We start from the raw sequence: 57,671 nt of genomic DNA, 5'->3' as shown, positions 1-57,671 counted from the left end.
TTTTGCCTCTGCCAAGCGCAAACGAAACCTTTGCTCCAAACAACCAGGCGACTACAATGTGACCCAGCTGATGCAAGATGGCAACGATAGGAAGAATGACGAAAAACGACCAGCAAAACGTCCACATATCTGATAATGTAAACAAGTGTTAACCCTCCCCGAAATATTCGAGAGGAAGCAGTAGGATTATTTGCCATTTTACCGAATTCATTTTCATGATGCAAACATTTAATAGACTACTATAAAATCATTATGTAAACTAAAAAGGATTTTCAATGAATAGGCTTTTTAACTCTTTCTTTTAGAAGAGTAGGGTGTGCTACAATTAAGAAATTAGTGGAAGACAAGTGGTCATCCAGCAGAAGAAAAATGTGACCTTTTTTATGAAAGATTGAAAGGGAGAGAGATTCTAATGGCAGATATTGAACAGTTTTTAGCGTTAGACATTCGCGTTGGGACGATAGTAGAAGCAGAATTTTTTGCAGAAGCAAGAGTGCCTGCTTTCAAGCTGAAGATTGACTTTGGGGATGAGATTGGCATAAAACAATCTAGTGCACAGCTGACAAAACGTTATCAGGCTGAGAATCTCACTGGGAAACAAATTATTGCAGTGGTCAATTTCCCGCCAAGAAGAATTGCCGGGTTTAAATCAGAGGTGCTTGTCTTAGGAGGCATGCCGTCAAAAGAAGACGTTGTCCTGCTTGCTACTGATGAGCCGGTTGAAAATGGCACCAAAATAGGGTAAGAAAAAAGACATCTTCATCAGAAGATGTCTTTTGCGTATTGAGGCGGAATAACCACACGCCACATTCGTGTGTGTCTCAAAGAGACGTGTTACCCGACTTACACAATTCAGCTCATCGCTTGATTAATATAGCATGGGATTGGTATGAATGCAACCATTATTTGAGTTCTCTTTGTTTTTGGAAGATAAAAAGAAGGTTCATATCCTCATATCATAGAAAAAATGACAAGAAATCAATTATTTGGATTATTTTTTCAAAAAATATTGAAAAGTCAGATCATATTTTATAAAATGAATTCATCTTAGTTTGTTTAATCGATAAACTAAGATGTCGATCATCTATTGATCTATTGTTTAAAACGAATGATTTGCTGCTATGTGGGCTAAGCTGAAAGAAAGAGATGTTCAGCTTCATTTTTACAACGAATTGAAAGCGTTTTATTTTCGACCTATTGATTGCTGCTGCCCTGCACCATCTGTCCGTTAGAAGAGGCTAAGTGAAGAAGGGAGAAAACTCATGGTGAGTGAGAATTTAAAGAAGATTCGTATGTCTGAAAAAGTGGGGTATGCTTCAGGAGATTTCGCATGTAATTTAATTTATGCAACTGTCTCTACGTATCTATTATTTTTTTATACGGATGTCTATGGATTATCAGCAGCAGCAGCAGGGACAATGTTTTTGGTGGTTCGGGCCATCGATGCGCTTGCAGATCCGTTTATTGGGGCGATGGTTGACCGAACGAACAGCCGTTTTGGCCGGTTTAGACCTTATTTGTTATTTGGTGCGTTACCTTTTGCCGTTCTTGCCATTCTTTGTTTTACGACACCGGATTTTTCCGAAATGGGAAAACTCATTTATGCGTACATCACGTATGTTGGTTTATCGCTTACATACACGTTCATCAATGTTCCTTATGGTGCTTTAACTTCCGCAATGACAAGAAATAACCAAGAGGTCGTCAGTATTACGTCTGTTCGTATGCTTTTTGCAAATCTCGGTGGTTTAGTTGTTGCTTTTTTTGTTCCGTTTCTTGCGACGTTTTTGGGTGATACAACAGGAAATACAGCACTTGGCTGGCAGATCACGATGGCATTTCTCGGCGTACTTGGGGGCGGATTACTGATTTTCTGTTTTAAAAGTACGAATGAGCGCGTCACGCTTCAAAAGCCAGAGGAAAAGATCAAGTTCAGTGATCTCTTTGTCCAGTTACGAGTGAATCGTCCGCTTGTTGTGCTAAGCATTTTCTTTATCATTATCTTTGGTGTGAACTCGATCAGCAACTCAGTCGGGATTTATTATGTGACGTATAACCTCGGCAGAGAAGATTTAGTGAAGTGGTACGGCCTGATTGGCAGTCTGCCAGCTTTAATGGTGTTGCCGTTTATTCCTAAGCTGCACAAGTTGTTAGGAAAGAAAAAGCTGCTGAATTATTCATTATTGCTGAATATTGTTGGCCTTCTTGCATTACTTGTGATCCCGCCGAGTCAAATCACTTTAATACTTGTTTTCAGGCTCGTTGCGGCTGCAGGGAGTATTACAGCAGGTGCTTACATGTGGGCACTCATTCCTGAAACCGTTGAATATGGTGAATATAAAACAGGGAAAAGAATGGGTGGACTGATTACGCAGTGATTGGCTTCTTCTTTAAATTTGGGATGGCCTTAGGCGGCATCGTTCCAGGGCTTGTCCTTGACCGATTTGGTTATATTGCAAACCAAGTGCAAACACCAGAAGCTTTACTGGGCATTTTAATCACGACAACGGTGATTCCTGTATGCTTACTAATTTTAGCGATGGTTGATATTAATTTTTATAACCTAGATGAAGAAAAACATAAAAAAGTCGTACGAGAGCTTGAGAATAGAGACAAGGTGTATATCGATCATATGGACGACTTTAAAATGTAGTTCTCTGAAAGAGGAGGAAGTTCAATTGAAGATTACTAATCCAGTGCTCAAAGGGTTTAACCCTGACCCAAGTATTTGCCGTGCGGGAGAGGATTATTACATGGCGGTTTCTACATTTGAATGGTTCCCAGGGGTGCAAATTTATCATTCGAAGGATCTCGTCCATTGGCGGCTCGTCGCGCGTCCATTGCAAAAAATTTCTCAACTCGATATGAAAGGAAATCCTGATTCCGGCGGGGTATGGGCGCCGTGTTTAAGTTATGCGGATGGTCAGTTTTGGCTCATCTATTCAGATATTAAAGTAGTAGATGGTCCGTTTAAGGATGGTCATAATTATTTGGTCACAGCTGACGAAGTAGATGGCGAGTGGAGCGATCCGGTTCGGCTCAATAGTTCTGGGTTTGATCCTTCCTTGTTCCATGATCCAAGCGGAAAGAAATACGTGTTGAATATGCTGTGGGACCATCGAGAAAAACATCACTCCTTTGCAGGTATAGCCTTGCAGGAATATAGTGTATCTGAAAAAAAACTGGTCGGTGAGCGGAAGGTCATTTTTAAAGGCACGCCAATCAAACTGACAGAAGCCCCACATCTTTATTACATCAATGATGTCTATTATTTATTAACAGCTGAAGGGGGAACACGTTACGAACATGCAGCCACAATCGCCCGTTCCTCGCGTATTGATGGGCCGTACGAGGTTCATCCTGACAACCCAATTTTAACGGCTTTTCATGCGCCTAGCCATCCACTACAAAAATGCGGGCATGCTTCTATTGTACAAACGCATACAAATGAATGGTATATGGCTCATCTGACTGGCCGCCCAATTCATTCAAGGAAGGAATCCATTTTTCAGCAAAGAGGCTGGTGCCCTTTAGGAAGAGAGACAGCCATACAAAAGCTTGAATGGAAAGATGGCTGGCCGTATGTGGTAGGCGGAAAAGAGGGGCTCCTAGAGGTTGAAGCGCCTGCGATGAGCGTAAAAGAGTTCTCTCCAACCTATCACATAGTCGATGAATTTAAAGATTCATCGTTAAATAGACATTTTCAAACATTAAGAATCCCATTTACGGATCAGATTGGTTCAGTGACGGAAAATCCTCATCATTTAAGGCTGTATGGGCAGGAATCTTTAACGTCTAAATTTACCCAAGCGTTTGTTGCGAGGCGCTGGCAAAGCTTTTATTTTGAAGCAGAGACAGCGGTTTCCTTCTTTCCGAAAAACTTTCAGCAAGCGGCAGGTCTTGTGAATTATTATAATACGGAAAATTGGACTGCACTTCAGGTGACTTATGACGAGGCGCTTGGCCGTATCCTTGAGTTATCTGTGTGTGAAAATCTGGCCTTTTCTCAGCCGCTAATTAAAAAAATCATCATCCCAGACGAGATTCCGTATGTGTATTTAAAAGTGACTGTTCAGAAAGAGACGTACACGTATTCTTATTCTTTTGATCAACAAGAGTGGAAAAAAATAGATATACCGCTTGAATCGACCCATTTATCAGATGATTTTATTCGAGGAGGGGGGTTCTTTACAGGGGCTTTTGTCGGAATGCAGTGCCAAGACACAAGCGGCGAACGTCTGCCTGCCGATTTTAAGTATTTTCGATACGAAGAAACTGAATAAAAAAAGACAACACTCTAAAGGCTGTCTCTCTTTAACATGTATTCCATTATGGTGAAGGCGTGACATCACGCAAAAAAGCTTCAGTGACAAGAGATGTCATCCCTAAGGCTGGTGCGTTTTGTCCTAATGATGAAGGAAGCAGCTCCACCCGTGAGCTGAATTGTGCATCCATTCTAGAGGATACTTCATCTTGAATGACACTTAGAACGGCCTGCTCAGATTCAATGACCTTGTTTCGTAAAATAACGGCTTGTGGGTTGAAGGTATGCAGAACGTTTGTGAGACCTACCCCAATGTAAAAGCCAAAGTTACGCAAGGCATTGAGTGTCTTCATATCATTTAACTTCGCCAGCCGCTCAATATCTTGATAGGTGAATGGCTGACCATCTGTTTGGAGCGATTGGAACAGTGCCTTTTCAGATGCATACAGTTCCCAGCAACCACGATTTCCGCAGCTACATGTCGGTCCATTAAAGTCGATCGTCATATGTCCCATTTCACCAGAAAAACCGTTCGTGCCTCTATATAAATGATGATTGATAATGATGCCTATTCCAATTCCAGTGCCGATACTTGCATAGATCAGATGGTCATAATGTTTAGCAGCACCGAAGATTTTTTCACCGTACGCACCGGCATTTGCTTCATTCTCGATAAAAACCGGTACTTGGAATGTGTCTTGGAGACTTGTTTTTAGATCGACATTTTTCCATTTTGAATGAGGCGTAAACACAATTTGTTCATCTGCATCGACCAGACCTGGTATACAAATCCCTATACCAATCAGCCCGTATGGAGAAGAAGGAATGTGTGAACGTAACTGCTGAATCAATTCAATTAAAATACGGACGGTCACATCAGGTGTGCTGGATGGGAGCTTGAGCTGCTCATCATGAATAATCGACCCTTCAAGGTCTGTTAAAATGCCGTTGACATAATCAACACCGACATCAATGCCGATAGAGTAACCTGCACGTTTATTAAACATGAGAAGCACGGGTCTTCTTCCGCCGCTAGATTCGCCTTGACCGATTTCATAAACAAGATGTTCTTTCATTAATGTACTCACTTGAGAAGAAACGGTCGATTTATTTAACCCAGTGCGTTCAGATAATTTTGCTCTGGAAATTGGTGCATGGTGCAGAATTTCGTTTAGCAATAGCTTTTGATTTATTTTTTTCACAAAGTTCTGATCCGCAATATCCATTGTATCCACTCCATTTGTTTCGTCTTTAGATTAAGTGAAGAAAAGCCACTTTTTATCGTGTTCATTCTCTATAAAACATGCTTTTCATTTTATTATAACGAAAATATTTCTAAAAAACTAAAAAATATGGAAAATTCAAAGAGATTAGTTGGTAAACTCGTTTGTTCGTTTGTTGAATCAACTTACTAAGTGAATATATAGGGGGGAATCACTTATGGTCAAATCAAATATGACTTCGTTAAGTAGTTTACAGGGGATTGGCAACATTCAATATGAAGGAAAACATTCAAAGAACCCATTCGCATTTAAATATTATAATCCGAGCGAAATGATTGGCGGAAAGACAATGAAAGACCACCTGCGATTTTCCGTCGCTTATTGGCATACACTGACTGCTGATGGAACAGACATGTTTGGAACTGGCACGATGAAAAGAGCTTGGGATTCTTATAGTGGAATGGATTTGGCGAAAGCTAGATTGGAAGTGGCTTTTCAGCTCTTTGATCTATTGGATGTTCCGTATTTTTCATTCCATGACCGTGATATTGCACCAGAGGGCGACACGCTTCAAGAGACCAATCAGCAGTTAGACATCATCATAGAAAGAATGAAAGATTACATGCAGCAAAGCGGGGTTCGGCTTCTATGGAACACGGCTAATATGTTTAAACATCCAAGATTTGTTCACGGTGCAGCGACATCCTGTCATGCAGATGTATTTGCCTATGCAGCTGCACAAGTGAAAAAGGGCATCGAAACAGCAAAGGAACTCGGCGCAGAGAATTATGTTTTCTGGGGAGGACGAGAAGGTTACGACACACTACTGAATACAGATATGAAAAGAGAGCTTGACCATTTGGCGACCTTTTTGCATATGGCGGTCGATTATGCAAAAGAAATTGGATTTACAGGTCAATTTTTAATTGAGCCAAAGCCGAAGGAACCGACAACTCATCAATATGATACGGATGCAGCGACATCGATCGCCTTTTTAAAACAATATGGATTGGATACACACTTTAAATTAAATATCGAGGCCAATCATGCGACATTAGCGGGTCATACGTTTGAGCATGAGCTGCGTGTAGCAAGAATTCATGGACTGCTCGGTTCCGTTGATGCCAACCAAGGAAACTCCCTTCTAGGCTGGGACACAGATGAATTCCCAACGGATTTATATGCCACAACACTCGCCATGTATGAAATTTTGCAAAATGGCGGACTTGGAACAGGCGGTCTCAATTTTGATGCAAAAGTCAGAAGAGCCTCCTTTGAACTGGAAGATCTTCTGTATGCCCATATTGCAGGGATGGATGCATTCGCAAAAGGGCTGCGGGTGGCTCATAGACTCATAGAAGACCGTGTGTTTGAAGATGTGATCAAGCACCGGTACCGGAGTTTTTCTGAAGGAATTGGACGGGAGATTTCAGAAGGAACGGCAAATTTTCATACATTAGAAGAATATGCACTGAAACATCCGCTCATCAGAAACGAATCTGGCAGAGAGGAACAGCTGAAAGCCAGATTGAATCAATATTTGTTAGAAGATTAATGGAGCGGGCTGCTGTTTTGAAGGAGTGAACACATGAAGTATGTGATGGGAATTGATCTTGGAACGAGCGGAGTCAAAGCGATATTAGTAGATGAGAGCGGGAAGGTATGCTGCGAGACGACTAAATCTTACCGCCTCATTCAAAGCAAACCAGGTTATTGTGAGCAAAATCCTGAAGACTGGGTAGAGCAGACGATGGCCGCGATGACAGAACTTATGGAGAGAAAGCCTGTTCAGTCAATGCAGGTAGAAGGCATCAGTTTTTCTGGACAAATGCACGGCCTTGTTTTATTGGATGAATCCCTTCAGGTGCTCAGGCCTGCCATCTTGTGGAATGACACAAGAACAACACCGCAATGCGTGCGCATGACAGAAAAGCTAGGAGGCAGGCTGCAAGCGATCACAAAAAATCAGGCATTAGAAGGGTTTACACTGCCAAAGTTGTTATGGGTAAAGGAACATGAACCAGAAATTGATCAACGAATCCATTTGTTTTTACTTCCAAAAGATTATGTCAGATATCGATTAACCGGCGCTATTCATATGGACTATTCTGATGCGGCTGGTACGTTACTGTTGGATATTGGAGAACAAACATGGAGTGAGGAGATTTGTCAAACCTTTGATATTCCGATTCGTATTTGCCCGCCGCTCGTTTCATCGGAGGCGGAGGTTGGAACACTTTTGCCGCAGATCGCAAAGGAAACCGGGATGACAGAAGAGGCGAAGGTTTTTGCGGGTGGAGCGGATAATGCTTGCGGTGCCATTGGTGCCGGCATTTTATCATCAGGTCACACACTATGCAGCATTGGCACATCAGGTGTCATTCTTTCCTATGAAGAAAATCATAACAGAGAGCTGAATGGAAACTTGCATTTATTCCATCATGCAAAAAAAGACGCTTTTTATACAATGGGAGTCACTTTATCAGCAGGTTATAGCCTCGATTGGATTAAATCTTTACTTGCTCCAAATGATTCGTTTAAAGCCCTTTTAGCCGGAGCAAAGGATATAGCGCCTGGCGCAAATGGATTGCTGTTTACGCCATATTTAGTTGGGGAAAGAACGCCTCATGCAGATTCAGTCATTCGTGGAAGCTTCATTGGATTAGACAGCCGGCATGAAAAAGCGCATATGGTTAGAGCTGTGCTCGAAGGAATCACTTTTTCATTAAATGAATCGATCGCTTTATTCAGGCAGGCCGGAAAAAGAATCGATGCTATTGTGTCCATTGGTGGAGGTGCGAGAAGTCATACATGGCTTCAAATGCAGGCAGACATTTTTCAAGCTAAGGTGATTCAGCTTGAAAATGAGCAAGGGCCTGCGTTAGGTGCAGCGATGCTTGCAGCAGTTGGGTGCGGCTGGTACGAGTCACTTGAGGCGTGCGCGGATCAGTTTATCCAACAAGCAGCCGTATTTACACCAAATCAACAGCATGTCGATGTATATGATCATCTCTTTCGTTTGTATCAAAGCATTTATACAAACACAAGAGACATTCATGCGGGTCTAGCACAGTATCGATAATCTAGTAGTGAGTAGGGGCATGAAAGGAGGTGATGAATTCGTTTCATCTTAGAGATGACAGAATCAAAAGGATGAAAAAGGAGAGGAATGGAAGATGAATTTAAGAAAATTAAGACTGTTGTTTGTGATGTGTATTGGACTGACGCTTATACTGACGGCTGTACCAGCCCATGCGAGAACCATTACGAATAATGAAATGGGTAACCATAGCGGGTACGATTATGAATTATGGAAGGATTATGGAAACACCTCGATGACACTCAATAACGGCGGGGCATTTAGTGCAGGCTGGAACAATATCGGAAATGCTTTATTTCGAAAAGGAAAAAAGTTTGATTCCACTAGAACTCACCATCAACTTGGCAACATCTCCATCAATTACAACGCAAGTTTTAACCCAGTCGGGAATTCCTATTTATGTGTCTATGGCTGGACACAATCTCCATTAGCAGAATACTACATTGTTGATTCATGGGGCACATACCGTCCAACAGGCACACATAAAGGAACATTTTATGCAGACGGGGGCACATATGACATTTATGAAACAACCCGTGTCAATCAGCCTTCCATTATCGGGATCGCAACCTTCAAGCAATATTGGAGTGTACGTCAAACGAAACGTACAAGCGGAACGGTCTCCGTCAGTGCGCATTTTAAAAAATGGGAAAGCTTAGGGATGCCAATGGGGAAAATGTATGAAACGGCATTTACTGTAGAAGGCTACCAAAGCAGCGGAAGTGCAAATGTGATGACCAATCAGCTGTTTATTGGCAACTAAAAAAGTCAAAGAAAAGAGCCGGGAGCAAAACGCCTGGCTCTTTCTATCATAATTTTTCAACTTCGACTCTGCCGGAAAAGAACGTCGCACCACCGCCCATATCTGCCAAACGATCAGGTGTGAGGCCATTCACCAAATGTTTTTTGCCTTTTTGGTCTGCCCATAATCCCTGGCTGACAACAACGCCAGATAACACATTTTGTCCGACTGACACGATGAGCTCGCATTCTCCTCGATCATTCAGCACACGAACCATGTCCCCATCTTCAATCTGTCTTTCTTTTGCATCTTGTTCATTCATATGAAGCTTCGGAAATTTCTCAAGCTTTTGATGCTTCTCATGAAGAGAGAAGGTGGAATTAAGAAAATTATGGTTTGGTCCCGGTATAAACGTCAGTGGATAATCACTTTCCTTAAATAAAGGTACATAGGTTGGAAGGGCTGGATATCCATCTTTTTTCATTTGTTCAGAGTAAAGCTCAATTTTCCCGCTTGGGGTAGGGAGCTTTAAATCTTCGAAAGGCCCTCGTTTTGCTTTGATCCACTTTTTCTCTTTTAACGCTTGATATGAAATGTTTTCATAGTGCGGATTTTCAGGATGATGAAGAGCTTGTTCCATTAGTTCCGCATCTGTGTCTTTAAAGGCTTCATCTTCAAAGCCCATCGCATGAGCCAAAAGACGAAACACTTCTGTGTTTGATTTGCTTTCTCCATAACGTTCTATAACAGGTTCTTGAATTTGAATGTAATGATGCCAGTATGAAGTATAAAAATCCTCATTTTCAAAAGCAGAGGTCGCTGGCAGAACAATATCCGCATAAGTGGCCGTCTCTGTCATGAACAAGTCATGGACAACCGTAAATAAGTCTTCCCGCATCAAACCGTCTCTTACTTTATTTGCTTCAGGTGTCACAACAGCCGGGTTGCAAGAGTAGACAAAAAGAGAATCAATAGAAGGTTCTGCGTTCGTTAGCACGCTGCCCAGCTGATTCATATTAAATGTTCTAGGTTCGCGTTCCTTTAATAATTCCGGCCGCTGAAGAGCGATTTCATTATAACTAAGAAAAGAAGAGTTCGATTTCATCGCACCGCCGCCTTTGTGCAGCCATTGACCGGTGAGGGCAGGGAGGCAGGAGATGGTTCGAATACTCATACCGCCATTATCGTGATGCTGTAGCCCATTGCCAATACGAATGAGAGACGGCGATGTCTCTGCGTACATTCTCGCAAGTGTGATGATGTCTTCTTTCGGGACACCCGTGATTTGTTCAACCGTTTCTGGATCGTACTGCTTCACATGCTCGCGAAGTTCGTTGTGACCGACCGTGTAAGTCTCTAAAAATGACGTATCTGTGAGGTCTTCTTTAAAAAGGACATGCATGATCCCAAGAGCTAGCGCACTGTCAGTGCCAGGGCGAAGCGGAATGAACCAATCTGCCATCCGGCCCGTTTGGTTTTTGTGCACATCAATGACGACAATTTTAGCCCCTTGCTTTCGAGCTTTTTGTGCCAACGTGATTTGATGCATATTGGTTGAAACCGCATTGATGCCCCAAAAGATAAATAGTTTCGTATGAATGGTCTCTTCTGGGTCTGTCCCGATGCTTGCGCCCATTGTATATTTATAGCCAGTTGTTCCGGCTGATTGACAAATGGTTCGGTCTAGCTGACTTGAGCCAAGTCGATAGAAAAAGCGGCGGTCCATTCCTTCTGCATTGAGATTCCCCATATTCCCATAGAAGCTGTAAGGCAAAATGCTTTCTGGTCCTTTTTCTTCGATCAGCTTTGTCCATTTTTGACGAATGGTTTCAATCGCTTCTTCCCACGTAATTGGAGCAAACTGCCGGTCACCTTTTTGACCTACACGTTTTAATGGTGTTGTCAGACGTTTTTCATCATATAAACGAGCTGTGACATTCCGCACTTTATTGCAAATGTTTCCTTGAGTGACTGGATGATCTGGATCTCCTTGAACTTTAACGATCTTTCCGTTCTCTTTATGTATTAAAAGACCGCACTGATCAGGGCAATCTAACGAACAAACTGATTTGAATATTCCGTCTTTCATTGCTGTGTAATCGGTCATACGTTTAGCTTCCTTTCCGAATTCCGTGATCACTGTACATATGGATTTTATTTTAGCATGTTCAGACGAGGAAGGTAAGGATAAGCATATGAAAAAAAGCCCCTAGTGAAAGGGACTTTTAAAAACGGGTGACCTGCACAGGGAATTCTTTGACCCCAAACACAAACGTGCTTTGAATCGGTTTCAGCTGATCTGCCGCACAGGTGATTTCTCGAAACGTACGGAGTAAAACCTCAAGTGCTAGATGAGCCTCAAGCCGGGCGAGAGGGGCACCAAGACAAAAATGGATGCCGAAGCCAAAGCTCAAATGCGGATTTGATTTTCTGTCAAGACGAAACGTATCTGGATCGTCAAACTTCCGTTCATCACGATTCGCAGATGCCACCCAGCTGATAAGATAGTCTCCTTTTTCAATGTGAGAACCGGCAATCTGAACATCCTCTGCTGCAACTCGCCCAATCGCTTGAACAGGCGGATAATAGCGTAGCGTTTCTTCTGTCAATTGAGGAATGAGAGACAGGTCTTGCCGCACTGATTCGGCGATATGCGGCTGCTCTGTTAAAAGTCGTACGGCATTTGTGATTAAATTCGTTGTTGTTTCATTACCAGCAACGAGTAAGAGTATACAAAAGCCAAGCAGTTCATTTTCTGATAAACGCTCACCGTCAATTTCCGCTTGGATGAGAAGGGAGATTAAATCATCGGCTGGCGTTTCTTTTCGTTTTTGGATCAAATGAGCAAAGTACTCTGACAGCTCTTTTTCTGCTTGTTTTTGCATGTCGACAACGGCTTGAACAGCTTCTTTTGAATCATCTTTGGCTCCTGCAACTAGAGCATCTGAATGTTTTTTGATCAGCTCTCTGTCTTTCACTTCTGCACCGAGAAGCTCGGCGATGATCATGACAGGTAGGGGAGCGGCCAGATCTTGCACAATATCGAAGGTTCGTTGATCCTTTACTTGATGTAATAGATCATGGGTCAAGTCTTTGATCTTTTCTTCTATTTGTTTGATCGCTTTTGGCGTGAAGGCTTTATTGACGAGTGCTCTCATTTTGGTATGTTTTGGAGGGTCCATTGTTAAAATACTCGTTTTAGATGTGCTTCTTCCTCGCTGTGATGAAAACACTTTTGGCTGCTTCAGAACGGACTGAATATCAGCATATCGAAAAAGATCCCAGCACTTTCTCGTTTCATCGTATCGAATATCACCCTGCGATCGTAATTCATTGTAGATAGGGAATGGGAAAAGAAGGTCATCTGTAGATCGGATTTCTTTCATTGGGATGACATTGACGTAATTTTCTTTTACTTTCATTATGAACGCTCCTTTTTCTCTTGATTCCCTTTCACGGTATCACCACAAAAAACGCATTTCAACGGACATGTTTTCTAAAATATGTCAATAGTCTAATCGAAAGATTCAAACACATTCATCCTATAGGAAAATAGAAAGTCATCAAAATGATAGCGCTTTCTAAAAACTAGAATTGAAGTCACCGAAACCAAAAATAAAATGGTGAATTCAGTCGAACGAAAGGGTACTATGATTCAAATCTGTATAGTTCTTTTGATCTAAATTGATGGTTTTGAAAAACACGGCTAACATACATACCGCAAGCTGTTAAGCGTGTATTCGGGACTTTTGAAAAGCGCTGGCTCTTTCTTGACACGATTTCTCATCATGTTACGATAACTAACGTGCGAAAAACACGAACAAAAAGCGAACAAGGGAGAGGATCAATATCATTGATCAAAAGAAAGTTGCTTTCATTGGAGCAGGTTCTATGGCGGAAGGAATGATTGCAGGTATTGTGCGATCAGGTCAGATGCCGCTCAGCCAAATTTACGCAACAAACAAGCAAAATAAGCAGCGATTAAACGAACTAACGAAACGCTACGGAATCCAAACAGCCACAATGGATTCATTTCCTTTTGAAGAAATGGATATGTTGATCCTGGCGATGAAGCCAAAGGATGCTGAAACAGCACTTGAATCATTAAAACCTCATATTCAGAAAGATCAGCTCATCCTGTCTGTACTTGCAGGTGTGAAATCATCATATATTGAAGACATGCTGCATGAAGGGCAGCCTGTTATGCGAGTAATGCCAAATACGTCAAGTACAATTGGGGCGTCGGCGACCGCTTTATCTGCTGGACGTTATGTGAAAAATGAACATGTAAGCATGAGTCGGGCTCTTTTATCTGAAATGGGAGAAGTGTATACCATTCAGGAAGAGCAAATGGATATTTTCACAGGAATTGCCGGAAGTGGTCCAGCTTATTTTTATTTCTTAATGGAAAGAATCGAAGAGGCTGGAGAAGAAGCTGGCTTATCAAAAGAAATGTCCCGTCAAATCGGTACACAGACACTTCTCGGTGCAGCGAAGATGCTGCAAGAAACAGCTGAAAATCCTTCTGTCCTCAGAGAAAAAATTACGTCACCTAATGGAACAACTGCTGCAGGACTAGATGCATTAGATGATTTTGGCGGAGGAGAAGCCATCAAACAGGCCGTCAAACATGCTGCCAATCGATCAAAAGAAATAAGTGAACAGCAAAAACAAAAAGTAACGATATAAATAGAGCCTCAATACAGGAGTGATAAGGTGTACGCAGATAAAGAGAGAAAACGAATTGTAGTGAAAATCGGAAGCAGCTCTCTTACTAGCTTTCAAGGTGAGATTAGTTTAAAAAAACTAGAAAACCTCGTCAATCAAATTGTAAAACTCAAAGATGAAGGACACGAAGTCATTTTGGTCTCATCTGGTGCGGTTGCAGCTGGTTACCGAAAATTAGGATTTATTGATAGACCGAAAACACTGCCAGAAAAACAGGCGTCTGCCTCAATAGGGCAAGGGCTTTTAATGGAGTCATATTCTACTTTATTTTTATCGCACGGTTATATTGCTTCACAGCTATTAATTACAAGAAGCGATTTTTCAGATGAAACGCGCTATCAAAATGTGCGAAATACAATGAATGTGTTATTAGATCGAGGGATCATCCCGATTATTAATGAAAATGATACAGTGACGATCAATCGGTTGAAGTTTGGAGATAATGATACATTGTCTGCAAAAGTAGCTGGACTGATTGATGCGGATTTCCTCGCTATTTTATCTGATATTGACGGCTTGTATGAAGATAACCCTCATACAAATCCGAATGCGAAGAGAATTCTAGAAGTCACAGAAATCACAGAAGACATCGAAGCAGCCGCTGGAGATGCGGGAAGCAGCGTTGGCACAGGCGGAATGAAATCAAAACTCGACGCCTTTAAAATTTCAATGGCCTCAGGCATCAATGGCTTTTTGGGAAAAGCCGATACGCCTCACATTTTAGACAAAGCCATTAATGGGACAGAGAACGGCACTTATTTTACAGCTGACGAAAATTTAGCGCCGCTGAATTATAAAAAACAGTGGATTGCTTTTCATTCTGGCCCAAAAGGCGAAATCGTTGTTCAAGAGAAAACACAGGAGCTTCTCATGCATCGTGAGAAAAGTCTGGATTCTGACGGCATAGTCGATGTAAAGGGTTCGTTTAAAAAAGGCGATGTTGTCCGTATTTTAGATCAAGATGAAAGAGAAATAGGGCTTGGCATTGTCAATTATGCGTCCGACGAACTCGCACTGAACGGTGACTTGCTACAGGATGAAGTGGTGCATGTCGTAGATCTTGAAGCGTTTGTTTGTCATTTAGATTTATCAATACCAGTTTGCTAATCATAAGGGAGGAATTTCATGACACTGACAGCTGAAGTTGTCACATCGGTCAAAGAAAAAGCGAAAAAAGCAAAGCACGTATCAAAAAAACTAGGTTTACTTCAAACAGAGGAAAAAAATGAGGCGCTGCTGAAAATAGCAGAAACACTCGAACAGCAAAGTGATTTTATTTTACAGGAAAATCAAAAGGATTTAGAGGCAGGAAAAGAAAAGGGCTTCTCTGAAGCATTAATGGATCGATTAATGTTAAATGAAGAGAGAATTCATGAGTTTGCGGAAAGTTTGCGGCTTGTGACGAGATTAACAGATCCTGTTGGAGAAATATTGGATGAATGGACTCTTGAAAACGGCTTACATGTGAAAAGCCGAAGAGTACCGCTCGGCGTGATCGGGATGATCTATGAAGCGAGACCGAATGTCACTGTCGATGCAGCAGGGCTTGCCCTCAAGGCAGGCAACTCAGTGATTTTAAAAGGCGGTTCCTCCGCTATTTCTTCCAACAAAGCCATCGTCCGCGTCATTCATGAGGCATTGGATCAAACAAAGATCCCTCGTGATGCGGTACAGTTTATTGAACAAACAGACCGTTCATCGGTTCAAGCGATGTTTCATCTAAAAGAATGGATCGATGTTTTAATTCCGAGAGGCGGGGCTTCGTTAATCAAAACAGTTGTAGAAGAATCGACCATTCCAGTTCTTGAAACAGGGACAGGGAACTGCCATATCTTTATTGATCAAACAGCGAATGTAGAAAAAGCCATTCAGATTGTCATCAATGCGAAAACAAATCGTCCGGCCGTTTGTAATGCGCTTGAGACTCTGATCGTTCATCGCGATTGGCTGAAAGAAAATGGTGCAGCATTGAATGAAGCACTCCTTCAGCATCATGTCACTGTGCATGGAGATCAAGACGCTCAATCTTTCTTTTCCGAAGCGGTTCCTGCGGAGGAAGTAGATTGGACAGATGAGTATTTAAGTCTTGATCTTGCGGTGAAAGTCGTTGACTCAATTGAGGACGCCATTCACCACATTGATCAGTACGGAACCAAACATTCAGAAGCCATCGTAACAGAGGATGAAAAAAACGCACAAATCTTTCTAAACGAAGTCGATGCTGCCGCTGTTTATCATAACGCATCTACACGTTTTACAGATGGCGGTGCACTAGGATATGGCGCTGAAATTGGCATTTCTACTCAAAAGCTGCACGCAAGAGGGCCAATGGGACTTCCTGCACTGACAACGACAAAGCTGCTTCTGTCTGGTGATGGTCAGATTAGAAGCTAGAATGAATGTAAAGAACACTACCTTTCTCCTTGGGGTAGTGTTTTTTTAGTGTATGATAAAAGAAGAGAGAAAAAAGGGGGAACGACATGGAAACGATCAACACATCGATCTATTTAAGAGATTTCAAAGAAAGCGATGCTGAAGCACTGGCAACACTTGAATATGAAAATCGCGAGTTCTTTCAGCCATTTACTTCATTTAGACAAGAGGATTTTTACACCATCCCCGAACAATTGAAGCGAATTCAGACATTTCAGCAAAGCCGCCAAAAAGACGAAACATATGCAAAAGGAATTTTCCACCGCGCGTCACATCAGCTCATTGGCACAATCACATTATCTGGTGTTGTCAGAGATGTTCTTCAAAGCGCCTGGCTTGGATACGGACTTGATCAAAAACATAATGGAAAAGGCTACACAACTGAAGCAATTGCCCTCATGCTAGATGAGGCATTTCATGTGCTGGATCTTCACAGAATTGAAGCAGGTGTTCAGCCTCATAATATAGGTTCCATACGAGTACTTGAAAAGGCAGGTTTTCAAAAAGAAGGTCTATCTAGACAAAATGTAAAAATCAATGGGGAGTGGAAAGATCATTATTTGTTTGCGATTCTTGCGACGGATGAAAGGCCTCACATTATATCAAAATAAAAACTCCCCAGATGAGGGGTTTTCACTGATTTTAATAAAATTTATCTGTTGACTTAGGCTGGACATGGTCCTTTCCATGTCCAGTTTGCTAGCTTTTTGAGATTCATGGCAGCGAAAGTAAGCATCGCCTATATTGAAACTTTTTTGAGTCCACGAAGTTTCGTCCAATTGACTTTGTGTACAGTTATCTAAAAACGAGCAGGACTTGCATATCTCTGAATCAGACGCATATTGCTTATAGCCTTCTCTAGTCGTTGTACGATAATGCCCGTTGGGGCAAATGTAACAATCAAAATATGCATCATACACGTATTCATTCTTTTAAATAACCAGCTTTTGTTCTTGGCGAATGCGAGGTTTTGTCTACACGCTGAAACTCCCCCATATGAGGGGGAGTTTTTTATGAACTTGAACGGTCTTTTTTCATGACTTTCTCAAATTTGAAAAATTCAAATGTCTCAGGCGCTAAAGGGTCATTTTCTTGATCGTTCTCATGAGGCAAGCTCGGATTCGGATGGTGCAAGTGATAAAACTCAACAATCTGAAACCCGCATTTGTTCACATAAAAATGAATGTTGCGCTTTTCAAAATAAGGAGTGACAACTTCCCACACCTTCGTTTCTGGATATTGCGCCTCAATGGCTTTCCATGCTGCCTGACCAATGCCGCGGCTGTGAGATGATGAAGAAATGTATAATAGGTCCACCGAATTGCGGTGTGTGAGAGGGTTGATTTTTAAAACAACCCCTCCTGCCTTTTGACCGTTTAGTAAAATATGATAGACAAGGTTCTCAGTCGAATAAAAAGATTCATCAATCGATTTATCAGGTGGAATTGGTCCACCTTCTGCATCGCCAAATGCATCAATGATGCCAGCTGTAAAAGCATCTTGCAGTTCTTTTTTCATCAAAGGGAAGTCCTCTTGTTTTGCAAGTGATAATGTGACTTGATCTTGTGCGATTTTGTTCATGTGTAAATCCTTTCTCCACATATGTGGTGTTTCTGCATGTTATCATAAAGGATGGAGTAACTCCATAGTCAAGAAAGGAGCCCTAAAAATGATGAGCGATGTTCAAAAAACATTTTTAACTGGAGAATTTGCGGCATTATTTGAAGTGAAAAAAGATACACTGCTCTATTATGATAAAATCGATTTGTTTAAGCCGGCAGGTGTTCAGGAAAATGGGTACCGTTATTATACATTTGAACAGTTTGATCATTTCATGGCCATTCAATCTCTTCGCGCTGTTCAATTTCCGATCAAGCAATTAAAACAATACTTTACTGAGCCTTCTCAGGAAAAATTGCAAAGCCTGGCGATTGAGCAAGCAGAAAAGGTCGGGGAGGAGATCCAAAAACTACAGGATATTCAATCTTTCCTTTTTCGTGTGATCGAGACAACGAATGAATTATCATCAGTGAAAACAGGGGAGGTCTTGTTTCAAGAACTGCCAGAAGAACCGATCGTCCTCAGTACATCAAACCCGATTGATTCAAACACACCTATAGAAGAAATTTCTCGAATTGTAGGAGAATTTCTGAAAGGGATTGGTATTAAAGGTGCCGCGGCAAATGGTTCTGTTTTAAACAAGGAGCAGTTTATGCAGCGTCATTATCATCAATCTGATAGGCTGTTTTGCCGAATGGAAGGGCCGGATGCAGTCAAAAAGCCAGCGGGTCTATATGCAGTCATGTATCAACAAGGAACATATGAAGAGATGGAGACTGCCTATTCACGTTTATTAGATCGAATCGAAGCAGAGGATATGATACTGGATGGAGATGTCTTTGAGGAGTATTTACTTCATTCTCTGATGTCTAAAAATGAAGCGGATTACATGACAAAACTCAGTGTGAAAGTCAGAAAACGGGAAGCTTAAGGCATCACAAAAAGGATAGACAGGCATTTTCACATGCTGTCTATCCTTTTTGGTGCTGTTTAACCGACTTGGTTTTCGGCAAATTGACTCATATAGAGGTCGGCATAAAAGCCTTTTTCTTTCAAAAGCTCACGATGAGTTCCTTTTTCAATGATCGTGCCATCTTTCATGACTAAAATGAGATCGGCATCTTTAATCGTTGAAAGTCGATGTGCAATGACGAAGCTTGTTCTGCCGTTCATTAATTCATTCATCGCTTTTTGAATATGCATCTCTGTCCGTGTATCGACACTGCTTGTTGCTTCATCTAAGATTAATATCTTCGGATCAGATAAGATGGCACGGGCGATGGTTAACAGTTGACGCTGACCTTGTGAGAGGTTGCCGGCATCTTCTGTTAAGAGTGTGTCATATCCATCTGGAAGGGTGCGGATGAAATCGTCTGCATAGGCATGTTTAGCGGCCTTCAACACATCCTCTTTTGAAACATTTGGTCTGCCATATGCGATGTTGTCATAAATTGTGCCTTCAAAGAGCCATGTATCCTGAAGAACCATCGCAAATAAGTCACGCACTTGCTCTCGGCTGAGGTCGGTTGTTTTTACGCCGCCAATGCGAATGGAGCCTTGATCTAGCTCATAAAAGCGCATTAACAGATTAATAATCGTTGTTTTTCCAGCGCCTGTTGGCCCAACAATGGCAACTGTTTGTCCTTCTCGGACTTGTAAATTCAAATCTTTAATAATGGGTTGATCTTTCTCATAACCGAAGTGAACGTGCTCAAAGGCCACATCTCCGGAAAGGGATTTAATATCAATCGCTGCATCTTCTTCCGCATGTTCTTCTTCCTCATCCAGAATTTCAAACACTCGTTCAGCAGAAGCGATAGCAGATTGAACTAAGTTTGCAACACTGGATGCTTGCACAAGCGGCTGCGACATTTGTTGTGTGTATTGGATAAATGCTTGCACATCCCCAACACGAATATTCCCGTTAATGACAAGAATTCCGCCAGCAACACTTACCGCCACATAGCCAAGATTCCCAATAAAGGTCATCATCGGCATCATTAAGCCGGAGATAAATTGTGCTTTTCTTGAAGATTCATATAGTTGTTCGTTTAATTGATCAAATGTATCAATGGCTTTCTTTTCATAGCCATACGCACGAACCGTCTGATGTCCTGTGAACATTTCATTAATATGTCCATTGATCATCCCTAGTTCTTTTTGCTGTGCTTTAAAATGCTTTTGCGAAAATGATGTAATGCCTCGAATCGCAAACAAACTAAGAGGTAGCGTCAAACAAACAAGCAGCGTCAGTAGCGGACTGATGAAAAGCATCATGACGACAATTCCAATGACTGTAATGACAGATGTGATCACTTGCGTGAGTGCCTGCTGTAAAGAAGTATTAATATTATCAATGTCGTTCATCACCCGGCTCAGCGTGTCTCCATGTGTTGTTTTATCAAAATAACGAAGGGGGAGACGTGTGAGCTTGTCATTTGCTTCTTGCCTTAATTCAGCAATGGTCTGCTGCGAGACACCCGCCATTACATATTGCTGCACGAATGAGAAGAGAGATGCCACGACATATAATAGAACAAGCAACAATAAAATGCGTGAAATGACATCGAATTGAACGCCAGTTCCTTGTGTAAAACTTTCAAATAGGGAAGAGGTGGCATCCCCAAGTAATTTTGGACTGACGACATTAAAAACGGTTGAACCGATCGCTGCAATCAGGACAATGATCAGCTGAAATTTCCTCGGTTTTAAATAGCCCGTTAAACGAAGAAGTGTTTTTTTAAATTCCTTCGGTTTTTGTACTGGGCCCCTTGGGTGACCGCCTTTATGTCCCATTCCAGAAGACATTTTTTTACTCATCCTTGCTCCACCTCCTGACCTTCCTGTGATGCGACTATTTCTTGATAGACAAGGTTATCTTTCAGTAACTGTTCATGTGTACCGATACCTGCTATTTTTCCATCATCTAACACAATGATTTTATCGCTATGCTTCACTGTACTGATTCTTTGAGCCACAATAATCAAAGCAGCATGCTCTTTTTCAGCTTCTAGCGCTGACCGAAGTTTTGCATCCGTTTTGTAATCAAGGGCAGAGAAGCTATCGTCAAACAGGTAGAATGCAGGTTTTCTTACGAGTGCTCTTGCGATCGAAAGACGTTGTTTTTGACCGCCAGAGAGATTCGAACCCCCTTGGTCTATCTCTGCGTGAATTCCGCCATCTTTTTGCAAAACAAATTCTTCGGCCTGTGCTGTCCGCAGTGCCTGCCAAATCTCGTCATCTGTAGCATCTCGTTTGCCAAAGCGCACATTATCAGCAATGGTTCCGCTAAATAAAATGGCTTTTTGAGAAACATAACCCATCTGACTTCTCAGTTTCTCTTGAGGCAATTCTCTAATATCGACACCATCTAATGTAATTTTTCCTTCTGTTGCTTCATAAAAACGTGTCATCAGCTGAAGAAGTGTCGTTTTCCCGGAACCTGTACTGCCGATGATCGCCGTCGTTTCACCCTTTTTGGCTTCAAACGTCATGTCTTGAACGGCTGGTTTTTCAGCATTTGAATAATAAAATGACACATCCTCAAAGCGAATGGACTGGGCTGGCTGATCAAGTTTAGTGACAGCTTCTTTTTTGTCTTTAATTTTTGGTTCTAGATTTAACACTTCATTCATCCGTTTAGCTGATGCCTGAGCTCTAGGCACCATAATAAAACTCATAGACAGCATAATGAGTGCCATTAAAATCATCATCGCATATTGAATGAAGGCGATTAGATTCCCGACTTCCATCTGTCCGGCATCAATCCGATTAGCGCCAATCCAGACAATGCCGATATTCGTGAAGTTCATGATAATGAGCATAAAAGGGAACAAGTACGCCATTAATCGATTGACTTTAAGGCCAGTATCCTTATACGATGTATTGGCTTCTTGAAAACGTTCTTTTTCGTCATCTACTCGGTTAAACGCTCGAATGACCCGAATGCCTGAAAGCGACTCTCTCATAATCAAGTTCAGCCGGTCCGTTTTTTTCTGAAGCTGGCCAAAGAGGGGGATCGCTTTTCTCGACACTAAATAAATGAACCCGCCAAGAAGGGGAAGAGCTGCTAAAAAGATGAGAGATAACACAGCATCTCTAGATACAGCCAAAATAATTCCACCAACGAGCATAAGAGGCGCCCGTGTCATCATTTGTAAGATCATGATCGTGACATCTTGAACTTGTTTCACATCATTTGTGGATCTTGTAATAAAGGAAGATGTCCCGATTTTTTGAAATTCTTCTAATGAGAATTGTTCGACATGCACAAACAGCTGTCTTCTCATATCACGCCCGAAGCCTAGAGCTGTCTTAGATGACAAGTAGGACTTCCAAATCGTGAGCAAGATGGCAAGTAAAGAACAACCCACCATCCAGCCCCCAACTTTCCATATATAAGCGACATCTCCTTGGACGATCCCGACATCAACGATATCTGCCGTAAGCGTCGGTAAATACAGCTGGAGCATACTGCTTAAAAAGGTGAGAATCACAATGGACACAACGGATAGCCGATAGGGCTTTAAAAACGATAAAATTGATTTCATACGATTACCTTTCTTCCATATAGTCTGTTGTTCTGTAACTCATCATATACAAAGAGGGATTATTTCTACAAATGAAATGTCTTGTTTTAATGAATTATTTATATTGTTCAATTTTTGAAAAGAAGTCCTTTACAAACATATAAAAATCATGGGCAGAAGGAGACATCTCTCTCGATTTAGACGCAATAATTCCGACCGTTCTTCTCACTTGAGGGAAATCAATGGGAATTTTCACTGTAAATCGCGGTGTTGTTTCATAAAAAGCACTTTCGGGTAATAAAGTAACGCCCATACCCGCTGACACAAGACCTTTAATGGCATCCAAATCTTCTCCTTCAGATGAGATAGTAGGCTCATAGCCAGCCTGCTTACAGGCATCAACTGCAATTTGTCTCAGCACATACCCTTCAGGAAATAAAACGAAATGGTCTTTTCTCAAATCACTTAAATGAATACTTCTTTGCCCGCTAAAGGGGTGACTAATAGGTAAAAGGGCATAAATGCTTTCGGAAAACAAGATATTTCCTTCTATTTGAGGATCGTTTGTCGGGACGGGTCCTAAAAAGGCAAGATCAATGTCTCGATTTTTGACAGCTTCAATCAGAAACTTATAGGAACCTTGACGAAGTAAAAAATCGACCTCTGGATATTCCAGCTTAAATGCGGAAATGACAGAAGGGAGCACTTGGCTTGCTAGACTTGTAGGAAATCCAATGTTCACTGTCCCTTTGTGGGGGTCTAAGTATTCATCAATTTGTTCTTTGGCGTAATCTATCGCTTTTAGGGCGGTTCTGACATGGTCCAAAAATTGTCTGCCGATTTTCGTTAATTTGATATTTCGTCCTTCTCGTTCGAATAAAGCCACTCCAAGTTCTTCTTCTAAATTGGCAATCTGCCGGCTGATGGCAGATTGGGCAACGTGTAAGTTTTCAGCCGCTTCTGACACGTGTTCACGGTCAGCAACTTCTACAAAATAACGTAATTGACGAAGCTCCATTTTTGCACTTCACACCCATCTATCTCAAAAAGAGATTGTTTTGATCTAAATTATATATTGTTTATATTAATTTGAAAACTTAAAATAAGTTACAGAGTTTGTGAGATTTTATTACTGTGAAAAAACGGATCTTTTAAACGGGGGAGAGAAACGATGACTTATAATCAACTACCACAACCACAAGGTCTCTACCGTCCTGAATTTGAACATGATGCATGTGGAATCGGACTGTACGCCCATTTAAAAGGGGAGGCGACACATAGCATCGTCAAAAAGGGATTGCAAATGCTGTGCCAGCTTGATCACCGCGGCGGGCAAGGCAGTGATCCGTATACAGGTGATGGTGCCGGTTTAATGGTACAACTGCCAGACGCTTTTTTTAGAAAGAACTGTCAAGACTTTGCACTTCCTGAAAAGGGCCGTTACGGGGTAGGAATGGTGTTCTTTTCAAAAGATGATGATGCCAAAACGCGTCAAGCGATCGAACAAAAGATCAACGGCTTCATTAAACAAGAAGGGCAAACATTAATTGGCTGGAGAACGGTCCCTGTTGATGCTGGGAAAATTGGAACGGTTGCAGCGAAGAGCTGTCCGGTTGTCCGGCAAGTGTTCATCGGAGCAAACGACAACGTAACAGACCGTTTGTCATTTGAACGAAAATTATATGTCATCCGTAAGCAGGCTGAAAACTGGGGAACAGCAGAGGAAAAACAATTTTACTTTGTCAGTCTGTCTAGTCAAACCATTGTATATAAGGGGCTTTTAACATCAGATCAAGTTGATGCTTTTTATCTTGATCTACAGGATGAAACATTTGTTTCTGCATTTTCACTCGTTCATTCAAGATTTAGTACAAATACATTCCCGACATGGGAACGAGCGCATCCAAACCGTTACTTAATTCATAACGGAGAAATCAACACATTAAGAGGAAACATCAATTGGATGAGAGCAAGAGAACAACAATTTGTGTCTGAAGCCTTCGGAGAAGATCTAGACAAGATTTTGCCAGTGCTGAATGCAGACGGAAGTGATTCATCCATTTTAGACAATGCCTTTGAATTTTTCGTGCTTGCAGGGCGTACTCCTGCTCATACAGCGATGATGCTGATTCCTGAGCCGTGGACGGAGAATACGCACATGTCTAAAGAGAAACGGGCATTTTATGAATACCATAGTTCGTTAATGGAGCCGTGGGATGGTCCGACAGCGATTTCGTTTACGGATGGTAAACAAATCGGCGCCATCTTAGATCGGAACGGATTAAGACCCGCGAGATACTACGTGACAAATGACGATCATATCATTTTCTCATCTGAGGTCGGCGTCATTGACACAAATGAAGAAGATGTGAAGTATAAAGATCGTCTTGAACCAGGTAAAATGCTGTTAATCGATTTAGAAGAAGGACGCATTATTTCGGATGAAGAAGTGAAATCTTCGATTGCGAATGAACTTCCTTATCAAAAATGGCTCGATGAAGAAATGGTTCACGTCAATCGCTCTGAAGAAAATTCAGAAAATTCTAGTATAATGAGTGATTTGTTAACACGTCAGCGTGCTTTCCATTATACGTACGAAGACATTCAAAAGTATTTAATTCCTTTACTAGAAGAAGGAAAGGACCCAATCGGCTCAATGGGAAGTGATACACCGCTTGCTGTGTTATCAGATCGTGCGCAGTCGCTGTTTTCTTATTTTAAACAGCTGTTTGCTCAAGTCACGAACCCGCCAATTGATGCCATTCGTGAGCAGCTCGTTACATCGACCATGACTTGGTTAGGTGCTGAGGGAGATATTTTACATCCAAATGAATATTCATGCCGAAGAATTAAACTTTATACACCTGTTTTAACAAGCGGGCAGTTCAACGGCTTGAAAACGATTGTTCATAACGCCTTTAAAAGCAAAACGATTCATACACTTTTCACTGATGACCTAAAACGTGGTCTTGATGCGATGTTTGAAGAGGCAGAAAAAGCGATTCGTGAAGGGGTATCTTTACTAATTCTTTCCGATCGTGACATGACGGAAGAAAAAGTGCCGATTCCACCACTTCTTGCATTGAGTGCACTTCATCAGCATCTTGTGCGTCAAGGCTTACGAACAAAGGTGAGCTTAATCGTCGAATCTGGAGAAGTAAGAGAGGTTCATCATTTTGCCGCACTGATTGGCTACGGTGCAGATGCGATCCATCCGTACCTCGTTTACGAAACATACAAACAGCTTATTGCTGAAGAAGCGATTGCGATTAGCTTTGATGAAGCTGTCACAAAGTTTGGGAAAAGTGTGACTGAGGGCGTAGTTAAAGTAATGTCTAAAGTGGGAATTTCCACTGTCCAAAGCTATCGAGGCGCACAAATTTTTGAAGCAGTCGGCATTAGTGAAGATGTCATCCAGGCGTATTTCACAGGAACAGCTTCTCAGCTAGGCGGTATTGATCTTGACACCATTGCAAGTGAAGCAAAGCTTCGTCATGAGGCTGGGTATCAGGCATCAACTGATCAAACGCTAGAATCAGGCAGTGAGTTCCAGTGGAGAAAAAATGGAGAGCATCATGCGTTTAACCCAAAAACCATTCATACCCTTCAGTGGGCATGCCGCAACGAAGATTATGATTTATTTAAGCAATATACGAAGGCAGCGGATGAAGAACGAATTGGTTTCCTTAGAAATCTATTTGCTTTTCGTTCAAAACAAAAGCCAGTTCGTCTAGAAGAAGTTGAATCTGCTGAATCCATTGTACGGCGCTTTAAGACAGGTGCGATGTCATTTGGTTCATTAAGTAAAGAAGCGCATGAAGCACTAGCGATTGCGATGAACCGAATTGGCGGCAAAAGCAACAGCGGAGAAGGCGGGGAAGACCCTGCACGCTTCACAGTAGATGAGCACGGGGATGATCGCAGAAGTGCAATTAAACAGATTGCTTCTGGCCGCTTTGGTGTGAAAAGTCATTATTTAGTCAATGCAGATGAACTGCAAATTAAAATGGCGCAAGGTGCAAAGCCGGGAGAAGGCGGACAGCTGCCAGGAAATAAAGTATATCCTTGGGTCGCAGACGTACGTGGTTCTACGCCAGGTGTTGGCCTAATCTCACCACCGCCTCACCATGATATTTATTCAATCGAGGATTTGGCTCAATTGATCCATGATTTGAAAAACGCAAACCGTGATGCACGCATCAGTGTCAAGCTAGTTTCTAAAGCTGGCGTTGGTACGATTGCAGCAGGTGTCGCAAAAGGGACAGCGGATGTCATCGTAATTAGTGGATATGATGGCGGTACTGGAGCTTCTCCGAAAACAAGTATTAAACATACAGGACTTCCTTGGGAGCTTGGATTGGCAGAAGCGCATCAAACCCTTGTCTTAAACGGCCTTCGAGAGCGAGTCGTTCTTGAAACGGATGGAAAATTAATGACAGGCCGCGACGTTGTCATGGCTGCGATTTTAGGAGCAGAAGAATACGGCTTTGCGACAGCTCCACTTGTCGTATTAGGATGCGTCATGATGAGAGCATGTCATTTAGATACTTGCCCAGTCGGTGTCGCTACTCAAAACCCGGAACTTCGCAAAAAATTCATGGGTGACCCTGATCACATTGTCAATTTCATGATGTTTATTGCAGAGGAAGTAAGAGAAATTTTAGCTGAACTTGGCTTTACATCAATGGATGAATTGATTGGGCGTACGGATGTTTTATCAGTAAGTGAAAGAGCAAAAGCACACTGGAAAGCAGGACAGCTGAACCTTGAAACCCTGCTTTATCAGCCAGAGGGACCACGCACATTCAGAACGCCGCAAAATCATAAAATTGATGAATCACTGGATATGAATGAGATTCTCCCTTATGTACAGGAAGCGCTCGATCATCAAACACCAGTTGATCTGTCACTAAACATTCGCAACATTCACCGTGTAGCTGGAACGATTACGGGCAGTGAAGTGTCTAAGCGCTACGGCGAAGAAGGTCTGCCAGAGGATACGATCACACTTCGGTTCACTGGTTCAGCTGGACAAAGCTTCGGCGCATTTGTTCCAAAGGGGATGTCTTTATATTTAACAGGTGACTCAAATGACTATATCGGCAAAGGACTCTCTGGAGGCAAAATTGCTGTCAAAACATCTGATCACTTTGTACAAAATGGACATGAGAACGTGATTGTCGGTAACGTTGCATTTTACGGCGCGACAAGCGGAAAAGCGTATATTAATGGTCGTGCAGGTGAACGATTTGCCGTGCGTAATTCAGGTGTCAATGTGGTCGTTGAAGGAATCGGTGATCACGGCTGTGAATACATGACTGGCGGACGTGTTGTCATTTTAGGTGACGTCGGGAAAAACTTTGGTGCAGGGATGTCTGGCGGTATCGCTTACGTGCATACATCCGATGCAAAACAGTTCAAAAGAATGTGTAACATGGAAATGATCATGTTTGAAAAACTCACAGATCACGAAGAAGAACAAGAAGTGAAGCAAATGATTCAGGAACACCTTGATTATACAAACAGCTCAAAAGCAGCAGCGCTTCTAGAGAACTGGGCACAAGAAAAGAATCAATTCATTAAGATCATTCCGAGAAATTACAAAATGATGCTTCAAAGCATTGAGGAACAAAAACAAGCAGGCCTCAGCCACGAGGAAGCTGTTATGTTCGCATTTGAAGCAAACACAAAACCGAAAAATAAAGAAACGGCAAACGGGCAAAAAGCAGCCGTCGCTCATTAAGAAAGGGGAGAGGACAATGGGCAAAGCAACAGGTTTTATGGATTATAAAAGAGAAAAGCCAAATGAACGTGACCCTCTCACTCGTCAAAATGACTGGAAAGAATATTCAGCTCCTTATACAGATGAGGTATTGAAACAGCAGGGTGCTAGATGTATGGATTGCGGAACACCGTTTTGTCAAATTGGGATGGAGATCAGGGGCGGCGTTTCTGGCTGCCCGATCTACAATTTAATTCCAGAATGGAATGACCTTGTCTACCGGGGCAGATGGAAAGAAGCGCTTGAAAGACTACAAAAAACGAACAATTTCCCTGAATTTACTGGAAGAGTATGTCCAGCACCTTGTGAAGGCTCATGTACCGTCGCGATCAATGATCCAGCAGTATCGATTAAAAATATCGAACGGACGATCATTGATAAAGGTTTTGAAAATGGCTGGATTACACCAAGAATTCCTTCAAGCCGTACAGGGAAAAAGATCGCCATTGTCGGATCAGGACCAGCAGGACTGGCAAGTGCAGACCAACTAAACCAGGCAGGACACGCTGTAACCGTATTTGAACGATCTGATCGTCTAGGCGGACTGCTCACTTATGGTATTCCGAATATGAAGCTCGACAAAGAAGTCGTTGAGCGCAGAGTCAAACTTTTAAGACAAGAAGGCATTGACTTTGTGACCAATACAGAAATTGGTGTGGATATCACGGCTGATGAACTGAAAGAGCAATTTGATGCGGTCATCCTTTGTACAGGTGCACAAAAGCAGCGTGACCTGTTAATTGAAGGCAGGGAAGCAAAAGGGATTCACCTGGCAATGGATTATTTAACACTCGCAACAAAAAGCATGCTTGATTCAGGATTCAAAGATAAAAACTTTATTGACGCAAAAGGGAAAGACGTCATTGTGATTGGCGGAGGAGATACAGGCGCTGACTGCGTCGCAACTGCACTTCGCCAAAAAGCAAAAAGTGTTGTTCAATTCGGAAAGCATCCAAAGCTTCCAGATACACGTGTAGGGGATAACATGTGGCCAGAACAGCCTTATGTCTTCTCTCTAGATTATGCTTACGAAGAAGCACAAGCAAAATTTGGAGAAGACCCGCGCAAATATTCGATTCAAACCACAAAGATTGTGGCTGATAAAAATGGGAAGTTAAAAGAGCTTCATACCATTCAAATGGAAAAGGTGAAAAACGAGCAAGGGAAGTTTGAATTTCATGAGATTCCAGGAACAGAGAAGGTATGGCCAGCTCAGCTAGTCTTTATTGCGATTGGTTTTGAGGGAACTGAACAGCCGCTAGTGAAACACTTTGGCGTGGACAGCAAAAACAATCGGATTGACGCAAAATATGGGGAATATACAACGAATGTAGAAGGCGTATTTGCAGCGGGAGATGCAAGACGCGGTCAAAGCTTGATTGTCTGGGCAATTAACGAAGGCAGACAAGTGGCGCATGAGGTAGACCGTTATTTAATGGGGAGTTCGGTTCTGCCAAAATAGGTCAAACAAAGGGTGTTTACCATATATAGAGAAAAGCCATGACCAAAGAGTGGTCATGGCTTTTTATGATTCAGACATGGTTGGCTGGATAATGACTTTTTTACGTTTGAACTGGGAGACAACCAAACAGAGGAAGACAGCAAGAACAAAAAGAGAAATGGTCAAAAAACCAAACGTATAGGAGCCCGTCATTTCTTTTAAACTGCCAAGAACGTTTGGTAAAAAGAATCCCCCAATGCCTCCTGCAGCCCCTACAATTCCAGTCACAATCCCAATTTCCTTATGAAACACTTGCGGCACAAGCTGGAACACCGCCCCATTCCCCATACCAAGACACATCATTCCGACAAATAAAAGCGCAATGACCACTGGTAAAGCAGGTAGACTACTCAATGCCCCTAAACAGATACCAATCAAAGCAAATAAACCGAGCAGTACTTTCATCCCGCCAATTTTATCGGCAATCAAACCGCCAACTGGCCGAAAGAAGCTGCCTGCCGCCACGCAAAGCGTCACAAAATCACCGGCATGAATTTTTGAAATCGCATATTGGTCCACAAAGAAAATACTCAAGAAACTTGAAAGGCCGACAAAACCACCGAATGTAATCGCATAAAGCAGGCAGAAAAACCACGTTGTTTTCACTTGAAAGACTGAAAAATAGGACCGAAGCGGCTGAGGGGCAGGCTGGTTTGGTGCATCTTTTGCTGTGAAAATAAAAAACAAAAAGACGAAACTTAAAGGAATAAGAGCGAGCCCCATCACTGTATGCCAGCCATACATCTCCGCAAGCCTTGGTCCAAAGAGTGTCGAGATCAGTGTTCCGCTGTTTCCGGCGCCGGCAATTCCCATCGCTACCCCTTGTAAATGAGGAGGGTACCAGCGGCTTGCCATCGGTAAAGCGACCGCAAAACTCGCACCTGCAACCCCTAATAAAATCCCGATCAGTACTAGCTCTGAAAGGGTTGTACCACCGAAAAACCCCCATATGAGCGGAATTGTGGTCAAAATCATGCCCATCATCGCTGTTTTTTTAGGTCCCATTCGGTCTGTTAATAGGCCTAGCACAATTCGAAAAAAAGATCCGGATAAAATCGGAATGGCTACAATCATGCCTTTTTCTATTGTCGATAAGGCAAAATCTTGTGCAATAAAAGCACCGAGTGCCCCCAGCAAAACCCAAATCATGAAACTCACGTCAAAATATAAAAATGAACCAAACAATGTCTTAGGGTGACCACTAGAAGTCAATTCTGAGAGTTTCACAAAACCCCTCCTTTATTTTGAATTTTCTGACTTAAAGATAGCGAGTTGATAGAAGGAATGGAAGTATTGTGTTAGAAAAAATGACATGGATAAACACTTTTTTACAAATGTGTGCCATAATCTAGGCAAACATTGCTTTGGCGCAAAAAGCTAGAAAGGTTGATCTCACATGGCAAAACGTAAACTCTTGTTTATCGGAAACGGCATGGCGAGTATGAAATGTATCGAACATATTGTAAAGAAACAGCCAGAACGCTATTCCATCACAATCATTGGAAAAGAGAAGCACCCAGCTTACAATCGAATAAAACTTTCATCGGTTTTACAAAAAAGTGAATCATTGTCTCAGATTGAACTAAAGCCAAAAGAATGGTACACCAAACATGACATCACCATCCAAACAGGCGAAGCAGTTGTCCACATCGATACAAAGCGTCAATTGCTCATGACAGAAGCACGCCGGAATATCCCGTATGACAAACTGGTTATCGCCACAGGCTCATCGCCTCATTTTCTGCCTATACAAGGCGTATCCAAAAAAGGGGTCTATGCTTTTCGTACGATTGACGATTATGAGGCCATTTACGCTGATTCTTTACGCTATGAGCGTGCAGCAGTCATTGGAGGTGGTGTACTTGGTGTGGAAGTGGCCGCTGGTTTACAGATCGCTGGACTGAAGACAACCTTGATTCATCACACGGATTGGCTTATGCAACGCCAATTAGATGAAACAGCTGCAGGGCTTTTGTCTCAACAATTAAGTCGCAAGGGGATTCAGGTAAAAACAAATGCTCATACGATTGCATGTTTAGGAAACGAGAGAGTAGAAGGCGTTCTGTTAAAAAGTGGAGACATCGTGGATGCTGATCTCGTGGTTTTCACAACAGGGGTCCGTCCGAATATAGAGCTTGCAAAACAGCACGGCATTCATACAAGAAAAGCCATTGTTGTAAATGATGTCATGCAGACAAACGTTGAGAATATTTATGCTATTGGAGAATGTGCAGAGCATAAGGGGATGGTGCACGGTCTTGTGCAGCCTATTTATGAACAAGCAAACGTGCTTGCGAATCATTTATTAGATGAACTGGTCATGAATTTACCTCCTGCCATTTATTCAACAAAATTGAAAGCAAATGACATATCTATTTATTCTGCTGGCAGTATTGTAAACCGATCCCCCTCCGCTTCAGTGGTGACTTACTTAGATGAAGAACAAGAAGTATATAAAAAACTAGTGTTTGAACATGATGTGCTCACAGGCGTTGTATTAGTTGGTCAACTTGAGAGAGCTGAGCAGCTTTTGCAGGATGTAAAAGTGGGGCGTGATAAAAGCGTAGTCATGAAATCACTGAATGAAGAGCAGATATCCCCTTTAGATTCATTAAAAACAGAGGATCTCATCTGCCAATGCCACACGGTGACGAAGGGAGCGATATTCAAAAGCATATCGGTCCATCAGCTGACAAATTTAGAAGAGATAAAAAAACAGACAGGGGCCGCAACGGGCTGCGGAGGCTGTCAAGAGCTTGTTCGTGCCTGCTGCCATGTCTCATCAAATCAGCTAACGGAAGCACTGGACACGTTTTGCTCGTGCACAAATGTAGAGAAACAGACCATTTTTTCGTATATAAAAAATCAGCAGCCGCTGAATGAAGAGCAAGTAAGAAGACAATTTGATTGGATGACAGATAACGGCTGTGACAAGTGCCGAGCAGCCATTCCATACTATCTTGAGCAGTTTCAAGATCTTTTCGTAAAAGACAGCCCATCAGATCATGAGCACATACTAATGCCTCAGTTATATGGTGGCCGTCTTGATCTGACATTTTTACAGATGATAACCGAATTATTAGAGCAAAAGCAAATTCAGCACGTAGAACTAACGGAGAATAAACGAATTCGGCTGATCGGTATTTCACAAGAGGCCGCCCATATTGTAAAAGAACATGGACACATCATGCCACAGGAAAGCAAGAGACTTTCTCATGTTCTTTCATGTGATTGTCGTCACGATCCATCTGTCACAACACTTGTCATGGAGATCGAAAGACAACTAGAAAACACGCTTTTACCTGCAGTCACATCGATTCATATCGCTGGTCCTTCCTGCGTATGTCATTTCAGCCCCATCTATGACATCTGCATCAAGAAGCAGCTGGATGAATGGGACATTTATATAGGAGGCAGCATACGTCAACCTAAGGCAGGTCAGCTTTTTTATTCTGTGAGCCGAACGGATGAGCTGATTCCTTTTTTAAAAGCACTGCTTGAAGATTATAGAAAACGTGCATATTTTCAAGAATCTATTGGAGACTGGATCCAAAAAAACGGCATCATTTCCATCCGAGAAAAATTGCTCGATGAGGAAATGAGAGAAGAGCTCTGCGAACAATTTGAGCAAAGTAGACAAAAGGGTGTGAATGTATGAATCAATCTTTTTTACAATATGTGCAGCAAACATCAGAGCAGCAAGAGCGAAAAAGGGTGTTCCCATCTCAATGTCCGTTTTGCAGTATGCAGTGCAAAATGCAATTAGTCGAGCAGCACGCAGAAGGGCGAACACGCTACCAGACGATAGGTATTCATAATCCAACTACGTTCGGCAGGATCTGTATGAAAGGGCAGCATGCCCACCAGCACGCACTGCACAAGGAACGATTGAATCACCCCCTCATCAAAAGAAACGGTCAATTTGTCAAAGTGACTTGGCAGGAGGCACTTGACGAAATCAAAGCACGCACTCAAACCCTTCAGACGGAACATGGGAACGATGCTATCAGTGTGTATGGTAGTGCATCGATTACAAATGAAGAAGCTTATTTACTCGGAAAATTTGCAAGGGTCGCCCTTAAAACGAAATACATTGATTACAATGGAAGACTGTGTATGTCTTCAGCAGCAACAGCAGCTAACCAAACATTTGGACTTGATCGGGGTCTAACCTTTCCGCTTCGTGACATCAAGCATGCCCGGGTTTTACTATTGGTTGGAACCAATATAGCGGAATGTCAGCCGACCCTCATACCGTACTTGGAAGAAGCTAAAAAGAACGGGGCATTTCTCATCGTGATCGATCCGCGAAAAACAGCAACAGCCAAGCTAGCAGACTTACATGTCAGCTTAAGGCCTGGGTCAGATGCTGCACTCGCAAATGGAATCTTACACGTCATGCTTCATGAACAGTTACTAGACGAAGAATTTATTAAAAAACGAACATCAGGTTTTCAAGAAATGAAACAGCATATTTCACACATGTCCCTGCAAGACATTACGCAGCAAACCGGTGTATCGATGAAAGTCATTCAAAAAATAGCGAGAAAATTCGCACGCGAAAAAACAGGCATGATTCTGACTGCAAGAGGCATTGAGCAGCAAATAGACGGAACAGCATCCGTTCGTAATTTCCTGAATATTCTGCTTGTTACTGGGAAAATTGGCCGGATTGGGTGTGGCTATGGCGCGATTACTGGGCAAGGAAATGGACAGGGTGCAAGAGAGCATGGACAAAAAGCAGATCAGCTTCCTGGTTACCGTGATATCACAAACCCAGTACATAGAAAAGAAATGGCTGAAATATGGAAGATCGATGAAAAAGAACTGCCTGGAAAAGGTGTATCTGCTTTTGAAATGTTTGAAAAAATGCAGAAAGGAGAGATAAAAGCGCTCTTTTTAATGTGTTCTAATCCCGTTCAATCAGGTCCGCATGCAAGCTTTATCAAAAAAGCCATCGAGCAGCTGTCCTTTTTTGTCGCAATTGATTTATTTATCTCTGAGACGGCTGCACTCGCAGATGTTATTTTACCAGCTTCGTCATATTTAGAGGACGAAGGGACCATGACGAACATTGAAGGACGCGTTACGCTGAGAGAAGCAACCTATCCACTCAAACACCAAAGAAAGCACGATTGGCAAATCATTTGTGATATAGCAGCAGTATTAGGCAAAGGCGGCTCTTTTTCTTTTTCATCTGCAGAAGACATCTTTGAGGAATTGAGAACAGCAACGAAAGGAGCCAAAGCCGATTATTCCGGTATGACCTATGACAGGTTAAGGAAGACGCAAGGCATATTATGGCCCTGCTCTCATTTGGAAGACCGAGGAACAGAAAGACTATTTGAGCATCAATTCTCACATCCTGATCAATTAGCAAAATTTGCAGTCGTTGCACATGGACAACAGGGTGCAAAAGAACCAGTCAGTCCAGAATATCCACTCTATTTAACGACCGGCAGGGTGATGGCTCATTACCAAACGGGCGTTCAAACAAGAAAAAGCACCTCTCTTGTTGCCCGGCAGTTTGAAGCTTATGCAGAGCTTCATCCTGACACAGCCGAAGCTTACGGATTTCAGCACGGGGAGCTCGTCACCATCCAGTCAAAACGAGGAAGCGTCATCATGAGGTGCCACATAACAGATAGCATCCGAAAAGATACTGTGTTTGTTCCATTTCACTGGAATAAACATCAATCAATTAACCTATTAATTGGTAAACAGTTAGATCCACACAGTAAAATGCCAGGTTTTAAAAATTGTCCTGTACAGCTGTCAGCCTACAAGAATTGAAAACTATGTGAGAAATTTTAACATGTATTTTCCATCTTTGTTTAGATTATGGTACTTTCTAAAAAACGATCACATGAGGGGTGTTTTTCATGAAAGAAAAACTCGTATTAGTAGGGAATGGTATGGCTGGTATCCGAACGCTCGAAAACATTTTAAAAACGGACAATGAACGATTCGACATGACTGTATTTGGAACTGAGCCGTATCCTAACTATAATCGGATTCTTTTATCGAAAGTTCTCCAAGGGGATACAAAGACAGAGGATATTACGTTAAACGATTGGAATTGGTACAAGGAACATCATATTCAGCTGTTTACAAATGAGACCATTGTGAAGATCGATCCAGACAATCAAACCGTTATGAGTGATCAAGGACGGACCGTGCATTATGACCGTTTAATTTTAGCGACAGGGTCACTCCCGTTCATCCCGCCCATTCCAGGGAGCGATAAAAAAGGGGTAACAGCTTTTCGTACATTACAAGACACAGAGGAAATGGTCAAAGCATCTATGATGTACAAAAAAGCAGCCGTCATTGGAGGCGGGCTCCTTGGACTTGAAGCCGCGCGTGGTCTATTAAACTTAGGTATGGAAGTGACCGTCATTCACCTTGGCTCTCATTTAATGGACCGTCAGCTCGATCCGGTGGCAGGTCAGCTTCTGCAAGCAGCTTTAGAAAAACAAGGCATGAGCTTTCTATTAGGAAAACAGACAAATGAGATTTTAGGAGATACAAGGGTAGAAGGGCTAACATTTTCAGATGGTTCTACATTAGAGACAGATATGGTGGTCATGGCGGCAGGAATTAAACCGAATCACAAGCTTGCCGAAACGAGCGGCATTGAAGTGAACCGGGGGATTATCGTCAATGATTTCATGGAAACAAGTGTCCCGCGGATTTACGCAGTCGGAGAATGTGTTGAACATAGAGGACAAACGTACGGTCTTGTCGCGCCATTATACGATCAAGCAAACGTGCTCGCACAGCATGTATGTGACATGTCTCCGGCGCCTTATGAAGGATCTGTACTATCGACACAGCTAAAAGTATCAGGGGTTGATGTATTTTCAGCTGGAGATTTTATCGAAAATGATGAGAAACAAGCGATTAAGATTTTTGACGAACAGCAAGGTATTTATCAAAAACTAGTCTTCCAGCAAAACCGATTAGTCGGCGCCGTCATGTTTGGAGAAACAAGCGATGGACCACGTTTATTCTCGTACATTAGAGAAGGTGTTGATATGTCAGATATGGAAAAAGTATCTGTCTTAACATCAAATGAGCTGGCGCAAGAAAACACGATTGAACAAATGGCAAACGACCATATCGTTTGCGGCTGTAATGGTGTCTCAAAAGGTCAAATAGTGGCAGCTATTCAAAAAGAAGGCCTAACGACTATACAAGAGGTCAAGCAATGTACAAGTGCTTCTCGGTCATGCGGAGGCTGTCAATCTGTTGTGGAAGAGATTTTATGGCACACTTTAGGCGATGATGCAAACCGCACTGCGCAAAAAGAAACCATCTGCGCCTGCACCACCTTATCAAGAGATGAAGTGATTCATGAAATAAAAGAGAAAGGTTTGCAGCATGTCAAAGAAGTGATGAATGTACTTGACTGGGAAACAGAAGAAGGCTGTTCAAAGTGCCGGCCTGCACTGAATTACTATTTAGGGATGATGTATCCGCTTGACTACAAAGATGAAAAAAGCTCGCGATTTGTGAATGAACGAATGCATGCCAACATCCAAAACGATGGTACCTATTCGGTCGTTCCACGTATGTACGGGGGCGTGACAAATGCTAATGACCTGAGAAAAATAGCGGATGTCGTTGACAAATATGAGATACCGCTTGTGAAAATGACTGGAGGGCAGCGAATCGACCTTTTAGGTGTCAAAAAAGAAGATTTACCAAAAGTATGGGCTGATTTAGATATGCCGTCTGGTTATGCTTACGGAAAATCATTAAGAACCGTCAAAACTTGTGTTGGAGAACAATTTTGCAGATTCGGAACGCAAGATTCCATTTCTCTTGGGATCGCACTTGAAAAGAAATTTGAAGGACTTGCCACACCGCACAAAGTCAAAATGGCCGTATCAGCCTGTCCAAGAAACTGTGCTGAATCTGGGATTAAAGATCTTGGCATCGTAGGTATCGATGGGGGATTTGAATTGTATGCTGGCGGGAATGGAGGGACACATTTACGAGCTGGAGACTTATTAATGAAAGTAAGTACAGCAGAAGAAGTAGAACAAATGGCCGCAGCCTACCTTCAATATTACAGAGAAACCGCAAATTATTTAGAGAGAACATCCGCTTGGGTTGAACGGCTTGGATTGAATCATATCCAAACGGTACTGCTAGATGACAAGAAACGTGCAGCATTAATCGAAAGAATGGACATCGCACTTTCAACTTATGAAGAACCGTGGCAAGAGATTCGAGAGAACGAAACAGAAACAAGACAATTATTTCAAAAGGCAACTGCTTCCGTCTAAATCAATTGAAGGGATGAGATCAGATGACAGTTTCAATTGTAAAAGTTCATATTGGTACAATATCAGATTTTCCATTGCAGCTAGGGAAAACAGTCGCAGCCGGTCCACTTGAATTAGCTGTTTTTCAAACCTCTAACAAGCAGTTCAAAGCCATTGAAAATCGCTGTCCTCATAAAGGCGGTGTACTAGCTGAAGGAATGGTGAGCGGAGATCATGTCTTCTGTCCAATGCATGATTGGAAAATCAATCTTTCATCAGGAAATGTTCAAGAACCAGATCATGGATGCGTGAAAACATATGAAGCATTGGTTGAGGGAGACGACGTCTTTATTTTACTGCCTTCATAAATGGTTTAGAACCTTCCTTTCCTGTACATGCTGTAAATACATGCAGTGAGAAAGGAAGGTATATGTGTGCCATTTTTTAATATTTTGATTGAACTCTTTATCGGATTTTTCGCTTTATTTTCCATTACAAAGCTATTAGGGAAAACACAATTTGCACAAATCACGCCGTTTGATTTTATTTCTGCACTGATTTTAGGGGAGATGGTCGGTAACGCCATTTTTGATCCAGAAGTCAGCGTGCTACATATCCTTTTTGCAGTTGCAGTCTGGGGCGTTTTAATCTACACAGTTGAATGGCTTTCACAAAAATTCAAATCCATTCGCGCTTTTTTAGAAGGAAGACCGACTCTTGTGATTGATAAAGGAAAGATTCACTACAATCGATTAAAGAAAAATATGCTCGATTTAAATCAGTTGCAGACGCTGATTCGAGCGAAAGGGCATTTTGCTCTTAATGAAATTGAATTTGCCATTTTGGAAACGGATGGGTCTGTGAGTGTGCTTCCGAAAATGAAATATGCACCAGCTACAGCCGAAGATGTGAACGTGAAAGGAAAAGAAGTCACATTGCCTAGAACGTTTATTATCGACGGAGAGATTTTAAAAAAAGATTTAAAGGAAGCTGGATTTGATGAAGCGTGGCTGAGAGAGCAATTGAAAAAGCAGCACATTTCCTCCTATAAAGACGTCCTATTTTGTGAATGGATTGAAAATGAAGGAATTTATGCGATGAAATATGAAAAAACATCCACAACCTAACACAGTGGATGTTTTTTTGTTTTATAACTGAATAGGATCAAAAAGAATACGTCAATGAAAACGTTCACAATATAAGGGGGAGATGTGTGATGAAGTATGGAAAACGACTGCTGATGATGGTATTGGCCTTACTGCTTTTTGACTCAGCTTATGCGCAAGCAGCTGGACACAACCATCAAACAAACCGCGTGCTTATTGTCGATCAAAAAGGAAATGGGACATTTCGAACGGTTCAATCTGCCATTGATGCGATACCAGTGAACAATCAACAGCAAACGACGATATATATTAAAAATGGTGTGTATAAAGAAAAGATTCTCCTTCCGCAAAATAAGCCTTATGTGTCCTTTATTGGAGAAAATCAGTATCAGACGATTCTGACGTATGATGATACAAATGCAAGCAGCGGGAGCACAACCAATAGCTCAAGTACAATGATTCGGGCAAATCATTTTTACGCAGAAAATATCACGTTTCAAAATACAGCTGGCCGAAACGCAGGGCAGGCGGTTGCCCTTTATGTATCCGGGGACCGGGCTGTGTTTAAACACGTACGTGTTCTCGGTTATCAAGATACACTTTATGCCACAGGCACAGGGAGACAATATTATGAAGATTGCTATATCGAGGGCACGGTTGACTTCATCTTTGGTTCAGCAACGGCTGTATTTAAAAGAGCTGAAATAAAAAGTCTTGGAAATGGGTATATTACAGCGGCATCCACAACAGAAGCGCAAAAGTATGGCTACGTTTTTATTGATTCCACATTAAATAAAGGAACGGCTGCGTCTCAATCTGTGTACTTAGGCCGTCCGTGGAGACCTCATTCGGCTGTCACGTTCCTTCAAACAAAAATGGATGAACATATTAAAGCTGAGGGATGGCATAACTGGGAGAACAAAGACAACGAAAGAACGGCTAGATATCAAGAATATGGATCAACGGGCGCAGGGAGTCATGTGGCAAACCGGGTGAAATGGTCAACGATATTAACAAAAAACGAAGCAAGTCAAATCACCGTTCAAGCCGTGCTTAGCGGAAGCGATGGCTGGAATCCTGAAAAAAGGTAAAAGAGGCTTGTCAGTTTTCGTCAAAGAAAGCTGACTTTTCTGTTTAAAAAACCTTTGAGAACAAACGTTCTTTTGTGTATAATGAACATAATCTGCTAAATTTGGCTGCTTTTCTAAAAAGGAGGGATTGCGTGAAACGTTTCTCACAGGTCATGTTTTTACAACTATGTATTTTGTCGATGTTATTTCTCCCTTTTTCAGTGAAAGATGAACAACTAACAGCTCATGATGATCAATCAAAATGGATCACTTCCTTAGACGAATTCATTCGAACAGCACCTGATCTAGAGGGCACGATTGCTGGCATCAGCGTACGCGATACTTCTGACACTTCTCTTCTTTATGAACATCAAGCGGACATCCGTCTGACTCCTGCTTCTAATATGAAATTACTCACATCTGCTATCGCACTCGATCTACTGGGTGAAACACACACTTTTCCAACAGACGTTTGGATAGATGGTTCAATTCACAAAAAAACATTGCACGGCAATCTTTATCTCCGAGGCACTGGAGACCCGACATTGTTAGAAAGCGATTTTGCCGTATTAGCCAAACAAGTCAAAAAGGCCGGAATACATACGATTCGTGGACAGCTTGCAGCTGATGATACTTGGTTTGATGACACAAGGTATTCCATCGATCTGCCGTGGAGTGATGAAGATCAATATTACGGCGCTCAAATATCTGCTCTTACTGCTTCACCGAATGAGGATTATGATGCAGGAACGATCATTCTCGAAGTTAAGCCGGGAAAGAAAGCAGGGCAGAAGGCCAGCTATGAGATGATCCCGAAGACTGACGTCGCTCAAGTTGTCAATCAAGTGCAAACTGTGCCAGAAGGTGGAAAGAAGAAAATATCTTTTAAACGCTCTCACGGTACAAACAAAATTACACTGACTGGGACGATTCCGCTAAAAGCATCCTCGTCTAAACAATGGGTCGCATTATGGGAACCGACAACGTATGCTTTAGACTTAATGAAACGAGCATTAAAGGCTGAGGGGATTCAGCTGAAAGGACCACTCAAAACAAAACAAGTTCCTAAAAAAGCGAAAAAAATCGCTTCCCATTCATCAATGCCTTTATCCGATCTTCTTGTTCCGATGATGAAATTAAGCAACAATACACATGCAGAAATTCTGTTAAAAGAACTTGGGAAGCGGGTAAAGAACAAAGGGAGTTTTGACAAAGGGCTTGACGTGCTGAATGAACGTCTTCCTGCCTTTGGCATAGATCCATCCATGACTGTGTTGAGAGACGGATCAGGCATATCACCGATTAACCTTGTTTCTGCAAATCAATTCACGTTATTTTTGACAAACATTCAAAAGGAAAAATGGTTTAACACCTATGTCCATGCACTTCCGTTAGCTGGGGCAAGTGAGCGTATGGTGGGAGGTACATTAAGAAATAGATTGAAAGAACCAGCTACACTAGAAAAAGTGCGTGCAAAAACAGGTACGCTATCAACGGTCAGCACACTATCTGGATATATTGAAACGCAGAGTGGAAAAACGCTTGCTTTTTCCATCTTATTGAATCATCTCGTTGATGACGAAAAAGGAAAAGAGATAGAAGACCGCATTGTCAGCATGTTAGCTGAGGATCTTTAGACAGAGAAGGAGAACCATCATGACGTTAGATAATAATCAATCTTTAGTAAAAACCATGTCGATCTTTCTAATTCCACTTTTATTAAGCAATATTTTGCAATCAATTGGACAGCTTGTTTCCATTGTGCTTGTCGGTAGATGGATTGGAGAGGATGCAGTAGCTGCGATTTCGGCATTCTTTCCACTTTTCTTTTTACTTGTTTCTTTTTCCATTGGGATTGGATCAGGGAGCTCGATCCTTATTGGACAAGCATACGGAGCAAAAAATGAGCAGAGGTTAAAGGAAATTATCGGTACAACGCTTTCGTTCACCTTTTTAATCGGACTTTCTTTAGCTGTCATTGGAGGTTTTTTTGCCACAGATATTTTACATCTGATGGGGACACCTGCAAATATTGTGGAGGAAAGTGCGGCATATGCCAGAATCCTATTCATCTCCATGCCCATCTTATTTCTTTATTTTGTCTATACAACTTTTTTACGAGGAACAGGAGATTCAAAAACACCATTTTATTTCTTAATGATTAGTACAGGAACCAATATTTTATTGCTGCCAATTTTATTATTCGGCTGGCTTGGTTTACCGGCATTTGGTTTATATGGTGCTGCGTATTCTTCTGTGATTTCTACAATCGTTACGTTTATCATTCTTCATATCTATCTTTATAAAACAAAGCACCCGCTGCGCATTGATGCGTCGGTTAGAAAGCATTTATTGATGAAAGGGGATTTATTAAAAACGCTATTAAAGTTAAGTATCCCTTCTAGTATTAATATGATTCTCATTTCTTTATCAGAAATTGCTGTCATTTCTTTTGTCAACGATTATGGATCACAGGCGACCGCAGCTTATGGCGTTGTCAATCAAGTCGTAAGTTATGTACAGATGCCCGCAGTGAGCCTTGGTATTGCGGTTTCTATCTTCGCCGCACAGTTCATTGGCGCAGGAAACATGAATCGTTTGAAAGATGTCATTAAAATTGGGCTGGGGCTAAACTTTGCGTTAGGCGGATTGATTATTATTTTCGTCTATATTTTCGCACCACAAATTTTATCTATCTTTTTAACAGATTCTGCAACGATTGATATTGCATATAGTTTGGTCGTGATTACACTATGGAGCTATCTCATTTTCGGAACAGCACAAATCGTTGCTGCCACGATGAGAGCAAGTGGAACAGTTCTATGGCCGACCATCTTTAGTATTTGTTCCATTTGGCTTGTTGAAGTACCAGTGGCTTATGTGCTATCACACCATACATCGCTTGGGATCAAAGGAATCTGGATAGGATATCCTGCAGCCTTTTTTGTAAACTTATTGCTCCAATACGGCTATTATCGACTGGTATGGAAGAAAAAGCAGATCGTTGCACTTGTCCAATCATAATGTGAGCCTATCATCTGGCATATATATACGAAGATCGATTACTTTGTAGGGGGTCTGATCTTCTATGTTTTTAAACCAAAGAAGTGAGCTCAGTTCGTATGATATCGGTGACTTCACTTATGCTGGACCAGATTTTCAAGTCTTGACGTGGGGAGAAGGAACAACGCTGAATGTAGGAAAGTTTTGTTCCATCGCAAACGAAGTAAAAGTTTTTCTTGGTGGTGAACACCGAACAGATTGGGTCACCACATATCCCTTTAATCAAATTTTCACAGATGCTGCCCACATTGAAGGACATCCACGATCAAAAGGGGATGTGTGTATAGGGCACGATGTTTGGATTGGATATGGAGCAACAATCATGTCAGGGGTACAGATAGGAAACGGGGCAGTCATTGGAGCAAATAGTCTGATTACAAAAGATGTGCCTCCATATGCGATTGTCGCAGGGAACCCGCAGCGTCTCATGAAATATCGGTTTTCTTCTGATATCATTGAAAAACTTCAGTTGTTAGAATGGTGGAATTTAGAGTTTACCGTCATCCAATCTATTTTTCACCTCTTACAATCTAATGATATCGAACATTGTATAAAAGTTATAGAAGACATAAAAAAGAAAGGCTGAAAAGCCTTTCTTTTTTCTTTTTTTGCTTAACTGAGCCGTATGATGGTCAAGGTTGCTCCGGCCGCACCACCACCGCCAACTAATATAGCTGTGACAACCACTCCAAAAAACTGCAGTGAAATAGTATTACCAGCTGTTAAATTAACAATGACAGTATTGTTAATAAATGAAGTAGAGATAGTAGGTGATTGAACAGAACCAGAAATAGTATTTGTTCCATTTAACAGCAAACGCGTATTAATCAAAAGTGCTGTAGTGGTGTTGACTTGATACGTAATATAATATTTACCTGTTTGCAGAACGGTAAAAACCGTACTTGTGCCGTTTGCTGTAAAACCGGTAATGTTTTGAAAGTTCGGCAATGGAATATTCGTTCCCGAGGCTACAGTAACAATGGTAGGACCAGAACTATTAGCAGCATATAGTGCTGTATCCGTAAAACCACCTGTTCCAGTAGGTCCGGTAGCACCCGTGATACCTGTAGCGCCAGTCGGACCAGTTGGTCCAGTGCTGCCCGTCACACCAGTGGCCCCAGTAGGTCCGGTTGAACCTGTGATACCTGTAGTACCAGTAGGTCCGGTTGCACCTGTGATTCCAGTGGCCCCAGTAGCTCCAGTTGAACCCGTGATACCAGTAGCACCAGTCGGACCGGTTGAACCTGTGATACCCGTGGCCCCAGTAGGTCCGGTTGAACCTGTAATTCCTGTAGCACCAGTAGGTCCGGTTGAACCTGTGATACCAGTAGCACCAGTCGGTCCGGTTGAACCTGTGATTCCCGTAGCTCCAGTCGGACCAGTTGGTCCAGTGCTGCCCGTCACACCAGTGGCCCCAGTAGGTCCGGTTGAACCTGTGATACCTGTAGTACCAGTAGGTCCGGTTGCACCTGTGATTCCAGTGGCCCCAGTAGCTCCAGTTGAACCCGTGATACCAGTAGCACCAGTCGGACCGGTTGAACCTGTGATACCCGTGGCCCCAGTAGGTCCGGTTGAACCTGTAATTCCTGTAGCACCAGTAGGTCCGGTTGAACCTGTGATACCCGTGGCCCCAGTAGCTCCAGTTGCACCCGTGATGCCAGTGGCCCCAGTAGCTCCAGTTGCACCCGTGATGCCAGTGGCCCCAGTAGGTCCGGTTGAACCTGTGATACCAGTAGCACCAGTAGGTCCGGTAGCACCTGTGATACCTGTAGCACCAGTCGGACCGGTTGAACCTGTAATTCCTGTAGCACCCGTGATACCAGTAGCACCAGTCGGACCGGTTGAACCTGTGATACCCGTGGCACCAGTAGCTCCAGTTGAACCTGTGCTACCAGTGACCCCAGTCGGACCGGTAGCACCTGTGATACCTGTAGCACCAGTAGGTCCGGTAGCACCTGTGATACCTGTAGCACCTGTGATACCTGTAGCACCAGTCGGACCGGTTGAACCTGTAATTCCTGTAGCACCAGTAGCACCAGTCGGACCGGTTGAACCTGTGATTCCCGTGGCACCAGTAGCTCCGGTTGAACCTGTGATTCCCGTGGCACCAGTAGCTCCGGTTGAACCTGTGATTCCCGTGGCACCAGTAGCTCCAGTTGAACCCGTGATGCCAGTGGCCCCAGTAGGTCCGGTTGAACCTGTGATACCAGTAGCACCAGTCGGTCCGGTTGAACCTGTGATTCCCGTAGCTCCAGTCGGACCAGTTGGTCCAGTGCTGCCCGTCACACCAGTGGCCCCAGTAGGTCCGGTTGAACCTGTGATACCTGTAGTACCAGTAGGTCCGGTTGAACCTGTGATTCCAGTGGCCCCAGTAGCTCCAGTTGAACCCGTGATACCAGTAGCACCAGTCGGACCGGTTGAACCTGTGATTCCAGTGGCCCCAGTAGGTCCGGTTGAACCTGTAATTCCTGTAGCACCAGTAGGTCCGGTTGAACCTGTGATACCAGTAGCACCAGTCGGACCGGTTGAACCTGTGATACCCGTGGCACCAGTAGCTCCAGTTGCACCCGTGATGCCAGTGGCCCCAGTAGCTCCAGTTGCACCCGTGATTCCAGTGGCCCCAGTAGCTCCGGTTGAACCTGTGATACCAGTAGCACCAGTAGGTCCGGTAGCACCTGTGATACCTGTAGCACCAGTCGGACCGGTTGAACCTGTAATTCCTGTAGCACCCGTGATACCAGTAGCACCAGTCGGACCGGTTGAACCTGTGATACCCGTGGCACCAGTAGCTCCAGTTGAACCTGTGATACCAGTGACCCCAGTCGGACCGGTAGCACCTGTGATACCTGTAGCACCAGTAGGTCCGGTAGCACCTGTGATACCTGTAGCAGCAGTCGGACCGGTTGAACCTGTAATTCCTGTAGCACCAGTCGGACCGGTTGAACCTGTGATACCAGTGGCACCAGTAGCTCCGGTTGAACCCGTGATACCAGTTGCCCCAGTAGGTCCGGTTGAACCTGTGATACCAGTGGCCCCAGTAGCTCCAGTTGCACCTGTGATACCTGTAGCACCAGTCGGACCGGTTGAACCTGTAATTCCTGTAGCACCAGTAGCACCAGTCGGACCGGTTGAACCTGTGATACCAGTGGCACCAGTAGCTCCGGTTGAACCCGTGATACCAGTTGCCCCAGTAGGTCCGGTTGAACCTGTGATACCAGTGGCCCCAGTAGCTCCAGTTGCACCTGTGATACCTGTAGCACCAGTCGGACCGGTTGAACCTGTAATTCCTGTAGCACCAGTAGCACCAGTCGGACCGGTTGAACCTGTGATACCAGTGGCACCAGTAGCTCCGGTTGAACCTGTGATTCCCGTGGCACCAGTAGCTCCAGTTGAACCCGTGATGCCAGTAGCTCCGGTTGAACCTGTGATACCAGTAGCACCAGTCGGACCGGTTGAACCTGTGATTCCCGTAGCTCCAGTCGGACCAGTTGGTCCAGTGCTGCCCGTCACACCAGTGGCCCCAGTAGGTCCGGTTGAACCTGTGATACCTGTAGTACCAGTAGGTCCGGTTGAACCTGTGATTCCAGTGGCCCCAGTAGCTCCAGTTGAACCCGTGATACCAGTAGCACCAGTCGGACCGGTAGCACCTGTGATTCCAGTGGCCCCAGTAGGTCCGGTTGAACCTGTAATTCCTGTAGCACCAGTCGGACCGGTAGCACCTGTGATACCTGTAGCACCAGTAGGTCCGGTAGCACCTGTGATACCTGTAGCACCAGTCGGACCGGTTGAACCTGTAATTCCTGTAGCACCAGTCGGACCGGTTGAACCTGTGATACCAGTGGCCCCAGTAGCTCCGGTTGAACCTGTGATTCCCGTGGCACCAGTAGCTCCAGTTGAACCCGTGATGCCAGTGGCCCCAGTAGCTCCGGTTGAACCTGTGATACCAGTAGCACCAGTCGGTCCGGTTGAACCTGTGATTCCCGTAGCTCCAGTCGGACCAGTTGGTCCAGTGCTGCCCGTCACACCAGTGGCCCCAGTAGGTCCGGTTGAACCTGTGATACCTGTAGTACCAGTAGGTCCGGTTGCACCTGTGATTCCAGTGGCCCCAGTAGCTCCAGTTGAACCCGTGATACCAGTAGCACCAGTCGGACCGGTTGCACCTGTGATTCCAGTGGCCCCAGTAGGTCCGGTTGAACCTGTAATTCCTGTAGCACCAGTAGGTCCGGTTGAACCTGTGATTCCCGTAGCTCCAGTCGGACCAGTTGGTCCAGTGCTGCCCGTCACACCAGTGGCCCCAGTAGGTCCGGTTGAACCTGTGATTCCAGTGGCCCCAGTAGCTCCAGTTGCACCCGTGCTGCCAGTGGCACCAGTAGATCCAGTAGCACCCGTGATACCCGTGGCCCCAGTAGGTCCGGTTGAACCTGTGATACCTGTAGCACCAGTCGGACCGGTTGAACCTGTGATACCCGTGGCACCAGTAGATCCAGTTGCACCCGTGCTGCCCGTTGCCCCAGTCGGACCAGTTGGTCCAGTGCTGCCCGTCACACCAGTGGCCCCAGTAGGTCCGGTTGAACCTGTGATACCAGTGGCCCCAGTCGGACCGGTTGAACCTGTGATACCTGTAGCACCAGTAGGTCCGGTAGCACCTGTGATACCTGTAGCACCAGTCGGACCGGTTGAACCTGTAATTCCTGTAGCACCCGTGATACCAGTAGCACCAGTCGGACCGGTTGAACCTGTGATACCAGTGGCACCAGTAGCTCCAGTTGAACCTGTGCTACCAGTGACCCCAGTCGGACCGGTAGCACCTGTGATACCTGTAGCACCAGTAGGTCCGGTAGCACCTGTGATACCTGTAGCACCAGTCGGACCGGTTGAACCTGTGATACCCGTGGCACCAGTAGCTCCGGTTGCACCCGTGATACCAGTTGCCCCAGTAGGTCCAGTTGCACCCGTGATACCAGTGGCCCCAGTAGGTCCAGTTGCACCTGTGATACCTGTAGCACCAGTAGCTCCGGTTGAACCTGTGATACCAGTGGCGCCAGTAGGTCCGGTTGAACCTGTGATACCTGTAGCACCAGTAGATCCAGTTGCACCTGTGATTCCCGTTGCCCCAGTAGGTCCGGTTGCACCAGTAATTCCTGTAGCTCCAGTGCTGCCCGTTACTCCAGTAGAACCTGGAGCACCAGGTGCTGCCAAAAGCGTATAATCCGGGGACGTATCTGGCGTACCTAAAGGTGGAGCAGAGTTCACAATATACGTACCACCTTCATAAGTGACCACTTGACCGACTGAATACATTGATGCTCTTTCTGGATCATATGTTTCAATACCACTTAATCCTACCCCTGTAGGGCCAGTTGGGCCAGTTTTCCCAGAAGCCGCCAAAAGGGTATAGTCGGGGGAAAGTCCAGGTATTCCTGAGGGAGCATCTACCTTAGCAATATAAGTACTGCCATTATACGTGACAACTTGACCAGCCTCGTAATCTTGTGATTGTGAGGGGTTAAAAGGGAGGACACCGGTTAATCCGCCAGCAGGTCCGGTTGGTCCGGTAGGCCCAACCGGACCTGCTGGGCCTCTTCGTCCAACCCTTTGAATTATTTTTGATTGTTTTTCTCCTTTTGCACAAGACGGATCCCCTTGAGGTCTGTTTTGTTTTGAATGTTCTTGTTTAATAAAAGGACAGTCTCTTCTTTGAGGACGGTCATGACGTGATCTTTTGTAATGAGGCTGCTCATGATATCTACCGCAAAAGGGACATTTGTGATCGAATTGATTGTACAAATTGCCCATCTCCTAAAATTGATATTTCATTCTATGTACGAATTTTTAAATCGGAAGTAAAACCTAGAAAATTCATCATTTCGAAAATCATCGAATCAAATCATTTAAAAGTTAAATCGTTTTATGTTATGGTGTTGAAAGAATGAAACTAGTATGATTTTTGATAGAAATGGGGCATCATGTATGAGTCAATCAGTTTTACAACGTGCAGCATATTCCGTGTTAAATTTATCCTCTGTAACAGAAGGTGGCACAATCAAAGAGTCATTTGAACATAGTATGGATTTAGCAAAAAAAGCTGAGAAGTGGGGCTACCATAGATATTGGCTTGCGGAGCATCATAATATGGAAGGGGTTGCGAGTTCAGCAACATCCGTCTTGATTGGACATATTGCTGGAGGGACTGAAAAGATCCGGGTTGGTTCTGGGGGGATTATGCTTCCAAACCATTCTTCACTCGTTATTGCAGAACAATTTGGAACACTGGAGACTTTGTATCCAGGGAGAATTGATTTAGGTCTAGGCAGGGCACCCGGAACAGATCAGTTAACGGCAAGGGCACTTAGACGTAATCTTCATAATGGAGAGGATTTCCCTGAGCAGCTTGAAGAACTTCGGCAATATTTCAAACCGACTGGTCAGGTCAAAAAACATGTAAGAGCCGTTCCGGGAGAAGGATTGGATATACCAATTTGGCTTCTTGGTTCAAGTGGTTTTAGTGCAAGGCTTGCAGGAGAATTGGGACTGCCATTTGCCTTTGCGGCACATTTCTCCCCTAAAAATACCATTCCTGCTTTAGAATTATACAGACAGTCATTTCAACCTTCAGATGTGTTAAAAAAACCTTATGCGATGGTTGGTGTGACGGTTTTTGCTGCTGATCAAACAGAGCGGGCTGAGTATTTGGCGACGTCTCATTATCAGCGGTTTTTGAGCCTCATTCGCAATACACCAGGAAAACTCAAAGCCCCTGTTGAAAGTATGGATGGGCTGTGGAGTCCTTATGAGAAGGCGATGGTGGACGAACAATTAAGTTCGACGATGATCGGGGATAAACAAAAGGTGAAAAAAGAGTTAGAAGCCTTTATTGAGGCGACTCAAGCAGATGAAGTCATGATTAATTCTGATATGTTTGACCATCAAGAAAGAATGCGTTCTTATGAAATCATTGCAGAGATATTTCAAGAGGAACAAGAAAAATAAGAATAAAAAAAGAACTGCCAAGAGCAGTTCTTTTTTATTTATGCTTTAGTAAACACGCGAAATGGTTGTCCAACTGGCAGTACTGTACGACCAAAATGTGTATTCAGCACAACAGCTGCAGAACCATAAAATGAAAGAAGAGAAATAATCAATTCTGCAATACCAGCCATCGTATGAGTCACATCGTACATCACACCAAACGAGCTTAGGGACAGGCCAATGAATAAGAAATCAATAAAGACGAAAATCAAAAACAATACTTTATGTGTTTCCATTGCACCGATCGTCATAAATAAGCTGAAAATCAAATAACCAATAAAAGCAAAACCTAGTTGTTTTGGGTCCGCAGCTCCCGCAAGCGTTTTCCCAAAAACGCCCGCTTGAATGAGCCAAGTGGTTCCAACGCCCATCCAAAAAAGACCGAATGCGCCGAAGGCAGTGGCTCCAAAAATATTATGATGCTTTGAATCTTGTATGGACGCAATCAGCTGCGCGATTCCTCCAAGGAAGATAGCCCAAGGTAAAATAAGGGATGTGCCATCTGTGATTCCTAGTTTTTGTGAAGACGCAACAAGCGTCACCATTGCTAAACCAAACAAACCAAGTGGTGTTGGGTCTGCGATTGATAATCGAATTGCTTGAACATTCTGTTTTTCCATAATGACCTCCTACAATTTGCACTTACAAAAGATACTCGAATTCGATAGAAACGTCAAGCTCTTTTTTAGTAGACACTTGCAACGTCTTCCAAATAAATCTATATTTAATACAATACATCATACATGTGATAGAAAAAGAGGGATGAGAATGAGTAAAGGCTTAGCTGGAAAGACCATTGCCATATGCGGAACAAGAAAAACAGAAGAAATGCGTACACTTGTTGAAAAGCAAGGAGGACAAGCTGTTATTCGTTCTCTTCAGGGCACTGTATTTTTAGCCAAAGAGGAATTGAAGCCAGGCATAGAAACCTTTGTAAAGAAGGGAGCTGACTGGGTCATTTTAACAACGGGTATCGGCACAGACACATTAATTGAAAGTGCAGAAGAGCTGCAGCTTGGAGAAGCTTTTATGAACATTTTATCAAGTGCCCATATCGCTTCAAGAGGATACAAAACGTTCGCGGCTCTAAAAAAACACGGCATTCAGCCAGATGTTTCTGATGAAGATGGAACCGTTCGTGACCTCATTTCAAAGTTAGAAGACAAAGAACTTCAAGGTAAACGGGTCATGGTGCAGCTTCACGGCGAAAATGCACCAGCTCTCATTGATTTTTTACATCACAAGGGAGCAGACGTTTTGCAGCTCATGCCATATCAGCACACGCCCCCTGAACCAGAGGCGGCGGACACTTTGCTTCAAGAAATGAAAGAAGGGAAGGTCCATGCCGTTTGTTTTACAACCGCTGTTCAGGTTCATGCCTTTTTCAAACTAGCAGAAGAATGGGACAAAAAAGAAGAACTGCAACATCTATTCGAGCAGCATGTATTAGCTGTAGCTGTTGGAAAAGTCACAGCTGAAGCTTTAAAAGAAGAGGGGATAAGCCGCATTCTAGCCCCTTCACTTGAAAGAATGGGTGCAATGATTATGGAATTATCTCAATATATGAAAAAACAATCGACGCACGCATAGAAAAAACGCCTTTCACATGACGAGTGAAAGGCGTTTTCGTTAGATTGTCCGTTTTCGATTTGTGCGAATTTTTTTCAAAACGAAATACAGTACGATGAGAACGATAGCAATGACCATAATTGGTGTTGTATACGTGTGAGCGACACTTTGAATGTGGTCCCATTTTGTCCCAAGTTGCATTCCAAGATAAATAAATAGGATGGACCAAGGGATGGCGGCTAATCCGGTCAAAAGAACAAATTTGAGAAATGGCATCTTTGCAATACCAGCTGGAATTGAGATCGCGTGGCGCACGACTGGGATAAAACGAGCTGTAAATACGACACCAGTTCCATATCGGTCAAACCAGCGTTCTGCCGTGGCAATGTGATGCTCATGGATGAATAAATACTTCCCATACTTTGTTAAAAAAGGTCTTCCGCCATAAAGGCCGATCCAGTAAATAAAGCACTGGGCAAGTGTTCCTCCAATAACCCCAGCGATGACGGCTCCAACAAATCCAATGCTTCCTGTTGACACCATATATCCGCCGTAGGCAAGTACAATTTCACTCGGAATAATTTCAATCATCAGTCCAAGTGCAACACCTACGTAACCAAGGCTTGTCAGCCAGGTTAAAATTTCATTAAACAAGGTTCCCATTCATTTCACTCTGCCTTTAAATACGAATTTTCTTCAAGCATCCTTATAAGAGCCTATGCTTGTTTTGCTTCTCTCATGAGTATGCTTTGCATATATGCTAGCATGGCTGGCCGCATATCATGACGCATCAATCCAATTTCAGCCGCTGCCTTAAATGAGCCCAGCTTATCACCAACGTCAAATCTCATCCCATCTAATTGTTTTGCATAAATGGGTGATTCATGTGCAATGATTTTCAGGGCATCTGTCAGCTGGATTTCGTTCCCAGCACCTCTCTCGATTCCTTGTAGAATAGGAAAAATCGATGGTGTTAACAGATACCTGCCCATCACGGCTAAATCGGAAGGAGCTTCATGAATAGCTGGCTTTTCCACTAAGTCTGTGACTTCAAACACTTGACCGTCTACTCTAGCTGGTCTTATCATACCATACTTACTGACATCTAGACGATCCACTTGCTGGACGCCAATGACCTCTCTTTGTTTGTCTTCAAAGACTTCCATGAGCTGAGAGAGTGCAGGTCTTTCTGACACCATGACATCATCACCTAAAAGCACCGCAAAAGGATCGTTGCCAGTAAAATGACGTGCACATAATACCGCATGTCCAAGACCTAAGGGCTCCTTTTGACGAATATAATGAATATTTGCCATATCCGCAATATGTTTGATTTCAGCCAGCTGTTCTTTTTTTCCTTTTTCAAGCAAATTCTGTTCTAGCTCAATCGAACGGTCAAAGTGATCTTCAATCGATTTTTTATTTCTTCCTGTGATAATCAGTATATCTTCAATGCCTGATTGAACAGCCTCCTCAACTATGTATTGAATGGCGGGTTTGTCGATAATCGGCAGCATTTCCTTTGGCTGTGCTTTCGTTGCGGGTAAAAAACGTGTGCCTAATCCGGCTGCTGGTATAACGGCTTTTTTGATGTTCATTGAATCATCGCTCCATTTCTGATCGTTTGTTTTCTGATGGAAACACCCATAGGCGGCTTCCAGTAAAAGTGATCATCATGCCAAGAAGGGTACCAATCGCTTTACTAATGAATAATGAGAAACCTGCTTGCTGCATGACATATAAGACAACATAGGTGAGGAGACACGCTGCGCCGTTGACTGTGGCCCACTTGATCCATTCCCACCTGTCCGCTTTCTTTTTTACTTGGAACGTCCATTTTCGATTCCAAACATAACTGTTCAGCATTCCTGCTGTATAGGACAGGCACTGTGCAAGAAAAGAGGGAACAAAGCAAGCAGTGAAAAAAAAGAAGAACAGAAAGTCAATCATCGTATTGCTTGCGCCTACAGTTAAAAATGTGGCATAGGTCCGAATATTTTTCTTTGTCATGCGAAGGATCATCACCTCCTAGTGTTTGAGTGGGTGTATGAATACTGTACAAAAGCGAGTTGACGAATCAGTGAAGAAAAGATGAAAAAAACATGAACAAGCGATATCTGTTTTTTCACCAGCTCGTGATATAATTTGTAAGATGAAACGAACGGTGGTGCACATGCATGTATTTAACAATTGGAGAAACAGCTGAATACTTAGAAGTATCAGAAGCATATGTTGAAAAATTAATCCAGCAAAAAAAGATTCGTTACGTATTTGACGGGGAATCGTATCTCATTTATCAAGGGCAGTTTCAAACCCATATGAAACAGCTAGAACAATATAAAGAGCTCATTCAAGACATCTTAAATGAACCAATCCCTGAGGACCCGGACGTAAAAGATGAAGATTAAAAAAGACTGTACGAGAAGGGAGAACCTTTTCATACAGTCTTTTTTATTGGCTGACACCCGTTTGGACAATGTTCATATGACAATTCACTTGGACATCTGCATCAGGGTAGAGTTTTTGCCATTTCTCCGGTGTCATGGCTTTATCTTTAGAGCGATATCTCAAACCAAGTCCAAGTGGATCAATTTTTTGCTTTTTAAAGGATTGAACAAGGTCTTGCCCTTGCTGGGCCACACGCTTCTCCACTTCTTTTTCAACATGCTGCAAGATAGAAGGCGTATCGATTTTTTTTGATTTCATGAATTCTTTTAACTCACCTTTCAGCTTGATATCAATGGTGATATGAGGCTTTTTTGCAAGGTTTTCAGTTGGTTTAATGTGATAAGACACATGTGATTTGATATTTTCAATAACAACATGGGTTTTCTTTTTATCATTAAATCGAAACTCATAAATCCCATTTTTATGATTTTCAATCATCGCTTTAAACGTAAACGTATCTTCCCCTGGAATATGCCCAACCATTTTTTCTTGATCGAAAAGAGCGACACCTGACACTTTAATAGAGTTGCTTGTATTTTTAATGTAAGGGAGGTAGGCATCCACGCCTTTTGCCATCATCTGATTCATAAAAATATGCTGATTGGTCACAGGTTGATTGCCGTTTCGCATGTTTTGAGCCAGTAAATCTGAAAGATATACACCGATATTTAAGTTGGTTTGATTCATTTTTGTATGCAATAAATCTTCAACTTCTCCGTCTACTATGGCAAATACTTGTCGTGACCCAATGATCGGATCACGATAGATGTAATTCATCAAATCAATCATACCCACTTCTTTCGCCAGCTTTTCACTTATTAAAATCACGAGTACTTGTCCCATGACAACGGGGAAAGGCGATTTTTCCGAAACAAGAAATTGAATATTACTAATGGTATTTGACTTAGCACTTACAATTTGATAGCTTCCTTGTTCTTCGCTTTTAAAAACAGGGAAAACAAAGAAGCCCTTCATTTCTCCATCTTCCAATAAGTCAAATCCCGCCGCCTGCGAGATACTTAATTCATCTAAGAGACGAGGCTGTGCACAGCTCGTTAAGAAAAGACTCAATAACATGATACATATCAGAATAGAATGTTTCATGTTCGTTTTTTCACCCACCTTTTTTTCAGCAGCAGCCCAATGATCATACATCCAATCAATCCATAGACGAGGATGTATCCGCTATATTCCACCCATTTATTAAATGTCTCAAATGAGGTAGCTCTAATAAAAAATGAAAACATGACGAGAATGAGAAGGCTGAGAACTATTAACGTGGTGCGCTGGCTCGTGTGAAACACTTGTTTTGCCATTCTGCTGGCTGCCCATAATGGAATAGCGATATTTGGAACGATAAGCAAAAGCCATAGCGACACTTCAATAAATTCAAAGCGCTGGATAAACGGAAGTTTGACAATGCTGGTTAATGTCAATGTCGGCCATTTCGTTAGTTCGAGCTGAGCACTTGAGTAGTACGCTATAGAGACGAGAAATACAAGCAAATTCAGGCATGTCGTTAGCAACACTCCCATATGTGCAAATTTTTGCGACGTTTGTGCTTTTTTAATAAAGGGATAATAGACAAGCAATGTTCCAAAACCAAACATGGATAAAGAGGCATCTTTGACCCCCATCATGAGTTGTGAAAATGAATGATCAAACATTGGGAACATAAAGCGGATGTGACTATATTTCATGACATAAAAGCAGATAAAGGTCATCCAGTACGTTAGGACAATGCTAAAGAATGCCCAACCAGCGATTGTTCTAAATCCGCCTGTGTGAATGTAATAGACGAGGATGAGCAGCACTGATGCAAATAAAAGACCAGGAATTTCTTTAAACAGCCAAACATGGATCACATCCATATAATGAACAAGCACAATCAAAGACAATGAAGAAAAATACAAAATGTAGAGAATGTTGATGAATTGTCCGAGCCATTTACCAAACACAGATTGCGTAATGTCACTAAATTCGTCAGTAGGTGCTTTTTTAAACAAAAAGTAAATGAGGAAAATCATCAAATTGACGCTTGCACCAGCAATTAAAATGGCGATCCACCCATCATTATTAATCGTCCGGACAAGATTCGTCTGGAAATTTAAAATACCAACACCAACTTGATTGGCATTGATCAGAAAAAACACAAAAAAAGGGGACACTTGAAATTTTTCTTTCACAGAAGAAGAGCTCATGCCTTCACTTCCTTATTCATAAAAATCATTTTTCCCCTTACGGCCTTGCTTTGGCTTTTCGCGGTGTATCGTTTCATTTTGCGACCGTAAATTTTCTGGACGTTTTTTCAAAAAGCGGAGCTGGGGACGAATCAAACTACCTTTTAAATCGGCCAATCGAAGTGGAAAGATTGGCTCTAAGTAAGGTTGTCCTATAGACGTTAATTTCATTAAATGTGTAAGAAGAAAAGCCCCCATTAGCGAAATCCCTAGCGCTCCCCACACTTGTGCAGCCAAAAGGAATGGGAAACGTAAGAGGCGAATGGCCGACCCCATTTTATATATAGGAGTGACAAAAGAGGCAAGAGCTGATAATGCAACTATAATGAGCAGGATATTACTTGTTAATCCCGCTGCAACCGCAGCCTGTCCGATCACAATACCTCCAACAATCCCGAGCGTCTGTCCGACTTTTGCAGGAAGGCGAGACCCGGCTTCCCTAAGCAGCTCAATCGATATCTCTAAAAATAATGCTTCAATAATAGGCGGAAAGGGAACGAGATAGCGTGATGCGACAATCGTTTCTAATAAGTCCTTAGGAATCAGTTCATAGTGAAACGTTAAAACAGCTACATACAAAGGGGTTGCAAAAATAGAAAAAATTACAGCAAAAATGCGTAACAGCCGAAAGGAGGATGCTGCGATCCAAGACATGTTATAGTCTTCCATTGTAGAAAAATACTCGAGTAAAATTGTAGGTGCAAGCAGGGTATGAGGCGAACCGTCAACCATAATGGCTATTTTTCCTTCCGTTAGACCTGAGGAAACCCTGTCTGGCCGTTCTGTATTTAAAAACAATGGAAAGATTGTATTGGACACATCATAAAGCATTTGCGCAAGATAATTAGAATCTAGAATTTGGTCATAGTCAACATCTTGAATCCGCTGAAGAACGGTTTCAATGTTCTGCGGGTTGGCGATATCCTCTATGTATACAACGGCTACTTTCGTTTGAGAAAGGGTACCAACTGTGTGTTCAACTACTTTAAGGTCAGGAGTGGGCAGCCTGCG

41 protein-coding genes and 2 pseudogenes (2 of these 43 cut by a window edge) are annotated in these 57,671 nt (G+C 42.9%); 25 read left to right on the top strand and 18 right to left on the bottom strand.

Translation table 11 applies throughout. The annotated features are described in order from the left end of the window. Window positions 1-145 carry the start of a hypothetical protein gene (locus AC0VYC_RS09515; RefSeq protein ID WP_007500681.1) on the bottom strand. The gene continues 335 nt to the left of window position 1, outside the view, so 145 of the gene's 480 nt are visible here — the first part of the coding sequence; it begins with the start codon at window positions 143-145; its stop codon lies off the left edge, out of view. A gap of 267 nt (window positions 146-412) precedes the next feature. Between AC0VYC_RS09515 and csaA the strand changes: the two genes are divergently transcribed. The 3 genes and pseudogenes from csaA to AC0VYC_RS09500 all read left to right on the top strand — a co-directional run bounded on the left by csaA (window position 413) and on the right by AC0VYC_RS09500 (window position 4,283). Further along, complete coding sequence (csaA, locus tag AC0VYC_RS09510; RefSeq protein WP_017367427.1) at window positions 413-745, top strand: chaperone CsaA; 333 nt, start codon at window positions 413-415, stop codon at window positions 743-745. A 517-nt stretch (window positions 746-1,262) separates the two neighbouring features. Then, a pseudogene (locus AC0VYC_RS09505) lies at window positions 1,263-2,653 on the top strand (glycoside-pentoside-hexuronide (GPH):cation symporter). A 25-nt stretch (window positions 2,654-2,678) separates the two neighbouring features. After that, window positions 2,679-4,283: a glycoside hydrolase family 43 protein gene (locus tag AC0VYC_RS09500; RefSeq protein ID WP_440148532.1), complete on the top strand. Its 1,605-nt coding sequence runs from the start codon at window positions 2,679-2,681 to the stop codon at window positions 4,281-4,283. A gap of 46 nt (window positions 4,284-4,329) precedes the next feature. On the opposite strand, the gene xylR is transcribed toward AC0VYC_RS09500, so the two are convergent. Beyond that, a complete protein-coding gene (gene xylR / locus AC0VYC_RS09495) occupies window positions 4,330-5,490 on the bottom strand; it encodes a transcriptional repressor XylR (RefSeq protein WP_035703222.1) in 1,161 nt (386 codons plus the stop codon). 214 nt (window positions 5,491-5,704) lie between these two features. Between xylR and xylA the strand changes: the two genes are divergently transcribed. From xylA to AC0VYC_RS09480, 3 genes are all read left to right on the top strand, one after another. Beyond that, window positions 5,705-7,042: a xylose isomerase gene (gene xylA / locus AC0VYC_RS09490; protein ID WP_024718319.1), complete on the top strand. Its 1,338-nt coding sequence runs from the start codon at window positions 5,705-5,707 to the stop codon at window positions 7,040-7,042. Window positions 7,043-7,075: 33 nt separating this feature from the next. Continuing rightward, window positions 7,076-8,569: a xylulokinase gene (gene xylB, locus AC0VYC_RS09485; RefSeq protein ID WP_427244158.1), complete on the top strand. Its 1,494-nt coding sequence runs from the start codon at window positions 7,076-7,078 to the stop codon at window positions 8,567-8,569. A gap of 94 nt (window positions 8,570-8,663) precedes the next feature. Beyond that, window positions 8,664-9,350 (top strand): glycoside hydrolase family 11 protein, encoded by a 687-nt coding sequence (locus tag AC0VYC_RS09480; protein WP_008346560.1) that lies wholly within the window; start codon window positions 8,664-8,666, stop codon window positions 9,348-9,350. Between the two features lie 46 nt (window positions 9,351-9,396). Here the strand turns inward: AC0VYC_RS09480 and AC0VYC_RS09475 are convergent, their stop codons facing one another. Beyond that, window positions 9,397-11,436, bottom strand: coding sequence for a molybdopterin oxidoreductase family protein (locus tag AC0VYC_RS09475; protein ID WP_056704322.1), 2,040 nt, complete (start codon window positions 11,434-11,436; stop codon window positions 9,397-9,399). A gap of 118 nt (window positions 11,437-11,554) precedes the next feature. Then, a complete protein-coding gene (locus tag AC0VYC_RS09470) occupies window positions 11,555-12,751 on the bottom strand; it encodes a cytochrome P450 (protein ID WP_335350843.1) in 1,197 nt (398 codons plus the stop codon). 469 nt (window positions 12,752-13,220) lie between these two features. Between AC0VYC_RS09470 and proC the strand changes: the two genes are divergently transcribed. From proC to AC0VYC_RS09450, 4 genes are all read left to right on the top strand, one after another. After that, a complete protein-coding gene (gene proC / locus AC0VYC_RS09465; RefSeq protein ID WP_008346567.1) occupies window positions 13,221-14,018 on the top strand; it encodes a pyrroline-5-carboxylate reductase in 798 nt (265 codons plus the stop codon). A 27-nt stretch (window positions 14,019-14,045) separates the two neighbouring features. Then, a complete protein-coding gene (proB, locus tag AC0VYC_RS09460) occupies window positions 14,046-15,164 on the top strand; it encodes a glutamate 5-kinase (RefSeq protein ID WP_427244153.1) in 1,119 nt (372 codons plus the stop codon). A gap of 18 nt (window positions 15,165-15,182) precedes the next feature. Then, window positions 15,183-16,451, top strand: a complete 1,269-nt coding sequence (locus AC0VYC_RS09455) for a glutamate-5-semialdehyde dehydrogenase (protein WP_025207480.1) — start codon at window positions 15,183-15,185, stop codon at window positions 16,449-16,451. 86 nt (window positions 16,452-16,537) lie between these two features. After that, window positions 16,538-17,101 carry a GNAT family N-acetyltransferase gene (locus AC0VYC_RS09450; RefSeq protein WP_178896681.1) on the top strand — a complete coding sequence of 188 codons (564 nt, stop codon included), beginning with the start codon at window positions 16,538-16,540 and terminating at the stop codon, window positions 17,099-17,101. A gap of 53 nt (window positions 17,102-17,154) precedes the next feature. Here AC0VYC_RS09450 and AC0VYC_RS09445 read toward each other — a convergent pair. Together AC0VYC_RS09445 and AC0VYC_RS09440 are read right to left on the bottom strand one after the other, a co-directional pair. Then, a pseudogene (locus AC0VYC_RS09445) lies at window positions 17,155-17,447 on the bottom strand (IS5/IS1182 family transposase); the annotation flags it as partial. 54 nt (window positions 17,448-17,501) lie between these two features. Continuing rightward, window positions 17,502-18,071 (bottom strand): GNAT family N-acetyltransferase, encoded by a 570-nt coding sequence (locus tag AC0VYC_RS09440; RefSeq protein WP_475388322.1) that lies wholly within the window; start codon window positions 18,069-18,071, stop codon window positions 17,502-17,504. 88 nt (window positions 18,072-18,159) lie between these two features. Here AC0VYC_RS09440 and AC0VYC_RS09435 point away from each other — a divergent pair, with 88 nt between their 5' ends. Then, window positions 18,160-18,981: a MerR family transcriptional regulator gene (locus tag AC0VYC_RS09435; protein WP_335364686.1), complete on the top strand. Its 822-nt coding sequence runs from the start codon at window positions 18,160-18,162 to the stop codon at window positions 18,979-18,981. Window positions 18,982-19,040: 59 nt separating this feature from the next. On the opposite strand, the gene AC0VYC_RS09430 is transcribed toward AC0VYC_RS09435, so the two are convergent. The 3 genes from AC0VYC_RS09430 to gltC all read right to left on the bottom strand — a co-directional run bounded on the left by AC0VYC_RS09430 (window position 19,041) and on the right by gltC (window position 23,597). Continuing rightward, on the bottom strand, window positions 19,041-20,870 hold the full coding sequence (locus AC0VYC_RS09430; RefSeq protein ID WP_335364687.1) for an ABC transporter ATP-binding protein: 1,830 nt from the start codon (window positions 20,868-20,870) through the stop codon (window positions 19,041-19,043). After that, the gene (locus AC0VYC_RS09425) at window positions 20,867-22,600 is read right to left on the bottom strand and encodes an ABC transporter ATP-binding protein (RefSeq protein WP_024718329.1); all 1,734 of its coding nucleotides are present in this window, start codon (window positions 22,598-22,600) and stop codon (window positions 20,867-20,869) included. The genes AC0VYC_RS09430 and AC0VYC_RS09425 overlap by 4 nt, the downstream gene beginning before the upstream one ends. A 94-nt stretch (window positions 22,601-22,694) precedes the next feature. Then, entirely contained in the window at window positions 22,695-23,597 is a 903-nt protein-coding gene (gltC, locus tag AC0VYC_RS09420) for a glutamate biosynthesis transcriptional regulator GltC (RefSeq protein ID WP_024718330.1), read from the bottom strand. A 153-nt stretch (window positions 23,598-23,750) separates the two neighbouring features. On the opposite strand from gltC, the gene gltB reads away from it, so the two are divergent. Next, window positions 23,751-28,322 (top strand): glutamate synthase large subunit, encoded by a 4,572-nt coding sequence (gltB, locus tag AC0VYC_RS09415; RefSeq protein WP_138825896.1) that lies wholly within the window; start codon window positions 23,751-23,753, stop codon window positions 28,320-28,322. A gap of 16 nt (window positions 28,323-28,338) precedes the next feature. Further along, window positions 28,339-29,823 carry a glutamate synthase small subunit gene (gene gltD, locus AC0VYC_RS09410; RefSeq protein ID WP_475389995.1) on the top strand — a complete coding sequence of 495 codons (1,485 nt, stop codon included), beginning with the start codon at window positions 28,339-28,341 and terminating at the stop codon, window positions 29,821-29,823. A 63-nt stretch (window positions 29,824-29,886) separates the two neighbouring features. Here gltD and AC0VYC_RS09405 read toward each other — a convergent pair whose 3' ends face one another. Then, window positions 29,887-31,089, bottom strand: coding sequence for a nitrate/nitrite transporter (locus AC0VYC_RS09405; RefSeq protein WP_475389993.1), 1,203 nt, complete (start codon window positions 31,087-31,089; stop codon window positions 29,887-29,889). Between the two features lie 169 nt (window positions 31,090-31,258). Between AC0VYC_RS09405 and nirB (AC0VYC_RS09400) the strand changes: the two genes are divergently transcribed. From nirB (AC0VYC_RS09400) to AC0VYC_RS09360, 9 genes are all read left to right on the top strand, one after another. Continuing rightward, entirely contained in the window at window positions 31,259-33,520 is a 2,262-nt protein-coding gene (nirB, locus tag AC0VYC_RS09400) for a nitrite reductase large subunit NirB (RefSeq protein WP_256689324.1), read from the top strand. After that, window positions 33,517-35,655 (top strand): assimilatory nitrate reductase catalytic subunit NasC, encoded by a 2,139-nt coding sequence (gene nasC / locus AC0VYC_RS09395; protein ID WP_342502583.1) that lies wholly within the window; start codon window positions 33,517-33,519, stop codon window positions 35,653-35,655. Before nirB (AC0VYC_RS09400) ends, nasC begins: the two co-directional genes overlap by 4 nt. Window positions 35,656-35,744: 89 nt before the next feature. Then, window positions 35,745-38,156, top strand: a complete 2,412-nt coding sequence (gene nirB, locus AC0VYC_RS09390; RefSeq protein WP_268431753.1) for a nitrite reductase large subunit NirB — start codon at window positions 35,745-35,747, stop codon at window positions 38,154-38,156. A gap of 23 nt (window positions 38,157-38,179) precedes the next feature. Continuing rightward, window positions 38,180-38,503 carry a nitrite reductase small subunit NirD gene (gene nirD, locus AC0VYC_RS09385; RefSeq protein WP_008346593.1) on the top strand — a complete coding sequence of 108 codons (324 nt, stop codon included), beginning with the start codon at window positions 38,180-38,182 and terminating at the stop codon, window positions 38,501-38,503. A 66-nt stretch (window positions 38,504-38,569) separates the two neighbouring features. Beyond that, window positions 38,570-39,262: a DUF421 domain-containing protein gene (locus tag AC0VYC_RS09380; protein ID WP_008346595.1), complete on the top strand. Its 693-nt coding sequence runs from the start codon at window positions 38,570-38,572 to the stop codon at window positions 39,260-39,262. 89 nt (window positions 39,263-39,351) lie between these two features. Further along, complete coding sequence (locus tag AC0VYC_RS09375; protein WP_039169687.1) at window positions 39,352-40,332, top strand: pectinesterase family protein; 981 nt, start codon at window positions 39,352-39,354, stop codon at window positions 40,330-40,332. Between the two features lie 131 nt (window positions 40,333-40,463). Beyond that, a complete protein-coding gene (gene dacB / locus AC0VYC_RS09370; protein WP_039169689.1) occupies window positions 40,464-41,948 on the top strand; it encodes a D-alanyl-D-alanine carboxypeptidase/D-alanyl-D-alanine endopeptidase in 1,485 nt (494 codons plus the stop codon). A 19-nt stretch (window positions 41,949-41,967) separates the two neighbouring features. Then, the gene (locus AC0VYC_RS09365; protein WP_039169691.1) at window positions 41,968-43,335 is read left to right on the top strand and encodes an MATE family efflux transporter; all 1,368 of its coding nucleotides are present in this window, start codon (window positions 41,968-41,970) and stop codon (window positions 43,333-43,335) included. Window positions 43,336-43,399: 64 nt separating this feature from the next. Continuing rightward, window positions 43,400-43,960, top strand: coding sequence for a CatB-related O-acetyltransferase (locus AC0VYC_RS09360; RefSeq protein ID WP_072368391.1), 561 nt, complete (start codon window positions 43,400-43,402; stop codon window positions 43,958-43,960). A 26-nt stretch (window positions 43,961-43,986) separates the two neighbouring features. Here AC0VYC_RS09360 and AC0VYC_RS09355 read toward each other — a convergent pair whose 3' ends face one another. After that, complete coding sequence (locus AC0VYC_RS09355; RefSeq protein ID WP_475389988.1) at window positions 43,987-49,170, bottom strand: beta strand repeat-containing protein; 5,184 nt, start codon at window positions 49,168-49,170, stop codon at window positions 43,987-43,989. Between the two features lie 174 nt (window positions 49,171-49,344). Here AC0VYC_RS09355 and AC0VYC_RS09350 point away from each other — a divergent pair, with 174 nt between their 5' ends. Continuing rightward, window positions 49,345-50,364 carry an LLM class flavin-dependent oxidoreductase gene (locus tag AC0VYC_RS09350; RefSeq protein WP_331831931.1) on the top strand — a complete coding sequence of 340 codons (1,020 nt, stop codon included), beginning with the start codon at window positions 49,345-49,347 and terminating at the stop codon, window positions 50,362-50,364. Between the two features lie 38 nt (window positions 50,365-50,402). Here the strand turns inward: AC0VYC_RS09350 and AC0VYC_RS09345 are convergent, their stop codons facing one another. After that, entirely contained in the window at window positions 50,403-51,023 is a 621-nt protein-coding gene (locus AC0VYC_RS09345; protein ID WP_007499188.1) for an acetate uptake transporter, read from the bottom strand. 148 nt (window positions 51,024-51,171) lie between these two features. Here AC0VYC_RS09345 and AC0VYC_RS09340 point away from each other — a divergent pair, with 148 nt between their 5' ends. Then, window positions 51,172-51,993, top strand: coding sequence for a uroporphyrinogen-III synthase (locus AC0VYC_RS09340; RefSeq protein ID WP_058337187.1), 822 nt, complete (start codon window positions 51,172-51,174; stop codon window positions 51,991-51,993). A gap of 39 nt (window positions 51,994-52,032) precedes the next feature. Here the strand turns inward: AC0VYC_RS09340 and uptA are convergent, their stop codons facing one another. From uptA to AC0VYC_RS09325, 3 genes are read right to left on the bottom strand one after another with little or no spacing between them, the layout of a single operon-like run. Beyond that, window positions 52,033-52,635, bottom strand: coding sequence for an undecaprenyl phosphate transporter UptA (uptA, locus tag AC0VYC_RS09335; RefSeq protein WP_475389986.1), 603 nt, complete (start codon window positions 52,633-52,635; stop codon window positions 52,033-52,035). 53 nt (window positions 52,636-52,688) lie between these two features. Continuing rightward, window positions 52,689-53,570, bottom strand: coding sequence for a UTP--glucose-1-phosphate uridylyltransferase GalU (galU, locus tag AC0VYC_RS09330; RefSeq protein ID WP_061419301.1), 882 nt, complete (start codon window positions 53,568-53,570; stop codon window positions 52,689-52,691). 4 nt (window positions 53,571-53,574) lie between these two features. Continuing rightward, window positions 53,575-53,982 carry a GtrA family protein gene (locus AC0VYC_RS09325; RefSeq protein WP_039167903.1) on the bottom strand — a complete coding sequence of 136 codons (408 nt, stop codon included), beginning with the start codon at window positions 53,980-53,982 and terminating at the stop codon, window positions 53,575-53,577. Window positions 53,983-54,149: 167 nt separating this feature from the next. On the opposite strand from AC0VYC_RS09325, the gene AC0VYC_RS09320 reads away from it, so the two are divergent. Next, window positions 54,150-54,380, top strand: coding sequence for an excisionase family DNA-binding protein (locus AC0VYC_RS09320; protein ID WP_008346618.1), 231 nt, complete (start codon window positions 54,150-54,152; stop codon window positions 54,378-54,380). A 43-nt stretch (window positions 54,381-54,423) separates the two neighbouring features. Here the strand turns inward: AC0VYC_RS09320 and AC0VYC_RS09315 are convergent, their stop codons facing one another. The 3 genes in view from AC0VYC_RS09315 to AC0VYC_RS09305 are tightly spaced (at most 12 nt apart) and all read right to left on the bottom strand, a layout consistent with a single transcriptional unit that may run on beyond the window. Then, window positions 54,424-55,524 carry a Ger(x)C family spore germination protein gene (locus AC0VYC_RS09315; protein WP_326116689.1) on the bottom strand — a complete coding sequence of 367 codons (1,101 nt, stop codon included), beginning with the start codon at window positions 55,522-55,524 and terminating at the stop codon, window positions 54,424-54,426. Then, complete coding sequence (locus AC0VYC_RS09310; protein ID WP_144626609.1) at window positions 55,521-56,621, bottom strand: GerAB/ArcD/ProY family transporter; 1,101 nt, start codon at window positions 56,619-56,621, stop codon at window positions 55,521-55,523. The genes AC0VYC_RS09315 and AC0VYC_RS09310 overlap by 4 nt, the downstream gene beginning before the upstream one ends. A gap of 12 nt (window positions 56,622-56,633) precedes the next feature. Then, on the bottom strand, window positions 56,634-57,671 hold the 3' portion of the coding sequence (locus AC0VYC_RS09305; protein WP_475389984.1) for a spore germination protein. The gene runs 450 nt beyond the window's last position; only the last 1,038 of its 1,488 coding nucleotides appear in the window; its start codon lies beyond the right edge, outside the window; it ends in the stop codon at window positions 56,634-56,636.

Source organism: Bacillus sp. iso_77 (assembly GCF_056173625.1).
This window is presented reverse-complemented; position numbering and strand designations above follow the sequence as displayed.

Excerpts from the sequence above, each read along its gene's own strand:
- csaA (WP_017367427.1), top strand. The coding sequence starts at position 413 with ATGGCAGATATTGAACAGTTTTTAGCGTTAGACATTCGCGTTGGGACG.
- xylR (WP_035703222.1), bottom strand. The coding sequence starts at position 5,490 with ATGGATATTGCGGATCAGAACTTTGTGAAAAAAATAAATCAAAAGCTA.
- xylA (WP_024718319.1), top strand. The coding sequence starts at position 5,705 with ATGGTCAAATCAAATATGACTTCGTTAAGTAGTTTACAGGGGATTGGC.
- xylB (WP_427244158.1), top strand. The coding sequence starts at position 7,076 with ATGAAGTATGTGATGGGAATTGATCTTGGAACGAGCGGAGTCAAAGCG.
- AC0VYC_RS09480 (WP_008346560.1), top strand. The coding sequence starts at position 8,664 with ATGAATTTAAGAAAATTAAGACTGTTGTTTGTGATGTGTATTGGACTG.
- AC0VYC_RS09475 (WP_056704322.1), bottom strand. The coding sequence starts at position 11,436 with ATGACCGATTACACAGCAATGAAAGACGGAATATTCAAATCAGTTTGT.
- AC0VYC_RS09470 (WP_335350843.1), bottom strand. The coding sequence starts at position 12,751 with ATGAAAGTAAAAGAAAATTACGTCAATGTCATCCCAATGAAAGAAATC.
- proC (WP_008346567.1), top strand. The coding sequence starts at position 13,221 with ATGGCGGAAGGAATGATTGCAGGTATTGTGCGATCAGGTCAGATGCCG.
- AC0VYC_RS09455 (WP_025207480.1), top strand. The coding sequence starts at position 15,183 with ATGACACTGACAGCTGAAGTTGTCACATCGGTCAAAGAAAAAGCGAAA.
- AC0VYC_RS09450 (WP_178896681.1), top strand. The coding sequence starts at position 16,538 with ATGGAAACGATCAACACATCGATCTATTTAAGAGATTTCAAAGAAAGC.
- AC0VYC_RS09440 (WP_475388322.1), bottom strand. The coding sequence starts at position 18,071 with ATGAACAAAATCGCACAAGATCAAGTCACATTATCACTTGCAAAACAA.
- AC0VYC_RS09435 (WP_335364686.1), top strand. The coding sequence starts at position 18,160 with ATGATGAGCGATGTTCAAAAAACATTTTTAACTGGAGAATTTGCGGCA.
- AC0VYC_RS09430 (WP_335364687.1), bottom strand. The coding sequence starts at position 20,870 with ATGAGTAAAAAAATGTCTTCTGGAATGGGACATAAAGGCGGTCACCCA.
- AC0VYC_RS09425 (WP_024718329.1), bottom strand. The coding sequence starts at position 22,600 with ATGAAATCAATTTTATCGTTTTTAAAGCCCTATCGGCTATCCGTTGTG.
- gltC (WP_024718330.1), bottom strand. The coding sequence starts at position 23,597 with ATGGAGCTTCGTCAATTACGTTATTTTGTAGAAGTTGCTGACCGTGAA.
- gltB (WP_138825896.1), top strand. The coding sequence starts at position 23,751 with ATGACTTATAATCAACTACCACAACCACAAGGTCTCTACCGTCCTGAA.
- gltD (WP_475389995.1), top strand. The coding sequence starts at position 28,339 with ATGGGCAAAGCAACAGGTTTTATGGATTATAAAAGAGAAAAGCCAAAT.
- nirB (WP_256689324.1), top strand. The coding sequence starts at position 31,259 with ATGGCAAAACGTAAACTCTTGTTTATCGGAAACGGCATGGCGAGTATG.
- nasC (WP_342502583.1), top strand. The coding sequence starts at position 33,517 with ATGAATCAATCTTTTTTACAATATGTGCAGCAAACATCAGAGCAGCAA.
- nirB (WP_268431753.1), top strand. The coding sequence starts at position 35,745 with ATGAAAGAAAAACTCGTATTAGTAGGGAATGGTATGGCTGGTATCCGA.
- nirD (WP_008346593.1), top strand. The coding sequence starts at position 38,180 with ATGACAGTTTCAATTGTAAAAGTTCATATTGGTACAATATCAGATTTT.
- AC0VYC_RS09375 (WP_039169687.1), top strand. The coding sequence starts at position 39,352 with ATGAAGTATGGAAAACGACTGCTGATGATGGTATTGGCCTTACTGCTT.
- AC0VYC_RS09365 (WP_039169691.1), top strand. The coding sequence starts at position 41,968 with ATGACGTTAGATAATAATCAATCTTTAGTAAAAACCATGTCGATCTTT.
- AC0VYC_RS09360 (WP_072368391.1), top strand. The coding sequence starts at position 43,400 with ATGTTTTTAAACCAAAGAAGTGAGCTCAGTTCGTATGATATCGGTGAC.
- AC0VYC_RS09355 (WP_475389988.1), bottom strand. The coding sequence starts at position 49,170 with ATGGGCAATTTGTACAATCAATTCGATCACAAATGTCCCTTTTGCGGT.
- AC0VYC_RS09350 (WP_331831931.1), top strand. The coding sequence starts at position 49,345 with ATGAGTCAATCAGTTTTACAACGTGCAGCATATTCCGTGTTAAATTTA.
- AC0VYC_RS09345 (WP_007499188.1), bottom strand. The coding sequence starts at position 51,023 with ATGGAAAAACAGAATGTTCAAGCAATTCGATTATCAATCGCAGACCCA.
- AC0VYC_RS09340 (WP_058337187.1), top strand. The coding sequence starts at position 51,172 with ATGAGTAAAGGCTTAGCTGGAAAGACCATTGCCATATGCGGAACAAGA.
- uptA (WP_475389986.1), bottom strand. The coding sequence starts at position 52,635 with ATGGGAACCTTGTTTAATGAAATTTTAACCTGGCTGACAAGCCTTGGT.
- galU (WP_061419301.1), bottom strand. The coding sequence starts at position 53,570 with ATGAACATCAAAAAAGCCGTTATACCAGCAGCCGGATTAGGCACACGT.
- AC0VYC_RS09325 (WP_039167903.1), bottom strand. The coding sequence starts at position 53,982 with ATGACAAAGAAAAATATTCGGACCTATGCCACATTTTTAACTGTAGGC.
- AC0VYC_RS09320 (WP_008346618.1), top strand. The coding sequence starts at position 54,150 with ATGTATTTAACAATTGGAGAAACAGCTGAATACTTAGAAGTATCAGAA.
- AC0VYC_RS09315 (WP_326116689.1), bottom strand. The coding sequence starts at position 55,524 with ATGAAACATTCTATTCTGATATGTATCATGTTATTGAGTCTTTTCTTA.
- AC0VYC_RS09310 (WP_144626609.1), bottom strand. The coding sequence starts at position 56,621 with ATGAGCTCTTCTTCTGTGAAAGAAAAATTTCAAGTGTCCCCTTTTTTT.